Below are 55123 nucleotides of genomic sequence, written 5' to 3' on the forward strand. Positions count from 1 at the left end.
CGTCGCGGATGGTGATCCGCGGCCGCAGCATCTCCTGGATCCATTCACCCGGCACGATCCCCCGGCCGCCGTCGAGCACGAGCTGCCCGATGGCGGCCAGGTCGACAGGCCTCAACCGCACGCCGGCCGCGGCCATCGCCAGCCCGTCGTCGCCCTTCATCCACTGGAACTCGGTGACCCCGAGAGGCTCGAAGAGCGCGGTCGCGGCGTACTCCTCCAGCGGCCTGCCCGTTCCACGTGCGATGATCCCGCCGATCAGGGCGCTCGCACCGCCGGAGTACAGCCACCGCTTGCCCGCCTCCTCGACGACGGGCCGCTCCAGGACGTACCGGTAGCGGTCGGGGGCCAGCTCCATCGCGATCTCGCTGTTGGCCGGGCTCGTGTAGGGCGCGTCCTCGTTCCAGTCGAGCCCGAGGGTCATGGTGAGGGCGTGCTCGATGGTGAGATGAGCCCGCTCCGGATCTCCCACCAAATCCGGATATTGCGGGAACTGCTCCACCAATCCCGCGCCCGGCTCCGGCACCAGCCCCTCGCCGAGCGCGATGCCGTACAGCAGTCCCACGACGCTCTTGGACACGGACCGGATGTCGTGCAACGTGTCGCGGTCGAATTCGACATGCCCCAGTGACTCGCCGAGGCAGTGATCCACCCCGGCCCCGTAACGCTCGAGAACGACGTCCCCGCCCCGCATCACCACGAGCCCGTGGAAACCGGGCGCCTTGCCCGCCCGCAGCACCTCATCGACCCGCTCGGCCATTGTCGCCATCGTGCCCTCCTCAAAGTCGGCACATCCAGGCATACCGCCTCACACGATGTCAGGGTCAAGAAAGCAGCACAGCACGGCTATCAGGGCGCGGAGGCGGCGAGTGCGGCCAGCGCGAGCTTCCAGGCGTCCGGACGGTCACCTCCGGACAGGACCTGTACGCCGTCGGCCCGCAGCTCCGCCACTCTGCGCCGGAAGGGGATCCGCGCGGCGAGGGCGTCGTTGACGCAGGCCAGCACGACGACCGGGATGCCCAGCCCCGGCGCCTCGGCCAGCACTCCCAGGGCGTAGGTGTCGGAGATGCCCAGCGCGAACTTGTTGATCGTGTTGTACGTGGCGGGCGCGACGATGATCGCGTCGGCCCGGGGCGGTTTGGGCTCGGTCGGCTTGCGGTGGCGGCTGCGTACCGGGCGGCCTGTCTGCCGTTCCAGCGCGGGCACGTCGACGAAACCGAGCGCCGCAGGCGTGGCGACGACCTGCACGATCCAGCCCTCGTCCTGCGCCATGGTGACGAGCCGGCCCACCTCGGCGGCCGGCTCGGCCGCGCACACGATGACGTACAGGACCTTCCCCGTCGATTCGGTCACGGTTGTCAGAATGTCACGTCCAGGACTGAGAGTGCCCTGCGTACATCGACCATGTGACGGGGCCTCGACCGCCTGACCGCAGTGAGTCGAGATTTGTTGGAACAATTGGTAGAAATGCCCGTCCATTCCCAAAAAAATCAGCTAATACTGGAGGTACACACCTCAGGAGCACGCTCATGCGGAAGACCCCCCAACGCATGGCCGGGGAGGATGACCTAGCGCCGAGCCAGTTCCTCCAGCTCGCCGCGGTCGACTTCACCGGCGTCTACGCGGTCCACCTCGCCGCCAAAGAAGAGCGGCTGAAGATGACCAGGCTCGCGCTGAGCCTGCTGTCCGGTCCCTTCCTCGCGGCCGTCGCCCTGGCCAGCGCCAAGGTGGTCGACCCGCAGAGCCTGACGCAGTGGCAACGGGTGCCGTGGTACCTGTTCGCCATGATCACCGCGTTCGGCCTGCTCAGCGTGTTGCCGTTCCTGCGACTCATCGAAGCGGTCAACGCGCACGCCAGGACGGCGCGGGCGATCAACAACTTCCGCCTGCTGTACGCCACCAGGCTCAGGAACGCGCTCGACTGGAGCCCGAACCTGCCGATCGACCCGCGCTTCCCCGAGACGTACGCGCCGCTCGCCTGGCCGGGCATCAACGTCATGGTGCTCGCGACCGTCAACTCCACCTACTTGACCGTCGGCGTGACCGGCCTGAGCGCCCAGGAGCCGAACCTGCTCACGCTCATGACCGGCATCCTCGTCGTCGCGCTGCTCCACTACGCCGTCTATTACGTGCGCTGCAACGTGACCCGGCGCCGGCGACTGCCCCGCAACCCTTACGAGTTCCCGAATCTGGAGACCTGAATGCCCGGCCCAGCACAATGGGCGTCATGTGGGGAGGCGTGGATCTGGTTGATGCGCCACGTATGGTCGGCGGGCACCCTCGCCCTCGACGATCGTGGCCCGGTCATCGAGGGACCGCCGGTGCTGTTCGAGATCGCGCGGGTCAGCAGGAACGACCCGATCATCGAGCGGTACGGCGACCCGGACCGGCTGGCGCTCTACAGCAGGAAGTTCAGCGAGGACGCGATCGTGCCGCCGTTCAAGTACAGCTACCGGGCCAGGATCGGGAGCCAGCTGGGCTGGGCGGCCGACCTGCTGCGCGCGCGGCCGCACAGCAAGAGCGCGTGGATCTCGCTCACCATCCCGGGCGAGCCGTACGACGCGGTGCCGTGCCTGATCGGGCTGGCCTTCCGGATCAGGAACGACGCGCTGGTCATGACCGCGACGTTCCGTTCGCAGAACGCCTACACGAGCTACCTCAACTACGTGCCCCTCGCCGACCTCCAGGCCGGGATGGCCAGGAAACTGCGGCTGGAACGGGGCCCGATGCGGGTGTTCGTGGACGTGCCGCACGTCTACCTGGCCGACAGCACCCAGGTGCTCGAGGTCACGCGGCCCGCGCGGCCCCGGCGGCCGTGAGCGGCGCCGCGATGGCCTCCAGCCCCTTCCGCTCGGCCTTGACCCCGAGGAACAGCTCGACCAGCCCGCCGGCGATCATCACCAGGCCGCCGATCGAGAACGCCAGCGCCGTGTCGCCGGGAACGCCGCTCTCCACGAGCGAGGAGAAGACCAGCGGGCCCGCGATGCCGCCCGCGGCCGTGCCGATCGCGAAGAAGAACGCGATGGCCATCGCCCTGGTCTCCATCGGGAAGATCTCGCTCACGGTCAGGTACGCCGAGCTCGCCCCGGCCGAGGCCACGAACAGCACCACCGACCAGCACGCCGTCAGCGTGACGGCGGTGAGCATGCCCTCGTTGAACAGCCACGCCGTCCCGAGCAGCAGCAGCCCGGACCCGATGTACGTGGCCGAGATCATCGGGATCCTGCCGACGGTGTCGAAGAGGTGGCCGAGCAGCAGCGGCCCGAGGAAGTTCCCGATCGCGATCACCGCGAAGTAGTAGCCGGCGTGCGTGTCGATGTCGAAGAACGTGCTCAGGATCTGCGCGTATCCGAAGGTGATCGCGTTGTAGAGGAACGCCTGCCCGATGAAGAGCGACAGGCCGAGGACGGTGCGCTTGGGGTAGAGCGCGACCATCGTGTGCGCGATCCGCACGAACCCTATCGACTTGCGCTGGTGCGCGGTCATGGACTCCGCCGGCTCCGGCAGCTCCTTGCCGATCTGCCGCTCGATGTCGTCGACGAGCTCCTCGGCCTCCCGGTCCTTGCCGTGGATGAACAGCCAGCGCGGGCTCTCCGGCACGTGCCGGCGTACCAGCAGGATCGCCAGCCCCAGCACCACGCCGAGGCCGAACGCGACGCGCCAGCCGATGTTGACCGGCAGGTCGCTCAGCAGCGGCACGGTCAGCAGCGCGCCGCCGGCCGCTCCGAGCCAGTAGCTGCCGTTGATGATGATGTCGATGCGGCCCCGGTGCCGGCTCGGAATGAGCTCGTCGATGGCCGAGTTGATGGCGGCGTACTCGCCTCCGATGCCGAATCCCGTCATGAACCTGAACAGGAAGAACCACCACGCGCTGAACGAGAACGCGGTCAGCAGCGTGGCCGCCAGATAGACGACCAGGGTGATGATGAACAGCTTCTTCCTGCCGAACTTGTCGGTCAGCCATCCGAAGAACAGCGCACCTGAGCAGGCCCCCGCCACGTAAAGGGCGGCGGCCAGGCCCGCGACCTGCGCCTGGGTGATGTCCACGCCGCTGCCCGGCTTGGCGAGCTGCGCGGACAGGTTGCCCACGATGGTGACCTCGAGGCCGTCGAGTATCCAGACGGTGCCGAGACCGATGACGATCATCCAGTGCCAGCGGGACCAGGGGAGCCGGTCGAGCCGCGCGGGCACTTTCGTGCTTATCGTGCCGGTTTCCACGTCGCTCATGGAGAGATCCCGATACCCGGGACGAACGCCTTTACGCGCCCGGCTTCCTGGCCTCGACGATTCCCGTGCTGGACCATGGGCCGCCGTACCAGAACCGCCAGCCGGCGTCGCGCCGGCGCACGTCGACGACGCCGAGATCGCGTAGTGCGGCCTCGTAAGCGGGCGTGTGGCGGGAGTCCGCGATCAGCATCAGCCCGCCGGGGCGCAGCACGCGGTGCGCCTCACGAACCGCTCGTTGACGGCCCTCGGCGTCAGAGATGTCATGGATGGCCTGGCTCGACAGGACCACGTCGAACGCGCCGTCGCCGAACGGCAGGTCGCGCATGTCGCCCGTCACCAGCTCGACCCGCTCGGAGACGCCTTCCGCCTCGGCGTTCGCCCTGGTCACCGGCTCCGCGTTGCCCTGCCGAACCCGCGTGCGCCACAGGTCGACGCCGGTCGCCCTCCCCCTGTCCAGCCGCGTTGCCGCCATCAGCAGCACCGCTCCCCGCCCGCAGCCGAGGTCGAGCAGACGCTCGTCGCCGTCAAGGCGCCGCAGTTCCTCGGCCCAGACGGCGAACTTGCCGCGCCGCGTCGTGTAGAGGTAGCTGGCCGCGCTGGCCAGCGTGTAGAGCCCGCCGAACAGGAACGCGATCCCCGCCGCCAGGATGTCGAGCCGGAAGGAGACCACAGCCAGGGCCAGCAGCACGATCGCTCCTAAGAGCAAACCTGCCAGTGCCCATGGCGCGTCGAACCCATACTTGCCGTATCGCTTGCTCACGTTCACGTTGTATCTCAAGGGGGTCTTGGCCGGGACTTGACCGAACTCTTCCCTTTGCACCGTCAATCACGCACGTCCCATTACTAGGGTGACTTGGATGGGTTGGCAATTGGGGGTTTGACCAGGCATGACAGGGAAAGAGCCCAGAATCGGCCTGGGGGCGAGCATGGCACTGACTGTGGCATCAACCATGTTGTGGGGAGTCGCACATCTTGCCGTGGAGCGCCGCAAAACGGGTCTAGCGCTCATGTCGGCCTATGTCGTGATGCTGGGCTGCGTACTCACCGTGTTCACCGCTTTCAGCGTCAACCTCCTGTCGCTGGCCGTCCAGCCCTACTGGCTCACCTGGCTCACCATCGGCCTGATGATGATCGCGCTGGCCTGGACCGGCGTGATCGTCTGGTCCTTCCTCCTGGTGCGCCCACCGCGCTCGGACACCATCGGCCGCTTCCTCACCACGACGCTGACCGTCGCGCTCTGCGCGCTGATCCTGGCCCCGACGATCTACGCCGCCAGGGTCGCCCACTTGTCACGCGACGTCATGAACACCCTGTTCCCCACCATCAGCGGCTCCCCGATCCTGGCCGACGATCCGTGGAACGGCGCCGACCGGGTCAACTTCCTGCTCCTCGGTGCGGACTCGGCACCGGGCCGGCCCGGTGTGCGTACCGACAGCATGACCGTGGCCAGCGTGGACACCGACACCGGCGCGACGACCCTGTTCGGCCTGCCGCGCAACCTCCAGCGGGTCCCGCTCCCCGACGGCCCGGCCAGAGCCCGCTTTCCGTGGGGCTTCACCGGCAGCGGCCCCGACACCCCCGGTCTGCTCAATGAGGTCTTCCAGTACGCCGAGGACCACCCGGACATGGTGCCCGGCGTGGGGCGGGGCAAGCGCGGCCCGATCCTGCTCAAGCAGACCATCAGCGACATCCTCGACATCCCCGTGCCCTACTACGCCATGGTGGACATGAAGGGCTTCGCCGAGATCATCGACGCCATGGGAGGCGTGCGGGTCACCATCAGGGAGCCCATCGTGTACGGCCGCCACCGCGAGGGCCTCATCCCCGCCGGCACTCGCAAGCTCACCGGCGAGCAGGCCCTCTGGTACGGCCGCTCGCGCACCGACAGCGACGACTACGTCCGCATGGGCCGCCAGAAGTGCCTGCTCAACGCGGTCGCCAAGCAGGCCGACCCGATGACCGTGCTCAACAGCTTCGAGCGCCTGGCCGCGGCCACCAAGCGCGCCATCTCCACCGACATCCCGCAGGACCTCCTGCCGGCCATCGTGGACCTGGCGCACAAGGTGAAGGGCACCAGGATGCGCAGCCTCAACTTCGTGCCGCCGCTGATCGACACCGCCGACCCCGACTGGCACCTCATCCGGCGCGAGGTCGAGCAGGCCCTGGACGACCACCCGTCGGCCAGGTCCACCGCCGCCGCCCGGACGCCGGTGCCGAGCCAGGACGACCCCGTCCACCTGGACAGGATCTGCGGCTAGAGAGCTTCGACAGCCTCAGCTGAAGATCTCGTCGAGGTTGTCGGCGTAGTATTCGATGGCCCGCCGGTAGCCACCCGCCTTGTCCGACTCGGCGACCACCTTGAGCAACGTCGACACCGCCTCGCCGGACCGCCCGGTGTTGTGCAGCGCCATGGCCATGAACGTACGCAACGCCCCGTCCCCCGGAAACTCCTCGAGCCCTCGCCGGAACACCTCCAGCGCCTGCTCATAGCGCCCGAGGCCCCGAAGCGTGCTGCCGTACCCCGTGTACGCCCCCAGCCGGTGCGCGGCGCTGAGTCCGGCCTCCGCCAGCGCCGTCTCGTAGTAGGGCACCGCCTCGGTCTCCAGCCCGAGCAGGTCGTGCACCCAGGCCGTCTGATAAGCGACCTCGGCGTCGTCGGGATGCCGCCGCGCCAGATCGATCAGCAGCAGCCGCGCCTGCTCCGGCTCGCCCTCTTCACGCAACCGCACTGCCTGGGCCAATTCAGCATCACGCATGGATCAAGTATGGCATCATGGTGATCGATCCCAACGGAAACGATTTTCATCCTCAACAGGAGTTCCCGTGAGAGTGGCCTTCGTCGGCAAGGGCGGCAGCGGCAAGACGACGATGTCGGCGCTGTTCGCGAGACACGTGGCGAGCCAGGGCGGGCCGGTGGTCGCCATGGACGCCGACATCAACCAGCATCTGGCCCTGGTCCTGGGCCTCGACCGGCAGCCGGAGCCGCTCGGAGCCCATCTCATCGAGATCAAGGACCGCCTCCGCGGCAGCAACCCGCGCATCCCCTCCGCCGAGGTCATGGTCAAGACCACCCCGCCCGGCCGCGGGTCCACGCTGCTGAGCTTCGCCGACCTGGCCGCCGACCCGTTCGCCCTGACCACCCCCGAGGGCCTGAGCCTGCTGGCCACCGGCCCGTTCAGCGAGGACGACCTGGGCGTGGCCTGCTACCACTCGAAGGTCGGCGCGGTGGAGCTGCTGCTCAACCACCTGGTCGACGGCCCGGGCGAATACGTCGTGGTGGACATGACGGCTGGGGCCGACTCCTTCGCCTCGGGCCTGTTCACCCGCTTCGACCTGACCTTCCTCGTCGCCGAGCCGACCAGGCAGGGCGTGAGCGTCTACCGGCAATACCGCGAATACGCCGCCAAATACGACGTCGCGCTCGCTGTCGTCGGCAACAAGGTCCACAGTCCGGCCGACGTCGACTTCCTGCGCGAGCACGTGGGTGACGATCTGCTCGCCTGGATGGAGCACTCGGCCGCCGTCCGCGCCATGGAGCAGGGCCGCCACTTCACGCTCGACGATCTCGAGCCGGCCAACGCCGACGCGCTGCACCTGCTTCACAAGACCCTCGACGAGCAGGAGAAGGACTGGGAGCGCTTCGGCCGGCAGACCGTGGAGTTCCACCTGCGCAACGCCCGCGCGTGGGCCAACGAGCGGACCGGGTCCGACCTGGCCGAGCAGATAGACCCGGACTTCGTCTACGGCCCCTGACCACACGACTGTCCCCGCGAGGCATCTGGAGTGCTCACCATTTGCCACCTAGCGTCAGATTTGACCCCTTTCGAGAGGAGACAGCATGTCGCTGACCGTTCCGAACGATCTGCTCGACCAGGCCAAAGCCGGTGACGTGGACGACGCGGCGTTCATCGCGTGCGTCCGCGACTCCCTGCCCTACGCGTGGTCGCTGATCAACGAGCTGGTCAAGCAGCGTGAGCACAGCGGGGCCGAGTTCGCCGACAACCAGGTGCCGCCGCCATCCGAGGAAGCCCGCGGCCAGCTCCTGCGCTGCCTGGCGAGCGACGCCATGCGGGGCGCGCTGGAGCGCCACTTCGGCGTGCGGCTGGCCTTCCAGAACTGCCACCGGGTCGCCGTCTTCGACCCGGCGGCGACGAAGGCCCTGGCCGACTTCGTCACCCCGCGAGCCCAGATCCTCAACCAGGAACCGGAGCTGGTGGACTGCTGAAGCCCGCCCGGCGGGCCGGGCCGTCCGGCTCGCCGGGTCACCGGCGTACGAGCGGCAGCACCTCTGCCCCGAACCGCCGGATGTTCGCCACGGTCCGCCGATGGTCGCCCAGCCCCTCGACCATCAGGATGAGATGCCCGATCCCGGTGCGCTCCGCAGTACGCAGGATCGTCTCAGCGCAATGCTCAGCCGACCCGACCGGATGGATCCGCGTCAGCAGGTCCACATATTCACCGACATCGCGTGACGGCCGCGGCCGGCCGTCCACCGGCACGTATCCGGCCAATCCCGGCCCGAGCCACCGCGGCATCGACTCCTTGAGCTCACGCACCGCCTGCGCCGTGGAGTCGGCCACATAACCGACCGCCGCCGCCACATGCCCCTTCGCCGTCCCGCCGCGCGCCGCGTAGTCCGCCACCAGCGCGGCCTTCTCCTCGTCGCCGATGTGCATCCCCAGCAGCATCGGCAGCCCCCGCTCGGCCGCCAGCGCCACGGTGGGCTCCGAGGTGCACGCGACTATGGGCCGCAGCCGCGCCTCGGGCACCATCCTGACCTCCCTGAACCGGAAGAACTCCCCGTCGGCGCCGATCCGGCTCCCGGACAGGGCGCCGAGCAGGACGTCGAGCGACTCCCCGAACCCCCTCTCGAACCGCTCCACCCCGGTCCCGAACACCTCCAGGTCCACCCACGGCCCGCCCCTGCCCACCCCGAGGGTGAACCGCCCGCCGGACAGGTGGTGCAGCATGGCCGCCTGCTCGGCCAGCGCCACCGGGTGCTGGGTGGACAGCACGCTCACGGCCGTGCCGAGCCCGATCCGGCGCGTCCTGCCCGCGGCGACCGCGGCGAGGGTGATGGGGGACGGGCAGACGCCGTAGGACATGAAGTGATGCTCGGCGATCCACGCGTCGTCGAACCCGGCCTCCTCGGCCGCCACGATCAGCTCGACGGCGTCGGCCAGCACCTGCCCGGGCGCCTGGCCCGGGAACTGCGCCGCGACGACAAAGACCCCGATCCGCATTCACCCGATGATGGCCGATCGCCGCGGCACACGCCCACTGGACGCTCCCGCGGGCCCTGACGAGAAGTCGCCGTCATCCGAAGAGGCTGGCCTGCCCTTCACACGCGAGCGGGTCCCGGTGATGTTTGAGATGCCGCCATTGAGGCAGGTCATCAAGATAAGACCACGAGAGCCGGTGGTGCGGGGTGGGCCCCAGCCGCGCGAGCGCCTCCTGATGCGCGGGTGAGGGGTAGCCGGCGTTTTCGCCGAAGCCGTACTCATCGCATCCGATCGTCGCCATGTAGACGTCGCGCCGGACCTTGGCCAGGACGGAGGCGGCGGCGACCGAGATGCTCGCCGCGTCTCCCTTGACCTCCAGGCGCACCGGCCAGGGAGCACCGATGTAGTCATGCTTGCCGTCGAGGATCACAGCGTCCGGGCGTACCGGGAGGCACGCCAGCGCTCGCCTGGCCGCCCGGCGGAGGGCTTCCGTCATGCCGAGCGTGTCGATCTCGGCGTGGGTGGCCTCGCCGTATCCGACGCCGGTCACCCAGGTCGCAAGCTCGGCGGCCAGCGGCCCGCGCTTGGCGGCGGACACCTGCTTGGAGTCCGTCAGCCCTGGCGGCGGGTCGGACAGGTCGGTGACGACGGCGCAGACCGTGACGGGTCCCGCCCACGCTCCCCGGCCCACCTCGTCCACGCCCGCGACCGTGCGCGTGCTCGGTTGCGAGAGAAGGAGTCGCTCGATGTCGTACGTCGGCGCCATGACAGCAGACGCTATCGCCTCCGCGTCATTCCCCGAGGGGATCCTCAGCGTCCCGAGCCCGGCCCGCGGGGCGTACCGGGTCGAGGTCGGCGGCGATGTAGCGGGCGGCCACGTGGATGGCGCGCAGCGTCACCGACACCGACGGCCGGTGGACGCTGGAGCCGCGGGCGACGGCGGCCACGTCGCGCCCCACCGGGTTGCCGGGGAACTGGCGTACGGCGAGCCCGCGCACCCCTGCCGCCAGCGCGAGCGCGGGCACGGCGGCGATCCCGATGCCCTTGGCGACGAGCGAGAGAATCGTCCCCAGCCCTTCGAACTCCCACGGCGTCGGCCCGGTGCCGCCCACGTCGACCAGCAGCCGGTCGACCGCCAGCCGCGACGGCTCCCCGTCTGGCGTGGCCATCCACGGTTCGTCCCGCAGCTCGCGGAGGTCCAGCGGCACGTCCGGATCGGCCAGGCGGTGCTTGCGCGGCACGACGAGCACCAAGGGGTCGCGCAGCAGCGGGAACACCCGCAGACTTTCGCTGTCGCGCACCCGCCCGTACCAGTCGTCGACGAGCGCGATGTCCACCTCTCCCGACTGCACCTCCCGCATGCCCCGCCCGGACCGGCTCTGCCCCAGCCGGAGCGTCAGCTCGGTGTGGCGGCGCAGCGAACGCGCGACCGCCGGCGCGAAGGCCACCGCGGCCGTGGGGAAAGCGGTGACCACCACCCGCCCCGCGGGCGTCCCCGCTTGCGCGGACAGGTCGGACTCGGCCTCCTCGACCATCGACAGGATGCGCTCGGCGTGCGCGACCAGCCGGCGGCCCGCGTCGGTGAGCTCGGCGCTGCGCGCGGTCCTGTCGATGAGGGCCGTGCCGGTCTCCCGTTCGAGGGCCACGAGTTGCTGCGACACGGCCGACGGACTATAGCCAAGGGATGCGGCGGTCGCGGCGATGCTGCCACGCCGAGCAAACTCGCAGATCAGCACCAAACGTCGCAAATCGAGCATCGGACTTCCTTATGCCTACCCACAAAAAGCCTCGCTTGTGCTTATGCCTTTATCCAACCACCCTGGGAACGTGACAAACATGACTGTTACCTTGTCCGCCACTCTGGCGGCGAACGAAGACATCGAACGAAGACGACGCGCCGGGGAACGCGTGCTGCACCTGGCCTTCGGTGAGGCAGGGCTGCCCGTCCACCCGGCGCTGCGCGACAAGCTGGCCGCCGCATCAGAACGCAACGGCTACGGGCCGGTCGCGGGGGCGTCCGAGCTCAGGACGGCGGCGGCGGGCTACTGGACACGACGGGGGCTCACCACCGACCCCGAGCTGGTCGTCTGCGGGCCGGGCAGCAAGTCGCTGCTGTACGGCGTGCTCCTGGCGATCGGCGGCGACATCGTCCTGCCCATGCCCAGCTGGGTCAGCTACGCCGCGCAGGCCGACCTGATCGGCGCCCGCCCCATCCTGGTGCCCGCACCACCGGGAGAGGGCGGCGTGCCGAATCCGGACCTCGTGGCCGCCGAGGTGCGCCTGGCCAGGGCTCAGGGCAGGACCGTGAGCTCGGTGCTGGTGACGCTGCCCGACAACCCGACGGGCCGGCTCGCCACGCCGCAGTCGATCGCCCGTCTGGTGGACGTCGCCCGCGAGCTCGATCTGATGATCATCTCGGACGAGATCTACCGGGATCTGATGCACGATCCGGCCCTGCCGTACACCTCCCCGGCCGACCTCGCGCCCGAGCGCACGATCATCACCACCGGGCTGAGCAAGAGCCTGGCACTGGGCGGCTGGCGGATCGGCGTGGCCAGGCTGCCCGAGGGCGGGCACGCGCTGCGCAGGCGGCTGCTCGCGGTGGCCAGCGAGATCTGGTCGGCGCCCGCCGCTCCCGTGCAGGAGGCCGCGGCCTACGCCTTCAGCGAGCCCATAGAGCTGACCGAGCGCATCGCACTCAGCCGCCGGCTGCACGGGGTGCTCGCGCGGGCCGTACACGCGAGGTTCGCCGAGATCGGGGCACACGTGCTCATGCCGCAAGGCGGGTTCTATCTCTATCCCGACCTGAGCCATCTGCGGCTCGGCGGCTCCGCCGAGATCACCAAGATCCTGCTGGAGGAGCACGGCATCGGGGTCCTGCCCGGGCACGCCTTCGGCGACGACCCGTCGGCGGCCAGGGTCCGAGTGGCGGTCAGCCTCCTCTACGGAGAGACGACCCAGGAGCGGCTGGCCGCTCTGACCAGCCCCGATCCGCTCCGGCTCCCCTGGATCGCCGACAATCTCGACTATCTGTCAATGGGGCTGAAAGAGCTCTCGCTCACACGGCACGGCGCGGTGCGTGAACACCATCCCGCGCTCGTCCCGACGGCATGTCACAGTTAGGCGAATCTTTCCCCAAGACTCGGTTTGCCCTCCCACAAAAGGGACCTCTGACCTGCGGAAACACCCTGTCCGCAGAATCGGGGAAAAGATCTTCCCAACAGCATGGTTACGTGCGCGCCGACTTCCCCTCATCATGTGCTCATGCCCGCTCTTGTCACCCTGTCCGGGCGCTCCGTGCGCCTGGAACCTCTCAGCCTCGCGGTGGTCGATGACCTCGTCGCCGCGGCGAGTGAAGACCGCTCCACTTACGCCTTCACTCGCGTCCCGGATGGCCGGGACGAGATGGTCTCCTACGTGGAGGCCGCCATGGCTGAGCAGGCGGAGGGCCGCTCATTGCCCTTCGCCATCCGGTGGCTGAACACCGACCGCGTGGTCGGTGCCACCCGTCTCATGCACCTGGAGTACTGGCAGGGCCCCATGCCCTGGCCGCCGGGTGCACGTGGTCTGGTGGGCGACATTCCGTCCGTGGCGGACATCGGTTACACCTGGCTGGGCGCCTGCGCCCAGGGCACAGGGGTCAACCGGGAGAGCAAATACCTGATGCTCTCGCTCGCTTTCGAGACGTGGAACGTCCACCGCATCACCCTCAAGGCAGACGTACGCAACACCAGGTCCCGGGCCGCCATCGAGGCCCTCGGCGCACACTTCGACGGGGTGCGGCGAGCGGATAGCCGAGGCGCCGACAACACGGTCCGAGATACCGCGTTCTACTCGATCCTGAACTCCGAATGGCCGCTCGTACGCGAGCGACTGGCCATGCGGATGGGACTGGTCGAGGCAGCCTGAGAATCCGTCCACCAGATGGCCCCGCCCAACTTTCCGGGCGGGGCCTGTATTTTTCGCTGCCTTCATCGGCTCTACATGACACGCCCCCGCGGTGCGCCATGACCAGCCACCATGAAGCATCCAGGGGCAGGCTCAACACCTGATTAAAGGCGGATCAACAGCACGGTGATCCACCAAACCCGGATCTAGGTGACGAGCAACAATAGATCTATCATTTGGTAACAAATCGTTCCATTGGCTTGGAGACAGACGGCATGGCTGGTCAGAGCGTTGAGGGCGGGCTGCGGTTCGCCGTGCTCGGTCCTGTCCGCGCGTGGCATGATGGCCGGGAACTCGACCTGGGCACCCCGTTGCAGCGCTCGATACTCGGCATGTTGCTGCTGCGCGAGGGCCACGCGGTGACGCCCAACGAGATGATCGACGCGGTGTGGGGCGAGGAGGCACCGCCGCGCGCCCTGGGCGCGCTGCGCACCTACGTGTCCAGGCTCCGTACGGTGCTCGAACCCGACCGGCCCGCCCGCTCCCGCCCCGAGCTGCTGACCTCCATCGGCAGGGGCTACGCGCTGCGGCTGCCCGACGGCGCGCTCGACCTGACCCGGTTCGAACGCGGCATCCACGATGCCGAGGCCGCCCGCAAGGCGGGCCGCCTGGCGGACGCCGCCGCGGCCCTGCGGGCGGCGCTCTCGCTGTTCGAGGGCGAGCCGCTGGCCGGCGCCGTCGGCCCTTACGCCGAGCACCAGCGCGACCGGCTCATCGAACGCCGCATCAGCGTCATCGAGACGCTCATGGATGTGGACCTGGAGCTGGGCAACCACGCGAAGATCGTCTCCGAGCTGATCGCGATGACCGCCGACCACCCGCTGCGCGAGCGGCTGCGCGCCCAGCTCATGCTGGCCCTCTACCGGTGCGGGCGGCAGGGCGACGCGCTCAACGTGTTCACCGAGACGCGCGAGGCGCTGATCGACGAGCTGGGCATCGAGCCGGGGCCCGAGCTGGCCGCGCTGCACCAGCGCATCCTGACCGCCGACCCCACGCTCGCCGCCGCCGAGGTGCCCGCGGAGGAGCCGGCACCGGAGGAGGAGCAGCAGCAGCAGCCGCAGGCGCCCGAGCTGCCCAGACCCGCGCAGCTACCCGCCGCCGTCAACGACTTCACCGGCCGCAAGGAGCTGACCGTGCGGCTCCGTACGCTGCTGTCGGCCCAGTCGTCGGCCGAGGGCGTGCCGGTCGCGGCGATCTCCGGCATCGGCGGCGTCGGCAAGACCACGCTGGCCGTGCACGTCGCGCACGCGGCGGACGACCTGTTCCCCGACGGCCAGCTCTACGCCGACCTGCGCGGCTACACCGACGAGGCGACGGCACCCGAGTCGGCGCTCGGCGCGTTCCTGCGCGCGCTCGGCATCCCGCCGGACGTCATCCCCGAGGGGCTGCCAGAACGTTCCGCGCTCTACCGGTCGATTCTCGCCGACCGCCGCATCCTCGTGCTGCTGGACAACGCCCGCGATGCCGAACAGGTCAGCCCGCTGCTGCCCGGCTCGCCCGGGTGCGCCGCCATCGTCACCAGCCGGGGCAAGCTGGCTGATCTGCCCTCCGCCAAGCTCATCGACCTGGATGTGATGGAGCCGTACGAAGCGCTGTCGCTGTTCGCGTCGGTGGCCGGTCCTGAGCGGGTGGCCGCCGAGCACGGCGCGGCCATGGACGTCGTGGCCGCGTGCGGGTTCCTGCCGCTGGCGGTGCGGATCGTGGCGGCCAGGCTGGCCGCGCGGCCCTCGTGGACGGTCGAGTCGCTGGTGCCCAGGCTCGCCGACGAGCAGCGCCGCCTCGACGAGATGCGCGTGGGCAACTTGGCCGTCGAAGCCACCTTCGCGCTCGGGTACGGGCAGCTCGAAGCCGCCCAGGCCCGCGCGTTCCGGCTGCTCTCGCTGCCCAACGGGCCCGACATCTCCTCCGGCGCGGCGGCCGCCGTGCTGTCGATGAGCGCGTTCGAGGCCGAGGAGGTGCTGGAGTCGCTTGTCGACGCGAGCCTGCTGGAGGCACCCGCGCCCGGTCGCTACCGCTTCCACGACCTGCTCAAGCTGTTCGCCAGGCGGGCGCTGGAGAAGTCCGAGCGCCCGCAGGCCAGGACGCTGGCGCTGCGCCGGCTGCTCGGCTTCTACCTGGCCTCGGCCCAGTCCGCGCATCGGCTGGCCTACGAAGGCAGCATGATCGCGGCCAACCTCGTGGTGATCGGCAGCGGGCGCGCGTTCGGCTCCGCCGACGAGGCCGTCGCCTGGCTGATCGCGGAGGGCGACTCGCTGTTCGCGGTCATCAACCAGGCCGCCGTGGCGGCGCGTACCGGTGAGCAGTTGCTGCCCGCCGGCGACCTGCTGGTGGCGATGGAGCCGCTGCTGGAGTCCGGCACGCACACGCGCGAGTTCGACCAGAGCACCCGCGCCGTGCTGGCCGCCGCGCAGGCCATCAGCGACGCCGGGAGCGAGCTGCGATCCCGCTACGTGCTGGGCCGCGTGCTGTTCGCCGGCAACCGGCTGCGGGAGGCCGAGGAGCAATTCAGGCGCGTGCACGAGCTGTCGCAGGCGCGCCAGGAAAAGGTCGTCACCGGCGAGGTGCTCAACGCCCTGGCCGTCGTCGTCGGCCGACAGCGCCGCCACACCGAGGCCCTGGCCTGGTTCGACGCGGCGATGGGCTTCTACCGCGAGAACGGCGTGCCGGCCGGCGAGGCGCTGGTCCTCAGCTACTCGGCCCGCGACCACCTCGGCCTCGGCCGTCCTGAGGACGCCATCGCGGCCGCGGAGAAGGGCCTGGCCATCTTCACCGAGATCAGCAGCGGCGCCGGCACCGCGCGCGCCCGCTACCACCTGGGCATCGTCCTGTCCCGGGTCGGCCGCCTCACCGAGGCCGTCCACCACCACGCCGAGTGCCTCGCCTATTTCCGGGCCGGCAAGCAGCGGGTCTGGGAGCAGCGGGTGTGCTCCAGGCTGGCCGAGACCTTCATCGCGGCCGAGCGCTACCCCGACGCCGTACGCCACGCCGAGCAGGCCCTGGTCGTCTCCCGCGACATCGGCCACCCTTACGGCGAGGCGCTGTCGCTCACCGTGCTCGGCAAGGCGCTGCGCGGTCTCGGCAGCGTGACGCGGAGCGTGGACTGCCTACGGCAGGCTTTCGAGATCTTCTCCAGGCTCGGCGCGCCCGAGGCCAATGACCTCAAAGTCCTGCTCGACGGCATCCCCGACACCGAGCCCGCCACCGGGACCATCGTCGAGTCCTGAGTACAACTCGTCGTCCAGACGTGTCATCCACACGTGGTTGATCAAGGTTCCTCGATTTGACTTGGGGACGGACCGGGCGTCGGCTGCCCCCACCAGCGATGGGCAGCCTTGGCCGCACAACCCATCCCGGCTCCAGATCACTTGGCTGATCAGCGGCGCTGTCCTTCGGGAGTTCACGGTTATGAGCCCGGCCGGTCATCTTCGCCACCACGCTTCGCTAGGGGGCCCGGTTGTCCGGATGCTCCGCGTGGCGGCTAGCCGCCTCACATAGACGACCGGCCGGACCTGACACGGCCCTCGAACCCCCCAGGTCCGTGTCCTGTCCTAAAGCCTCCACCCGAGGTGTCAACGTCGAATCAACAGCCAATCAAAGGAGGAAGTAACCCTCGGCGATGAGCGGCCTGACCGCGTCGGAGTCGGGGATCTCGCCGTCGCCGACCAACTCGGCGATCACGTTGAGCAGCGGGCCGAGCGCCAACTGGCCGTCGCACACCCCGGCCAGCGCGGCCTCCACGGTGCCGACCTCCCTGCTGCGGCGCAGGCCCTGCGTCTGCCGCAGGACGATGCGGATGGGATCCTCCGCACCCGGCAGGCCGATCCGCTCGTCGAGCAGTCCATCGGCGGTACGCAGCAGCGCGGCGTCGAGCCCCTGGGCGCGGTGCGCGGTGGCGATCGAGTCGAGCACGGAGTCCACGTAGTCGCCGACCGGGAGCGAGACCTGGTGCGCGAGGTGCTCGACGCGGACGACCGGGTCGAGCGTGCCGGAATTGCGCATGGTGATCCAGCCGAAGCCGATGCCCTCGACCTTGCGCTCGTCGAACCACGCCAGCCAGCGGTCATAGAGCTCGGCATAGCGCGAGGTGCCGTGCTCGGCCGCGTCCCTGAGCCAGAGCTCGACGTATTCGGCGGGGTCCTGCACGTCGCGCTGGACGACCCAGGCGTCGCAGCCGGTCTCGCGCAGCCAGCCGCCGACCCGGTCGTGCCAGTCCTCGCCCTCGACGTGCAGCCAGTTGGCCAGGAAGTGGGCCTGGCCGCCGGGGCTGAGGTAGCGGGGCGTCCGGCGTACGAGGTCGCGGCAGAAACCGTCGCCGTCGTCGCCCGATTCGCGATAGGTCAGCTGCTGCTCGCGCCTGGGGGCGATGACGAACGGCGGGTTGCTCACGATCAGGTCGAACAGCTCGTCCTCGACCGGCTCGAACATGGCGCCCGTCCGCGCGTCCACGCCGGAGACGCCCGACAGCTCCCAGCTCAGTCTGGCGAGCTCCACGGCGCGGGGGTTGAGGTCGGTGGCGACGATGTGCTCAGCCCGGCCGGACAGGTGCAGCACCTGGACCCCGCAGCCGGTGCCCAGGTCGAGCGCGCGCCGGACCGGGCGGAGGGTGGCGAGCTGGGCCAGGTTGGCCGAGGCGCCGCCGGCGCCCACCACGTGGTCGGTCCGCAGGGCCGGGTCGCCGGGCCGTACTTTGCGGTCGGAGACGAGGTAGCCGCCGGTCTCCCACGGCTGGAGGTGGACGGTCGCGCTGACCTGGTCGCCGTCGGCCGCGACCAGGCCCGAGTCGAGGATCTCCGGCGCGACGTCCTTGGCGGGGACGGGCACGCCCAGCCACCACAACCTGATCAACGTCGCCAGCGGATCGCCGTCCGCGGTCGCGCGCAGGGCCGGGACCAGCTCCTCGCGGGCCAGGGCCGACGCGGCCATGCTCCCTAGCCGATCGCGTACGCCGTCGATGGTGTAACCGGTCTCCAGGAGGTGATGGCGCAGTCGTTCCACAAAGCCCATCCTTTCACCCGGGATCGCACGCATGATCCGATACCCACAGTGCCCATACTGTTACTTGAGTACCCAAGTGTTCTGCAAGCGCCGGACAAGTGGGGCGCGGTATCTCTAGGGATGCCAGCACGTCATCCGAGGAGTGGACCCCATGCTGATCCCCTGCTTGGCCTGCGAGTCCCGCTTCGGACCCGAGGAATACTTCAGCGCCTGCACCGACTACAACCGCGGCATGGACCTGGTGTCATGGACCTGCCCGCGCTGCGGCAACCGCGACGATCTCCGCGTGCTGCCCGGCGAGCTGGGGTTCGGCTACCCGCATCGGGGCAGATTCGACGTGCACGACCGGGTCCGCGTGCCCGGACTACGCAGGCACCGCGGCGACCTGCGCCTGGACATCTCGCTCGACAGGGCGAGCTGGCGGGTGCCCACCCGGCTCCGCCAACCGGCCTGACCGCGCGCTACGCGGTTTCGGCGACCGGCGTGATCAGGTTGTGGGCGTACGCGGGATCCTCGCCGCGCAGCAGCCGCGCGATGTCCGCCACGAGCGCCTCCGCGAGCTCCTCCCTGCTCTCCCCCGTGGCCTCGCCCAGGCGCGGCGTCAGCACCACGTTCGGCAACCCGATCAGAGGATGGGACGGGTCGAGCCACTCGCCCTCGAAGTGGTCGAGCCCCGCGCCGCCCACCTGGCCCCGGCGCACCGCGTCGACCAGCGCCGTCAGGTCGTGCAGCGCGCCGCGCGAGGTGTTGAGGTAGATCGCTCCCGTGCGCATCGCGCCGAACTCGGCGTACCCGAACATGCCCCTGGTCTCCGCGGTCAGCGGCACGTGCAGCGACACGACATCCGACTCCGCCAGCAGCGCCGGCAGGGTGTGGGTGGCCTCTGGCACGTACGGGTCGCAGACGATCACCCGCATGCCGAGACCTTCACAGCGCCAGCGCATGGCCCTGCCGACGCTGCCGAGCCCGACGATGCCGAGCGTTCTGCCGGTGAGCCGGCGGCCGCGATGGCGCTGCGCCGGCGGCACCTTGTGGGCTTCTCCCTTGCGTACCTCTCTGTCGGCCGTGACCACGTGCCGGCTGACCGCGAACATCAACGCGAGCGTCAGCTCGGCGACCGCCTCGGGGTCGCGGTGGCGGGCATGCAGGACGCGTACGCCGCGCGCGGCGGCCAGAGCCAGATCCACGCACGTGGGCGGGCCCATGACGGCCACGACATCCAGCGGAAGTTCGAGGACGGACGCGCGTACCTGGTCGCCGTCGGTGACGAGCACGGTCGCGCCGGTCTCGACGACCAGGTCGGCGAGTTGCTCGTCGGTGAAGCCGAAGCTCGGGCGCTCCGGGACCGCGGCCGGCTCGGCCACCTCGCTCAACCGGGCGAGCGCGCTCTCCGGCAAGGTGGGCAGTACCAGCGCCCGGGGTCGACTCACATCCAGGACAATAACACCACAGACCGTACTCGGATCATCGCTCCCCGCACTGGCACGCCGTCACTCCGGGCGCTGGCGGAGGCTTTGCCAGGCGGCCTCGCCCAGGTCCTTGATCTCCTCCTCCGTGGGCGTGTGCGCCCCCGCGAACCACAACCGGCACATCTCCTGCGCGGGCCCCAGCCACAGCACGTAGCACATGGTGGCGTGGACCGGCCGGAGCAGGCCGTTCTTCATGTGCGGCCGCCACCAGTCGGACACCTGGCGGAAGAACGCGCGCCGCGCCTCGGCCACCTCCGCGCCCCCGGGTTCCTGCTTGCGCGGCGGCCGCTCGCTGATCAGCAGCCTGGCCCGCTCCGGGTGCTCGCCCGCCCACCGCATGTGGAAGGCCACGACGGCTTGGATGCCGTCGCGCGCCTCCTGGTGGCTGACCAGCTCGGCGAGGAAGGCGGATTGGTACGCGGTGAGGATCTCGGCGTACAGCACGCCGAAGACGTGCTCTTTGCTGGCGAAGTGGTGATAGAAGCTGCCGACGCTTACGCCGCTCTCCTCACGGAGGCTGGCCAGCGTCGTGGCCGACACTCCGTCCTGGCTGAAGCGTCGGAGGGCGCCCTCGATGATGCGGGTCCGTCCGTCGCGTCCGTTCTTGGCACTCTTCACGCTGTCAATGGTGTGGCACCAGAACGTTGTTCCGCAAATGGCAGGGCGCCGTCGATCATAGCGGTCACCTCAACAGATCCGGAAGAGACCTTCATCGATGCGTCCGGCCACTGCCGGCGGATGAGCCTCAGCGCCCGCCGGTTCTCCCCCAGGACGTCCATTCCCACGGTCCTCGCGCCCCGTACGGCGGCCCTGAGCAGCAGCGTGTCGATCAGCCTCGGCCCGAGCCCGAACCCCTGCCACCGATCCGCCACCACCACGGCGATCTCCACGTCGGTGCAGCCGCCCCTGTAGCTCATGGCGTGACCGACGATCTCACCTCCGGCGGTCGTCGCCACGAGCGCGTCGCGGTGTTCGTCCACCGTGAGCAGTGTGCGCACCAGACCGGCGGCCGGCGTGGTGATGCCGGTGAAGAAGCGCAGCGTCTGCGTGTGCAGCGACAGCCCGATCAGGAAACGCCTGATCCGTTCCTCGTCGTCTGGACGGGCCGGGCGCATCTGAGTTCGTTGCATAGACTCAGCGTGCCCGTCCAGATCTGAGTCTGTCAATTGAACTCAGGTATGATGAAGAAATGAACCTGCCTTTCCGGGTGGACAATTGCTCGATCGAGCGCACCCTGGACATCGTCGGGGAGAAGTGGACCTTCCTGGTGCTGCGTGAGGCGTTCAGCGGCGTGCGGAGATTCGCCGACATGCAGGCGATCACCGGTGCCCCCCGCCAGGTGCTCAGCGCGCGCCTGGCCCGGCTGGTCGACGAAGGACTGCTGCGGAAGGTGCCGTACCGCGAGCCCGGGCAGCGGCAGCGCGACGAATACCGGCTCACGGACAAGGGCCGCGACCTCTATCCCCTGCTGGTCGCGCTCATGCACTGGGGCGACAAATACCTGACCGGCGAGGACGGCCCGCCCGTGGCGCTCACACATCGCGACTGCGGCGCTCCCATCGAGCAGTTCTTCCGCTGCGCCGAGGGCCACGAAGTGCCGGGCCCGCGCGAGGTGACCCCGGTGCCGGGCACGGGCGGCCAGCTCAGGAGCGCCTGAGCCGCGTGCGGGGGCACTGGTGCCGGTGCCTAATCTGGAGAGCGTGTACCGGTTCCTTCTGACGCCTCGATGGCTCGCGCTCCACCTGGTAGTGCTGCTGGTCATCCCCGCCTTCGTGTTCCTGGGGCGGTGGCAGTTCGGGCGTTTCGAGGAACGGTCGGCCAACAGCTCCCTGGTCACCGCCAACATCGAGGCCGCGCCGGTGCCGCTGGAGCGGCTCGCCGCACCCGGACAGCAGATCCGCGAGGACGACCGGTTCAGGAGGGTGACGGTCGCCGGCACGTACGACCCGTCCCACGCCCTCCTCGTACGCCGCCGCCCCCAGGACGGCCGCCCCGGCTTCTACGTCCTGACCCCGCTCGTCACCGGCGACGGCACCGCCGTCATCGTGAACCGCGGCTGGGTCAAAGCGGGCGCCACCGCCGACACCCCGCCCGAAGTGCCTCCCCCGGCCACCGGTCAGGTAACTGTCACCGGGCGGCTACGGCCCAGCGAGACCGAGGAGTCCAGCGGGATCAAGGAGCGGCCGGGGCTGCCGCCGGGACAGGTGCTCCTGATCAACGCCGACGCGATCGGGAAGCGGCTGCCGTACCGGCTCGTGGGCGGGTACGTCGAGCTGATCGAGCAGCAGCCCGAGCCCGCCGCGGCGCCGGAGCCGGTGCCCGAGCCCGACGTGGGCGCGGGAGGCGGGCTCAACCTGGCCTACGGAGTCCAGTGGTGGCTGTTCATCGGGATCGCGATCGGCGGCTGGATCCTGCTCATCCGGCGCGAGATCGCCGAGCGAAAAGCCGGGAAACCCGCCCCCGTGGTCGAGGAGGCGGGCGCCCCGTCAAACTAGGGGGGTGATCCGCCACATTGAGTTCAGTAATCTCTGCAACTTCCGCGACGTGGGTGGATATGCCGCCGAAGACGGGCGCACCCTCCAGTGGCAGCGGCTCTACCGCGCCGACTCGCTCGGCTGGCTGGCCGGGGACGATCTCACGGCCTTCCGCGCGCTGCGCGTACGTACCGTCATCGACCTGCGGCATCCGGCCGAGGTCGAGAAGGCGGGCCGGGTCCCCGAGGCCGAGGGGCAGCGCTACCACAACCTGCCCATCGAGGGCCGCCGCTGGAACACCACCCCCTACCGCGAGGAGCTGGGCGTCGGGCGCTATCTGGCCAACCGCTACCTGGAGGTGAGCGAGGACGGCGTGGAGAACCTCAGGACGGCGCTGGAGACGATCGCGAACGCCGACAACGCCCCGGTCGTCATCCACTGCGCGGCGGGCAAGGACCGCACCGGGATCCTGACCGCGCTGGTCCTGTCGCTGGCGGGCGTGAGCGAGGACGACATCGTGGCGGACTACGCGCTCACCGGCCTGGCCACCGAGCGCTTCATCGCCGACTGGCGCAGGCGCCATCCGGACACGCCCATGTGGCCGGGATTCGGGCTGGCGCCCGCCGAGGCCATGCGACTCTTCCTCACCGACCTGTCGCACCGGCACGGCTCGATCGAGACGTACGTCACACAGGTGCTTCAGGTCTCGCCCGCCACCATCGGGGATTTACGCGACCATCTCCTGACTAAAGGGATCTCGCAGGGGTAGAGGGCTTCCGGCGTGCCCGGGGCCGCCGCCATCCCCCTCCCGGCGGTTCCGGGTTCGAAGGGTTGGAGACCCAACGGATACGTCGCAGCTTGTTCGACGTTATCCCGCCGTCGTACGGTTACGTGCGTGACTACGCCGCTTCTCCCCGACCCAGATCCCAGGCGGCGCGACTATGTGATCATTTCCGCCGACGATCACTTGATCGAGCCTCCCGACCTTTTCGAAGACCGGTTGCCGGAGAAATATGCCGAGGTCGCGCCCAAGGTCGTGGAGACGGAGGCGGGTCACCAAGTCTGGCGCTACGGCGGGGCCACCTACCCGTGTGCCGGCATCGACGTGGGCGCCGGGCTGCCCCGCGAGCAATGGACGCTGGATCCGGTCAGGTTCGAGCACATGCGCCCCGGCTGCCACGACATCGAGGCCCGCATCAGCGACATGGACGTGGCCGGCATCTGGGCCGCGCTGTGCTTCCCCGGCATGCTGGCCGGGCAGGCCGGGATGCCCTTCGCCAGGACCCGCGACCAAGAGCTCGGCCTGGCCCTCGTCAGAGCCTGGAACGACTGGCACATCGACGTCTGGGCGGGCACCTACCCTGAGCGCATCATCGGCCTGCAGCTTCCCTGGCTGCCCGATCCCGACGCGGCCGCCAAGGAGATCCGGGCCAACGCCGCCCGCGGCTTCAAGGCCGTCGTGTTCCCCGAGTTCCCGACCCGGCTGCGACTGCCGTCGATCCACACAGGACACTGGGATCCGTTCTTCGCCGCCTGCGAGGAGACCGGCACCGTCGTCGCGCTGCACGCCGGCGACTCATCCTGGTCTCCCGTGCCGTCTCCCGACACGCCCATCGAGGCGATCACCACGCTGATGCCGACCAGCGCCATGTTCGCCTGCGCCGACTGGCTCTGGTCAGGGCTGCCGCTGCGCTTCCCCGCGCTGCGCATCCTCATCGTCGAGGGCGGCGTGGGCTGGTTGCCGATGCTGGCCGAGCGCGCCGACTACGCCCTCGACCACCCGGTCGCCGGCGAGGCGGAGTGGGAAGGCGGGCTCAAGCCCAGCGAGGTGCTGCGCCGCAACTTCTTCTTCGGCACGCTCGACGACCACGCGCTGTCAGGAGTGCGGCTCGCGGTCGGGCTCGACCACGTGCTGCAGGAGAGCGGCTACCCGCACTCCGACTCGACCTGGCCGGACACGCAGAAATCGGTGGCCCGCAACCTCGGCAGCCTCCCGCCCGCCGACATCGCCAGGGTCGCGTACGGCAACGCGGCGCGCCTGTTCGGGCACCCGCTGCCGTCCCGCGCCTGGCTGCGAATGGAGGAGATCTAGCCCTCGTTCTCGAGGAGCCTGCCCTGGATGACGGTGCGCTCGTGCTCGACGTAACGCCCGCTCTCGCCGAGCAGCGTGCCGATCAGCCACAGGAACACCCCGAAGTCGTCGGCCACGCCGATCAACATCAGGAAGTCGGGCACGACGTCGATCGGCGACAGGATGTAGACCACGCCGAGGCCCAGCAGCGCGAGCCTGCCCCTGCTTCCGTACCGGCCGCTCATGATCGCGCCCAGCATGCGCGGGATCGCCCGCACCCTGGTCATCAAGCCCGGCGAGCCGGGCTTGGTCACCTCTCGGTAGGTCCGCCACGCCGCCGCTGCCCGTGCTGGCTTAGCCATCATGCACTCCCCCTTACCCTCGGCTCTCACGACATAACGCGTCACCCAGGTGAGAGGTTCCTGGCGATCAGCGCATCGCCGCGTGCTCGAACGGGGCGGCCTGCTCGAGCTGCGCCGCCACCCTGATCAGCAGGTCCTCCCGGCCGGTCGCGGCGACGAGCTGCACGCCCACCGGCAGTCCCGCCGCGTTCCGGTGCAGCGGCAGCGAGACGGCGGGCTGCCCGGTCGCGTTGACCGGCGAGGTGTACGAGACGGCGTGCGCGGTCCTGCCGAAGGCGATGCTGAGGTCCTCGGGCGGGATCCAGCCCAGCGGGAACGGCTCCACGCCCAGCGACGGCATCAGCAGCAGGTCGTGGCCCGCGCTCCACCAGGCGGCCACGCGCCGGCGGAAGCCGTCCATCCACTGGGTGGCCTGGATGTGCTCGACCGCGCTGTGCCCGCTTCCGGTCCTGACCATGGCGGCGTTGCGCGGCTCCAGCTCCTCCGGTTCGACGGGCTTGCCGCGGACCTCGCCCAAGCTCGCGACCTGCGCGGCGAGGTTGTTGGCCACGATGGCGCCGAAATGCCGGGGAAAGTCGGGGTCGCCGAGCGCTTCGGGGCCGCCGGGCACGACGTCGTGGCCGAGCGACTCCAGCAGCGCCGCGGCCCTGGTGACGGCCTCGGTCACTGCGGGCACGGCAGGCACGTCGCCTCTCGGGTGCGTGGCGAGGTACCCGATCCGCAACCGCCCAGGATCCCGGCCGACCTCGGCGGCCAGCGGCCCGGGCAGCGCGGGGGCGTCGTACGGGTCGCCGGGCTGGAAGCCGGAGACGACGTCGAGCGCCGCCGCGGTGTCGCGTACGGTCCTGGTGACGAACCCCGGGCACGAGAACCCGCTCCACCCCTCCCCCATCGTGGGCCCCAGGCTGACCCGCCCGCGCGACGGTTTGAGCCCCACAAGCCCGCACAGGGACGCGGGGATGCGGATGGAGCCGCCGCCGTCGCTGGCGGTGGCCAGCGCGACCATCCCCGCCGCCACCGCCGCGGCCGAGCCCCCGCTGGACCCGCCCGCCGAGTACGCCGTGTCGTACGGATTGCGCGTCGGCCCGAACGCCACCGGCTCCGTGGTGATCGTGCTGCCGAACTCGGGGGTGTTCGTCCGCCCGAGCACGACGAATCCGGCCTCGCGCAGTTTCGTGACGCCGTACCCGTCCTCGGTGACCTCGACGCCCTCCCGTACGTTGGAGCCCGCGCTGTACGGCTCGCCCGCCTGCCGCCAGCCGAGATCCTTGAGCAGGATCGGCACGCCCGCGAAGGGAGCCCCGGCGGGGATGGCGTCGACCTCGGCGAGCGCGCGCTCGAAGCGGCGATGGACCACCGCGTTGAGATCGACGTCATGAGCCTCGATGGCGGCGATCGCGGCCTCGGCCAGCTCGCGCGCCGTCACCTGCCCGTCCCGCACGGCCTGCGCCTGCCCGACCGCGTCCAGCCTCAGTAAATCGCGCATGTGCTACTCCCTCGGAGCCAGGTCCCGCACGGCCTGCTCGATCGGGACGTCGCCGACCGGGATGGGGGCGAGGACGGGGGTGTCGAGGCCGTTGTCCACGTACTGCTGGATCCTGGCCCGGCAGGTGGCCGCGTCGCCGTGCACGATCAGCGCGTCCACCACCTCGTCGGGGATGGCCTTGAGCGCGGCCTGCCGGTCGCCGGCCGCCCACGCCTCGTGCATGGGCCGCAGCACCTCACCCCGGCCCAGCCAGTCGTGGAACGCCGCGTACACCGGGACGGTCAGGTAGCCGGCGAGCATCCTTCTGGCCAGCTCGCGTACCTTCCCGGCGTCCTCGCTCACGCATACGAACAGGCGGGCGATCAGCTCGGTGTCCGGGCCGATCTCGGCGCGTACCCGGTGGACGTCCTCGGGCGAGAGCCAGTTCGTGATCGCGCCGTCGGCCTCCGCGGCGGCCAGGCGCAGCATCCGGGGGCGCAGCGCGGCCAGCACGATCTTCGGCGGGACCTCCGGCGCCCGCTCCAGCTTGAACCCTTTGATCTCGAACGTCTCGTACTTCTCCGAGACCTTCTCCCCGGCCAGCGCCCTCTTCAGGAAGCGCAGGGTGTCGCGGGTGCGCGCGTACGGCTTGGCGAACTCCCCCGCGTTCCACCGCTCCACGATCGCCGGCGAGGACGCGCCGATGCCCAGCACGAACCGCCCGGGCGCCACGTCGGCCAGCGTGGCCGCGGACATGGCCAGCAGCCCCGGGCCGCGCGTCGAGACCGGCACGATGGCGCTGCCCAGCCTGATCCCCGGCGCCCACTGCGCGGCCAGGGCGAGCGGCGTGAAACCGTCGTTCCCGTTGACTTCAGCCGACCACGCGTCCGTGTAACCGAGCGCGGGCAGCTCCGCGATCAGCTCCTGGGACCTCGACAGCGACCGGTCGTGGAAGGGGATCGTCATACCCCAGTTCTGACTCACGCTCCGACCCTAGGCGCAAACTCCGCTCGTACCAACCGGGCGGTATGTCGCCCTAGGCCCGCAGTTCGTGGACCGCCGCGATGAAGTCCTTCGTGATCCCCCGCAACCCGGGCAAATGGGACAGCCCGACCAGCCGGTCCACGAGCGGCACCGTGACGTCGATCAGCCGGTGCGTACGCACGCAGCCCGGCGAGGTGTCGTGCACCCAGAACAGCACCATGCCCATGGACAGCAGCCAGAGCAGCTCGGGCAGTTCCTCGCGCAGTTCGGCGTTCATGCGGTCACGCGAGCCGTCGACGACCTGGCGGTAGATGGCGATGGACGCCTCCCTGGCCGGGGACGACTGCTTGCTGAACGGGCTCAGGGGGTTCGTCGGCTCGGCCGCGTGCTTGAAGAACTTCACGGCGAACTCGTGGTACGGCTCGGAAACGCGGACCCACTCGCGCAGCACCCCGCTCAGCCTGGCCGCGAACGACGTCTCGGTGGCCAGGAACTCCCTGCAGGCCTCCTCGTGCTCGGCCTGGGCGCGGTCGTAGTACGCCTGGATCAACGCCTCCTTGCTCTCGAAGTAGTAGTAGGCGTTGCCCACGGACACCCCGGCCTCGGCGGCGATGGCGCGCATCGTGGTCGCGTCGAAGCCGCGCTCCTTGAACAGGCGCAAGGCCGTCTCGACGATGACCTCGCGGGTGCTCTCCGATCCTCGGTTTCGGGCTTCGGACACGTTCGTCACTTTACGTCGGGAAACGAGGTTAAGTCATGAAACCTAACGGTGATCACCGCCACAAGGCAAAGTTGCACCTGCGGCACGAGTTATCTCCTGTGAATGGTGGGATTGTCGTTTGTGGCGGAAGGGCTATTTCCGCGAAAAGGCATCGACATGTGGATACGTGGACCAGTGCGTCTCACTGTAGTCGCACTCCTCGGCATTGAGATCACCATAATCGCGCTGGCCTCGGCCGCCTCCGCCGCCACCCACCCCGAAGGGGCGCCGGCGCCGAGCAGCCTGTACAAGCCCCGTGGGCCGGCGCAGGCCATGATGGGGCGGCTCACGGACGCGTACGCCGTGGGCCCGCGAATCACCAGTACGTGGGCTTTCGAGCGCCTGGTCGAGGCGCAGGAGCACCTGTGGCGAATGCGCGACTGGCCGCCGTACGGTGGCGCACGGCGTTCGGATGACCTGCGGGTGCCGCAGGATGTCCGTGCACGGCCTGCGGGCTTCCAGGACACGGCTCAGCCGCGCTCTGAGGCGTCCCACGCGGCCGTGGGGCGTGCGGAGGCGCCCATGGCGGCCATGGCCCAGGCGGAGGCGCCACAGGCGGGGCCTCAGGACAGCACGTCAGCCCAGGCACAACCTCAGGCCGACGCTCCGGCCCAGGCACAGCCTCAGACCGACGTCCCGACCCAGGCGCGCTCTCAGGCCGATACGACAGCCCAAGCACAACCTCAGGCCGGCACGCTGGCGCAACCTCAGGCCGACACGCCGGCGCAGGCACAGCCTCAGACCGACGTGCCGACCCAGGTGCAGCCTCAGACCGACGTGCCGACCCAGGCGCAGCCTCGGGCCGGCACGGCGGCCCGGGTGCGGTCTCAGAGCAAGCTGGACCGCACCCGGACCCGGGCGGCGACGGCCAAGGTCATGAGGAGTCCCGCGCGTACCGGTGTGGCGAAAATGCCCCGTGCCCGGTCACACAAGACGCACCGGCGCGCACAGGTGGATCTGGAACGCGTCATGCCCCGGCAGGCCGCCGTACGCATGTCACATGCCACGGCGACCGGCTGGCTGAAGAGCGCGGGCCTGCGGACCCGGTCGACCGGCAACTGCACGAGCAAGCACATGCAGCACTGCACCTCGCTGGACTCCGTGCGGACCGGCACGATCGCCCGGGTCATCGAGCTGAAGCGCCAGAGCCACTGCCCCATCATGGTCACGGGGGGTACGGAGGAAGGCCACGCGCCTGGCGTATACAGCCACGGCAACGGCTACAAGCTGGACATCAGCCACAACGCCTGCATCGACCGCTACATCATGAAAAATCATGACAAGGCCGGGGTACGCAGCGACGGCGCCCCGCTCTACCGCTCATCCTCAGGCACGACGTTCGCCGACGAGAGCGACCACTGGGACATCCTGTTCCGGTGACAGAACCACATGAGAAGTGGACGCCGCGCGGACCGCGCGACGCCCACCCTCATGAAGCCGCTAGAACTCGGCGGCAACCAGCTCGGCGATCTCCGCCGCGTTGAGCGCGGCGCCCTTGCGCAGGTTGTCGCCGCACACGAACAGGTCGAGCGTGTTGGGGAAGTCGATCGCCTGGCGGATGCGCCCGACGTAGGTCGGGTCGGTGCCGACCACGTCGAGCGGCGTCGGGTAGAGCCCGTTGGCCGGGTCGTCCACGAGGACCACGGTCGGCGCCGCCGCCAGGACGCGATGCGCGTCGGCGACCGTGATCTCGCGCTCGAACCGCGCGTGCACGGCCAGCGAGTGCGTCGTGATCACCGGCACGCGTACGCAGGTCGCGGAGACCTTCAGGTCCGGGATGCCGAGGATCTTGCGGGACTCGTTGCGGAGCTTGAGCTCTTCGGAGGCCCAGCCGCCCTCCTTGTAGGAGCCCGCCCACGGCACCACGTTGAACGCGATCGGCGCCGGGAACGGCGACTCCTCGGGCAGCTTGTTGGCCAGCACCTTGCGTACGTCGCCGGCCGCCTGACCGATCGAACGGTCGCCCGCCAGCGCCTCGACCTCGTCGTAGAGCCGCGCGGAGCCCGCCACGCCGGCGCCCGACACCGCCTGGTAGGAGGCGACGACCAGCCCCGAGAGCGTGAACTCGGCGTGCAGCGCGCCCATGGCGGCCATCATCGACAGGGTCGTGCAGTTGGGCGTGGAGATGATGTTGCGCGGCCGGTTGCGCGCGTCGAGCGGGTTGACCTCGGGCACGACCAGCGGCACGTCGGGTTCCATGCGGAACGTGCCGGACTTGTCGATCGCGATCGCGCCGCGCTCGGCCGCGATCGGCACCCACACGGCCGACACCTCGTCGGGAACGTCGAAGATGGCGACGTCGATGCCGTCGAACACCTCCGGCGCGAGGGCCTGCACGACGACGTCCTCGCCGCGTACCTGGAGCACCTTGCCCGCCGAGCGGGGCGAGGCGACGAGACGGATCTCGCCCCAGATGTCCTCACGCGTCGAGACGATGTCCCGCATGACGGTGCCCACAGCACCGGTGGCCCCGATCAGGGCAAGATTCGGCCTGGTCATCGTCCTGTCCCTCCATACACCACGGCTTCGACCTGGTCGGCGTCGAGATCGAAGGCGCGGTGCGCGGCCGCCACGGCCGCGTCGACGCCGTCCTGCCCGACGATCACTGAGATGCGGATCTCCGAGGTGGAGATCATCTCGATGTTGACCCCCGCGTCGGCGAGGGCCGCGAAGAACGTCGCCGTGACGCCGGGGTGCGAGCGCATGCCCGCGCCGATCAGCGACACCTTCCCGATCTGGTCGTCGAAGAGCAGCGACTCGTAACCGATCTCAGCCTGGATCTTCTTCAGCGCCGTCAGCGCCGTCTGGGCGTCGGCCGTGGGCAGCGTGAAGGAGATGTCCGTGCGGCCCGTGGCCGCGGCCGAGACGTTCTGCACGATCATGTCAATGTTGATCTCGGCGTCGGCCAGCGTTTTGAAGATCGAGGCAGCCTCGCCGACCTTGTCGGGAACCCCGACAACAGTGATCTTGGCCTCGCTCCGGTCGTGCGCGACGCCGGAGATGATCGGCTGCTCCATCTCGGTTCCTTCGGTGTAAGGGTCGGAGACGACCCACGTGCCTTCCCTGGTGCTGAAAGAGCTGCGTACGTGAATCGGCAGGTTGAAGCGCCGAGCATATTCGACGCAGCGAAGGTGCAGGATCTTCGCGCCGCAGGCGGCCATCTCCATCATCTCGTCATAGGAGATCCTGGGGATCTGACGCGCCGCCGGCACGATGCGCGGGTCGGCGGTGAAGATGCCGTCGACGTCGGTGTAGATCTCGCACACGTCGGCCTCGAGAGCCGCCGCCAGTGCCACCGCCGTGGTGTCGGAGCCGCCGCGGCCCAGCGTGGTGATGTCCTTGGTGTCCTGCGAGACGCCCTGGAACCCGGCCACGATCGCGATGTGCCCCTGGTCGATCGCTTCCTTGATGCGGCCGGGCGTCACGTCGATGATGCGCGCCTTGCCGTGAGTCGAGTCGGTGATCACACCCGCCTGCGAGCCGGTGAACGAGCGGGCCTCGTGGCCGAGGTTGGCGATCGCCATCGCCAGCAGGGCCATCGAGATGCGCTCACCCGAAGTCAGCAGCATGTCGAGCTCGCGGGCCGGTGGCAGCGGCGACACCTGCTCGGCCAGATCGAGCAGCTCGTCCGTCGTGTCGCCCATCGCGGAGACGATCACGACCACGTTGTTGCCGGCTTTTTTCGTCGCGACGATCCGCTGCGCGACCCGCTTGATGCAGGACGCGTCGGCGACGGACGAACCACCGTACTTTTGCACAACGAGCGCCACGAGAGTCTCCCGGTCTGGACTGTGAGCTGCCAGTCTACTGGGGGCCTCTCGTGGGCCTGATGGTTCATACCACTATGTGGATGATCATCAGACCGTGGTGGTCTCCTCCGCCACGTCCAGGCGCGAGTGCGCGGCCAGGGCCTGCAGCGCGCGCATCGCGGCACCCGCGTGGTTGCCCCAGGTGTTGAAATATGAGTATTGCCACCACCACAGCGCCTCGTGCGGGCGGCCCGCGTGATAGTGCCGCAGCCCATGGATGAGGTCGGCGGCGACCGCGGTCAGGTCGTCGGACAGCCGGTAGGGAGTGACACCGGTGTCCTTGTACGGGTCGAACACCTCGGCGTAGTCGTCGACGGGGCCGAGCCGCTCGGCCAGCGCGGTGCGTACGCCGTCGATGTCGGGGTCCTCGCTCATGGGCGGTTCGTAGTTTCCGTCGAGGATCACGTCCCGGTTCGCGCCGAGCTTGGCGCCGGCCAGGCTCACCTGCGCGACCTCCACGAGCAGCAACGACCAGATGGCGTCGCCGCCCTCACCGCCGGCGACCCTGGTCAGGCCGTCCACATAGTTTTGCGCGTGCCCAGCGATCTCCTCCGCAAGTGCGCTCCACTGGTCAGACATCCAGCAGCCTCCGTCCTTCGAACGCGCGGCCCAAGGTCACCTCGTCGGCGTATTCGAGGTCACCGCCAACAGGCAGACCGCTGGCCAGTCGTGTCACTTTGATGCCCATCGGCTTGACCAGACGGGCAAGGTAGGTAGCAGTCGCCTCACCCTCGAGGTTGGGGTCTGTGGCGAGAATGAGCTCGGTGACCCGGCCGTCGGCCAGGCGGGTCATGAGCTCGCGAATGCGCAGGTCGTCGGGGCCGATGCCGTCGATCGGGCTGATCGCGCCGCCGAGCACGTGATAGGTGCCGCGGAACTCGCGGGTCTTCTCGATCGCCACGACGTCCTTCGACTCCTCGACCACGCAAATGGCATGCGTGTCGCGGCGCGGGTCGCGGCAGATGCGGCACTCCTCCTCGGAGGCCACGTTTCCGCACACCCGGCAGAAGCGGGCTTTCTCCTTGACCTCCAGCAACGCGTGCGCCAGCCGCTTGACGTCGGCTGGATCGGCCGCCAGCAGGTGGAACGCGATCCGCTGCGCGCTCTTGGGACCGACGCCGGGCAGCAGCCCCAGCTCGTCGATCAAATTCTGGACGACCCCTTCGTACATGCCTAGAACCCTGGCAATTGTCCGAGGCCGCCGCCACCCAAACCCTGGGCGAGCGGGCCGAGTTTTTCCTGCTGAAGATCGGCGGCCGCGCGTACTGCGTCGCGGACGGCCGCGATCACCAGGTCGGCGATCGTGTCGGCGGTGTCCTGCGCGTCGCCGGCGTCGATCACGCTCGGATCGATCTTGAGTTCGAGCAGCTCGCCCGAGCCGTTGACGACGGCCGTGACCAGGCCGCCGCCTGATGAGCCCTCGATCTGCGCGTCGTTGAGCTCCTGCTGGGCGCTCACAAGCTGCTGCTGCATGAGCTGAGCCTGCTCCAGCAGCTGCTGCAGGTTGACATCCCCTGGGTTCACCGTCGTGCGCTCCTCGTGGCTCCGCGTTCTTGACTGCCACGAGCCTACGGTGTTTGGCGGGCGACATGTACTGGGAGAGTCCCCATGTTTCACCATCAGCCGCTGTCCGACGCCGACGTTTTACGCTGATGCGCCGCATGGGGCCGGTGTTTACCGCCTCGAGCTCCATTTGATGCTGCTGTTCCCCGCCTACCTTTTTGCCGTTTTGGTCTGCCGTCGACCTGAAGTTGGAGTATTGGCCGGATCCCGGCCCCCCTCCAATGTCCGAGACCCGGCCATCACGTCGGCTGAGCGGCCGCACCAGGCCGACGCGTTGGGCCAGAACGTAGTGAGCCCAACGTTGCACACAGGTTGCGCTCATTCAAACACCCTCCGCAATCCCCCGAATCGGTTGCGCCGATCGACGGCAAGACGGATGCTCTGTATGACTACTTGGAGTGACCGATGAGTTACCCCCATCTCGACGCGTACTCCCGACTTCTACGCGAAGCGCACGAAACGGCGGCGCCCGGCCAGGATCGGCCGGCGTCGCCCCGCAGCCTTATCAAGGACTCCTGGCGCCGGTCGATGGCGGCGGGGATCGACCCGGAGGGCGACAGCGCGCCCCTGGTCTACGACACGTCGTACATCCAGGACATCCGCGGCGCCCACCCGCTGCGCCCTCTGCTCCCCCTGCTCACCGAGACGCTTTCCAGCCTGGCTGATGAGACCGAGCACGTCGTGATCGTCACGGATGAAGACGGCAGAGTGCTATGGCGCGAAGGCGGCAACGCGATCCTGCGCCGCGCCGATCGGATCGGCCTGGCCGACGGGCACCAGTGGACCGAGCGCAGCGTCGGCACCAACGGCATCGGCACCGCGCTCGCGACGGGCCGCCCGGTGCACGTCTATTCGGAGGAGCACCTGATGCGTGCGCTGCACATCTGGTCGTGCAGCGGCGCGCCGATCACCGACCCGGACTCGGGCCGGATCATCGGCTGCGTCGACGTCAGCGGCACCGCCCGCAGCCTGCATCCGGCCACCGTCTCCCTGGTCGGCGCCGCGGCCAAACTCGCCGAGAGCGAGCTCGCCCTGCGGATGCACCACCGCGACGAGCGCCTGCGCCGCCGCTACGAATCCCTGCGCGGCCGGCCTGGCATCCTGCTCTCGCCAACCGGCCGCATCATCTCAGGCGACCCGTCGGGCAGCCTCGGCCCACGCATCAACTTGTCTCCCGTCCCAGGCGAAGGCGCCCGTTCGCCGCTCCAACGCGGCCTGCGGAACGCCTCCGCCGGACGGATTCCCTTGCCGTCCGGCCACGGCGCCGATGCCGCCGACCGCCTCCGGCTGGCCGGGCAGCGCATGATCCTCAGCGACGGGACCGTCGCCATGCTGGAGCCGTTCTCCGACGGCTTTCTGCTGCGCCCCGCGCCGTCCGCGTCGCCGCCTGTCCTGACCCTGTCGTTCCTCGGCGAGCGCGTGCCCTCGGCCTCCCTCGGGGACCACGACCGGCCTCTCTCCCTCAGGCACGCGGAGATCCTCGCGCTTCTGGCCCTGCACCCGCACGGGCTGACGGCCGAGCAGCTGTCGTTCCACCTGTACGGCGACTCCGGCAACCCGGTCACGATCAGGGCCGAGATTCACCGGCTGCGCGCCCAGTTGGGCACGGTGATCGCCGCGAAGCCGTACCGGCTGGTTTGCCCGGTCGAGGCCGACTTCCTCGAGTTGCGCCGCCACCTGGCGGCCGACGACCCGGCCGCGCTCGCTCGCGCGTACGCCGGACCGCTGCTGCCGCGCTCGGAGTCCCCTGAGATCCGGCGCGAACGGGACGAACTCGAAGCCCAAGTACGCGCCTGCCTCCTGCGCCAAGGCTGCCCCGACGCCCTGTGGGCCTTCGCCCAGACCGCCAACGGCCGCGACGACTACGAGATCCTCGAACGCCTCGCCGCCCTGCCCCCCACGGACTCCCGCTCCGCCGCCGCCCGCACCCGCCTGCTTCCCTGATCTCCGCGGCTCACAGTTCTCGGGCGCGGGCCTTCGATGGGTTTTTACGGCGGTGCCAAGGAGCGCGCCTCCCGCCGACGTCACGACCGTCCCTCACTTCAACGCTCCTCGGGTGGACGGGCGCAGGACCGTGACGTCGCACCTCAACCGTCTGAGCGGTCATACCGGACCTTCCGCGCCCCGGCCTGCGGCGCAGAGGCGCGAGACCGCCACCACTGCGGCCTGTCTCGCCGACTCAGGTGTGGTCGATCTCGCCGATCACACGGGCGCCCAGCTCCCGCTCCAGGAGAGCCATGCCGGAGATCACGTCCACGTCGGCGTCCGCGTCGTTCAATGGGTCGACTTCGTCGGATTCGGGACCCTTGTTGCGGCCGGGAACCGCGTCCGGCCAGGCGGCGGCGCCACCACGAGCCGATGGGGCGCGGGGACCCGCCTGGGCGGCCGCCTTCGCCGCCGACCTCGCGGCGGCCAGGCCCGTGCCCGTCGGCGCGCCGGTCGAGCGCTGCGCCGTGGACGTGGTGCGCGTGGGGTCGGGGGTCGGCGGGGTGCCGGGGCCGGGGTCGTCAGGGGCGTCGGGCCACGACTCGTCCGTGGTCTGGCGTCCTGCGGACGCCGCCGGAGGTTGACCTGGGTCCTGCGCCTCCCGGTCGTCGTGCGAGGCGCCATGTGACGACGTACGTCCCTGGGGGCTCGACGTGCCCTGTGTGCTGGCCGCGGGCCCTGGGCCGGCCGGTCCCTGGCCTGCCGGCGAGGCGGGCGCGCTGGGCGCGGGCGGCTGAGGGCGGCCTCGGGAGGGGTTCGGGACCGGGGCGCCGCCGACGACTGCCTCCACGCGCCAGTTGCCGCCGAACACATCGCTGAGCGCGCTGGCCACCACGGCGTCCTTGCCGCCGCCCGTGAAGTTCTTCATCGCGCCGACCTGGGCGAAGCCGAGCGTGACCAGGTTGCCTTCCACGCCCACCACCTGGGCGTTGGTGCTCACGTTGGCCCAGACGACGATGCTGCGCTGCTTGAGCGCGGCCAGCACGGCGGGCCACTGCTGTATGACACCCGCACCGGCGCCCGCCGACGCTCCACCAGATTGCGTCCCGCCGCTGCCACTGCCGGGTGCGGCTTGCGAGCCGCCCGCTGCTGTGCCCCCCGCTGCTGTGCCGCCCACGCCACCCGCGGCCGACTGGGCCGCAGGAGCGCCGGGCCGCGCGGGCTCGGGCCAGTCGTCCTCCCTCGCCGAAGCACCGGCGTGCGGCTGAGCGGCCTGAGCGGGGACGTGCGACTGCGCCGCAGCAGCATGGCCGCCGTCCGCCGGCTCAGCATGCGGCTGGTTCCCTGAAACGCGAGCCGCCGGTTCGGCACCCGAGCCGTGACCGGAAACAGCGGCATGACCCGCCCCAGGACGCGGAATCGGCACCGAGCCGGGGCCAGGGCCGAGACCTGCGGGCGTAGTGGATGCTGAGGCTCGGGCGGCCATTTGGGCGACGGCGCCGCCGCGTTCCAGGCGTTCGAGGCGGGCCAGCAGCGCTTCCTCGCCCTGCGCGGCGCCGGGCAGCAGGACCCTGGCGCACATCAATTCCAGCAGCAGCCGCGGCGAGGTCGCGCCGCGCATCTCCGTGAGACCGGCGTTGAAGACCTCGGCGGCGCGGGTGAGCTCGGCGGGCCCCATCGATGACGCCTGCTGGACGAGCCGCTCCAGTTCGTCGGCCGGGCGGTCGAGCAGGCCGCTGGACGCCGCCTCGGGGACGTTGGCCAGGATCACCAGGTCGCGGAAGCGTTCGAGCAGGTCGGAGGCGAAGCGGCGGGGGTCGTGGCCACCCTCGATCACCCGATTGACCGTGTGGAACACCTGGGCGCCGTCGCGGGCCGCGAAGGCGTTGACGACCTCGTCGAGCAGGTCCCCATCGGTGTAGCCGAGCAGGGAGACGGCCTTGGCGTAGGTGATGCCGTCTTCTTCGGCCCCGGCGAGCAGCTGGTCGAGGATCGAGAGCGAGTCACGAGCGGAGCCGGCGCCGGCGCGTACGACCAGAGGAAGGGCGCTGGGCTCGAAGGGCACGTTCTCGGAGGTGAGGATCTCCTCCAGCAGCGCCTTGAGCGTCGCGGGCGGCATCAGCCGGAACGGGTAGTGGTGCGTACGCGACTTGATCGTGCCGATGACCTTTTCCGGCTCGGTCGTCGCGAAGATGAACTTCAGGTGCGGCGGGGGCTCCTCGACGAGCTTGAGCAGCGCGTTGAACCCCTCGCGGGTCACCATGTGCGCCTCGTCGATGATGTAAATCTTGTAGCGCGCGGAGACGGGCGCGAAGAAGGCCCGCTCGCGCAGGTCGCGCGCGTCGTCCACGCCACCGTGCGAGGCAGCGTCGATCTCGATGACGTCGAGGTGGCCGGGGCCGGTCGGCGCGAGCGCGACACAGGACTCGCAGACACCGCAGGGGTCGGGCGTCGGACCCTGCTCGCAGTTGAGAGAACGTGCCAGGATGCGGGCGCTGGAGGTCTTACCGCATCCACGGGGGCCGCTGAACAGGAACGCGTGGTTGATACGGCCCGTACGCAGTGCCTGCCGCAGCGGATTTGTGACGTGTTCCTGACCCTTGACCTCGGCGAAGGTCCCGGGTCGGTACTTGCGATAAAGCGCAAGGCTCATGCGACCATCCCGCCTGCGAGGGGGCTCCCAACGAAGAGACCCCCCGCACACCCGCCAGAGCCCGCTTATCCTTGCTGCCTTCCGGCCCTGGGGAGGTTCACAGGATGACGCCGCGCGAGGGGTCCTTGGACAGTCTAACCGGCTACGACAGTGCTCGCTCCATGCTTGCCTCAGCGGTGAACCCGAAAAAATCGTGGTCCGCACACACCCACAAGTCCGGTAAGCTCGACGGCGGAGGATTCGCCTAGTGGCCGAGGGCGCACGCTTGGAAAGCGTGTAAAGGGCAACCTTTCGGGGGTTCAAATCCCCCATCCTCCGCCAGCGCAGAAGGGGTGTGCCGTCACGACGGCACACCCCTTCTGGCTTTCCAGTCTCAGTTGGCGTCATCGCGGCACCTCGGACGTGTCACAAGCGGGCCAACAAGAGACGCATCACCCGGTCGTGGCCTGTACCTCTGGCTCTGAGCGTCCCAACTGCCCCAGGCATCCCCACAGGTGCCATGACCAGGCCAAACGCGCTCTCCAGGCAAGGGACAGGCCACCTGGACGGCTGTCTCTCCTGTCCCTGAATGATGAACGTCTTCGTCCCATGGGACGCGCATCAGTACTACCCTCGCGCGCTGGCCGCCGCCGAAGTGGTCGAACTGCACGGCATGAAACCCGTAGATCCTTGAACATGTCGTCAAGTTGTCTGGTAATCAACCGTCGAAGACCGTCCACTTGATCCCCCGGTTGGCCAGCGGGCGCAGCAGGCTGCGGTGCGCGGCGCCGAAAGAGATTCTGCACTCCCCTTTCTCGTCGTCGTCGTTGACGCTCACGATGAGACCGGGCGCTACGTAGAAAGACGTTCGGTACTGCAGCCACATCCAGGTCTTGAGCGGTACCCGGTGCAGCGTGCTGGTCAGCTCGCAGCCGATCGGCGTCGGCACCGGGCCGCTCCAAGCGTGATAGGGCGCGTCAACCATGGCCTCGTACAAGGAGAACTGGAGCAGGAAGCCGCTCAAGCGTTCACGTTCGGCGTAGCGGTATGCAGGATCATCAATCGTCCACACGGTCGGATCGTCCTGAGAGGGGTCGAGCGACCAGACGAAGCAGCCTTGGTTCTCATGGCCGAACTCCAGCAGGCCATCGGCGTCGGTGCGCAGTTCCGTGGCGGGACAGATGAAGTTCTGGACGCCGAGGGCGTGTGGCCGACCCTGAGCGAGCCGATACAACGCAGCCAGAGCCGCAGGGACACGAACCGATGGCGTGGTCGGCACCGCGTCGGCGTGGAACAGCGGATGCCAGCTCTCGATGAACAGCCGCAACGCGGTGGCACGGTCGCCGTTGACATAGTCGAGCCAGTCCAGTGTGGGCAGGGCGGTGGGCGTGCTCGGCGGGCGAACTCGGTCGAGCACGTCAAAGCTCAGCGGCGGGTCGATCCACAGCATGCACTCATCGAGGTCCCAGGGCTCGTACGCCGGCTGGCTTCGCCCGTGCCGAACCGTGCCGAGGTAGAGGAATCCTTCCTCCAGCCGGACGAACAGGTGGATCGGCCCAGGCTCGGGCGACTGCTCCAGAACAGACCAGTCGGGGGAACGCCCCAGGAACCGTTCAGCTACAGCTCCTGGCATCGATCCGATCAGCCTGAATTCCTTGCTGTTCCACACCCCGCTGGCCGCCGGATCGTCAACCGCATCCGTGATGATCACAGTGCCACTGAGGCCGACGGTGACATCGGCGCCACCGATCGTGAACGCCTCGACCCCCGCACCCGCCAGGCCGAGCACGTCGAGGTCAACGACCATGTCCATGCGCGAAAGCTGCATGCCGGTGACTTTAGCCAGCCGTCACATCGTCAGCTCCTGGTAGCCGACAAAAGATCGATTCTCACTGCGGATGGCCATCGTCTCGCGAGCAGTTCTATTACCGCCTGACGGCGCGTGATCCCTGCTGTCCCTGCTGTCCCTGAACCTGCCGTGGCCAGCACAAACACAGAGAACGATGAGGGACACGCCACCGGAGCCGTTGTCCCCGCTGTCCTGAACGAGCGAAGAGATGAACGGCGCTTCGCACGCCTTCCTAGCGCGCTTCGCGCGGAAGAGCGGCTGTAACACTTAGGGGGCCCACCGCCCTCAGTGTTACAGCCAAGTCCCCTCCGGCGGGGAAACGGTCGAGGGCATTACGTTGACGACACTGAGCGGGCTACAGGAGCCCCGCTCGCTCACCGGTCGAACCACATCCTCGACGAAGACCTGCACAACTGCCCGAACACCACCGCAGGCAGCAGCACGCCGAGCACATTGCCGAAACTGACGCCGTACAGCAGCTCCCAGATCCCCAGCGGGATCAGCAGGAGCTCGACGACGAGCCCGGTGGTCCGCACCCAGCCGCGGCGCGAGGAGACCTGGGTCGCAAGGAATCCAACCAGCAACATTGCGGCGAGCGGAAGGGCGACAGAGAACAGCACGACGCCTCCGCCGGCGCCCAGCGGCACACGCAGCACTATGAAGAGCAGGAACAGACCGGCCAGCCCCAGCCCTGCCTGGAGCCACATGCAGATCCGGGCAACGGACACCGACTGCGGCATCACCGCGATGCTGTAATTCTCGGACATGCGCGTCTCCATTCAGGGGCGGCGATTTGACGCGCCGAGTGTGGGACTAACCCACACTGAAGCTGGACCGCCATGACGTGCAGGAACAAGCGAAGATCTGAATGGTGCTCCGCACGTCCATCGGAGCGCGCTACGCGCGGAAGAACGGCTGCAACACTACGGGAGAGTTGTGGTCAGTGATGATCGGGCCGAGCGACTCGCCTGAGCAACACCGGTCTCGTCAGAGTTGGCGATCCTCGCGGATCAACGACGCGACGCGCGGGCGCCTGGATCTTGGGAGAGCCGTGCGACTCGCGGCTGATGAGCGCATTGGCGGCCCGCCGAGTTGGTCGGCGGGAAAATGGTTGTACGGGATCGCGTTCGGGCTGTTAGCGTACGGGAACCGTGACATGCCACGAGGAGGTGAGACCCATGAACGCTGTATCGATGTGGGTGCTCCCCTTCGTCTTCACGGTTGGGCGATTGAAGTAGGTGTCGCCGGGAGCGCCTCGACAAGGCAATCCCGAAAGGCAACAACCTATGAATTCTGTGCGTTTCGCTTCAGACATGGGCGAGCATCCCGTAGTGGTCGCGCGGGTCGCGGAGCGGCAATGGCACGCTGTGGCGGACGACCGGGTGGTCGGCCGCGCCGACACTTTCCGCAGGCCCGATGGACGGATCTTCGTCAGCATCGACGCGTGGCACGGCGCGGTCTTCGACCAACTCGCCGAAGCCATGCTGGCGGACCTGCCGAAGCCGCTGTACACGGTGGTCGACGAGGCCGACCTCGACTTGACGTCCCACTGGGAGCGAGCCGGCTTCACCATCCGACGCCGCGAGTGGGAGTACGTCGTGCCCACCGACCCGCAGGTCACGGGACTCGGCTCAGCGCCACCGCCGTCGGACGTGACGATCGTGGGCGTCGGCGAGGCGCAGGAGGGCCCTCTGCGCGAGCTGGACCGCGTGATCCGCAACGAGGTCGAAGCCACCGTCGGATGGCAGGAGATGCCGGCTGAGGTGTTGCCCCGCCCGGCCGGCGTTACTCTGGCGGACCCGTCGAAGTACGCGGTGGCAGCACAGTCCGATGGATATGTGGGACTGGTCCGGGTGGCGCCGGTGACCCAGCAGCCACGGATCGGTCTGATCGCGGTCCGGTCCGACCGGCGCCGCCGCGGCATCGCCCGGGCGCTGCTCGCCCACGTGCTGGATTCGCTGCACCGCCGCGGGATCGAAACGGCATCGGCCGAGGTGAACGAATCCAACGGGGCGGCCATGGCGCTCTTCGAGGGCGTCGGCGCCCGACGTGCGAGCGGCAACCTGGAGCTGGTGCTCCGCTGACGCCCCACCCATCACCGGGCGGGACGGTCGGGTCACGGCCACCGTCCGCGACAACCGCGCCTCCCGAGGCGCCTCGATCACGGTTGCGGCAACAGAATCCGTTTCCGCACCGACCTCACAGCCACTCCGGAGAAATCATGGCAAGAAAAGCAGGCGGCATCGAAGTGGAGGGCACCGTCGTCGAGTGCCTACGCAACGCCACCTTCAAGGTAGAGCTCGAGAACGGGCACAAGGTGCTGGCGCACATCAGCGGGAAGATACGGAAGAACTACATAAAGATCTTGCCGTATGACCGGGTGCTCGTGGAGATCAGCCCCTACGACCTCACCCGCGGCCGAATCCTCTTCCGATACAGGTAGCGGCGGGCCCCGGTGTTACAGCCAGATCTTGCGCCGGGGCAGTCTCATTTTCAGTCTCAGTTCACCCCCGTACAGGGCCGTTCACCAGGGGTGGCGGGGAGCCTGCGCCGCAGCCAACACCCCCGGTGACTGATGGTGAAAGAAGGTCTGCAGACTTGGAAAGCGTGTAAAGGGCAACCTTTCGGGGGTTCAAATCCCCCCGTCCTCCGCCAGCTCAAAGGGGTTGCGCCGTGATCATCGGCACAACCCCTTTCGCTTTGCGTCTCAGTTTTGACGGCACCGCAGTGCTGTCATGATCTCAGTGGCACCTCACCAATGGGATCCGCGATGCCTACTCGCTCACTCGTACTGCTGGCCGCCTCGCTCTTCACGGGCTGCCTCGGAGCTCTGGTGTACGTCCAAGACTCCGACCTGGTGCTCTTGAGGGAACACCTGAACCATCCGTTCGCGCTCGGTGTGCTGGCCTGCGCGCTGATGGCGTTGGCCGCCCGCGGGCTGCGGTGGAGGTGGCTACGTGCCGCGATCTTCATCCTTGCCGGGCTGGGCGGGAGTGCCGCGCTGTTCGTGGGGTTGGTCGCCACTGGGCTCACCGCTACCAAGGAGTTCGGCTTCGTCGACGGACCGGCCCCGTACAGGATCCGGCTTCAGCAGTCGACAGCGGGACTCGGACCAGACACGCTGATGTGGCTCAGCGTCCGCAGGGACGACGGGCTTCACAGCAGGGAGTGGTATCTCGGCTGCTTCAATGGCGACGACCCCGATGACGCCTTCGACTCGGTCAAGTGGACAGGGCCGAGTTCGGTTGAGATCCGGGTGGTCGACGGGCGAACGTTCCCCGTAGCCTTGGACCCCACCTCAGGCCGGCCCCAGACCACCGCCTCCCTCAACTGCTGACCTGCTCGGAGCTGCATGGCATGAAATCCGTGGGCCCCTAGAAAGCTCGCACGCGACTTCGGCAGCGATGTCCCCTCTGTCCCCTAAGCGATGACGATGATCTCAACCGGAACAGGTGCTGGCGCTGGGTCGAACCCCGGTGAACCCGTCGGGGTCGTCCAGGAGCGCCAGGGGATATTGCGGAGGCCCTACCAGGCTCGGAGGTTCGCTCAACTAACCGTCGCGCCCTTTTCGGCGAATTTTGATCTTACGCATGTCCGTCACCGCGACCTGCAAGATCTCGTGCGCATACTCGTGCGCCTCCAGCGCGGCCATCGCATGTAGGGCGGCGTCGTCCTCGTCGTCGTCTGGCCCGGCGGGCACCTGACAGCGGAAGGTGAAGGTCGATACGCTCGCGTCGTGGGTGAACGTGCCCATCTCGGTGTAGGCGGCGCTGCTCACCGCCATCACGGCGGCCCGTTCGGCGGCGTCGAGCCCCTTGAACTTGCCTCTGATCGTCACTCTGAACACGGTCGTTCCTCTCGTACGGCATAGCCCAGGACTCGCTCACCAAGCAGGCTCTCCACGATGTCCAGCAATTCGAGGACGGCCTCGGCGATCGCGTCGGGATGCTCGCCCGCAGCCGTTCGCCTGCCGATCTCGGTCATGACCAGTGCGTGCAGGCAGCCGATGTGCCAGGCGACCACGCGCGGCAGCAGATCGTACTCGGGTGCGTCAGTCTCCTCGGCGAGTACAACCGTCAGCGCGTCCGTCATCTGGCGGCCGAGGTCCTCGAGCCGGGCGGACAGCGTGGGCGCGGCTCGCATCATCTCCAGTACGCTTCCGAATCCGGCGCTCAGCCCGACGCGGCGCTCGCGGCCGCGCACCTCCTCCCGAAGGCGCGCCAGCACCGCACCTGCCGCGGACTCCCCCGGCCGACGCTGCCGCACGATGTCGGCCAGCCGCTGCGGGGAGGCCTCCTCCTGCGGCAGGACAAGATCCTCCTTGGACTCGAAATAGTTGTAGACGGTGTTGACCGACACCTCGGCGGCCGACGCGACCTCGGCGATCGTCACGTTCTCGAAGCCGCGCTCCACGAACAGGCCGATGGCCACCTCGGAGATACGCTGCCGAGTTTGCCGCTTCTTGCGCTCCCGCAGTCCTTCCTGCATGGGAGGAGTCTACTCTGAAACTTAAGTTGATTGCATTTTTGCTATGCGCTGCAGATTCTGTCATCATCAACCAATGCATGTATCCCGATGCGAGCTGCTGCGCTGGCAGTTCGACTTGACCTGGTCGCTGTTCGATTACCACCTGGAGCGGCTGGAGCCCGCGGACTTCCTGTGGGAGCCCGCTTCCCGCTGCTGGACCGTGCGTCCGGACGTCGAGGGGACCTGGGTGCCTGACTGGGCGGAGATCGAGCCTGATCCCGTCCCGATTCCCACGATCGGTTGGGTGAGCTGGCATATCGGCTGGTGGTGGAGCGTGACTATCGATCACGCTCAGGGCCGGACACCGCGGGAGAGGGCCGAGATTGCTTGGCCAGGTGATGGAAGGACCGCCATCGAGTGGTTGCGCAGCCTCCGTGAGGACTGGTTGGCGGTGCTGGATCGCCTCACCGACGCCGACTTGGACGCCACAGCCCCGCCCTTCCCATGGCCAACGGACTCCGAGCACACCGTCGCCCATATGGTCGCCTGGGTGAATTCCGAGCTGATGAAGAACGTCACTGAGATTGGTCAGCTTCGGCTGTTGCGGGCCGCCTCGGGGTGAAGTGAGGGTGGCGCGCGCGTCGGCGACTGTCGTCAGGACTGCGCAAGTGATCATTAGGTGGCCCTCCTCAGCGCAGCGGTGTGGCCGGGCGTCGTGAAGACGTCCGTCCTGTAGGCCAGCGGCCTTTAGCAGGGCCTTTCATTCGTGGGCCAAGGGCTTCGCCCTGTCGCAGGCCGAGGGCGAGCGCGATTTCCTACCGCGCGCTGTTCCTTGGCAGCGCGTCAGCGACCCTGAGCAGGAGGCGGATCTCCTCGATGTCGTACGGCTCGATCTCGGCATCTGTGAGAACCGGAGCCTTCGCCGGCGTCGCCGGGTTCTTCATGATGTGGCCACGACGTACGGCCTCGTTGAGCGCAGCGCGGATGGTCTGGTGCACGTGGTGAGCCGTGCCAGCGGATCGGCCGGAGCGCTGGATCTTGGCGTAATGCTCGCGCCCGACGTGGTGCTCCCACGGGGACGGTGGCGGCAAGGTGCAGATGTTCGGAAGCCACTGGCCGGGCGGCAGTGCGTCGCGCGGCTCTCGTCGGCGCGCTCGGCCGGGGCCGGACCTTGGGCATCTCCCTCCGGCTGGCCTGGGTCAACGGCCAGCCGGGCGCTGTGAGGTACGACGCCGAAGGTCGCGAAGTCAGGGCTCGCCGATAATCACTCGTCTCATGATGTCCGCAGAGGGCCTCGGTCAGGCGCCGACGTAGGCCGCGAGGTGCTCGCCGGTGAGGGTGGAGCGGGCGGCGACGAGGTCGGCGGGTGTGCCCTCGAAGACGATCCGGCCGCCGTCGTGGCCGGCGCCGGGGCCGAGGTCGATGATCCAGTCAGCGTGTGCCATGACCGCCTGGTGGTGCTCGATGACGATGACCGACTTGCCGGCGTCGACGAGCCGGTCGAGCAGGCCGAGCAACTGCTCGACGTCGGCGAGGTGCAGGCCGGTGGTCGGCTCGTCGAGGACGTAGACGCCGCCCTTGTCGGCCATGTGAGTGGCCAGCTTGAGCCGCTGCCGCTCGCCGCCGGACAACGTATTGAGCGGCTGGCCGAGGCTGAGGTAGCCAAGCCCGACGTCGGCGAGCCGGCCGAGGATGGCGTGCGCGGCCGGAGTACGCGCCTCCCCGGCGCCGAAGAACTCCTGGGCCTCGGTCACGGACATCGCGAGCACCTCGCTGATGTCGCGGCCGCCGAGGTGGTATTCCAGCACCGAGGCCTGGAACCGCTTGCCCTCGCACTCCTCGCAGGGGGTGTCGACGCCGGCCATCATCCCCAGGTCGACGTAGATGACACCGGCGCCGTTGCAGGCGGGGCAGGCGCCCTCGGAGTTGGCGCTGAACAGCGCCGGCTTCACGCCGTTGACCTTGGCGAACGCCTTGCGGATCGGGTCGAGCAGCCCGGTGTACGTCGCCGGATTGCTGCGCCGTGAGCCGCGGATGGGCGCCTGGTCGACCGACACGACACCCGCGGAGGCGGGGATGGAACCGTGGATCAGCGAGCTCTTGCCGGAGCCGGCGACTCCGGTGACGACGCAGAGGACGCCGAGCGGGATGTCGACGTCGACGTCCTGGAGGTTGTGACGGGTGGCGCCGCGGATCTCCAGCGTGCCCTTGGGCGTCCGCACCGTCTCCTTGAGGGCGGCCCGGTCGTCGAGGTGGCGGCCGGTGATGGTGCCGCTGGCCCGCAGCCCCTCGATGGTCCCCTCGTAGCAGATGGTGCCGCCTGCCGTACCGGCGCCGGGACCGAGGTCGACGACATGGTCGGCGATCGCGATCGCCTCCGGCTTGTGCTCGACGACGAGCACCGTGTTGCCCTTGTCCCGCAGCCGCTGCAGCAGGGCGTTCATTCGCTGGATGTCGTGGGGGTGCAGGCCGATGGTGGGCTCGTCGAAGACGTAGGTCACGTCGGTGAGCGCCGAGCCGAGGTGGCGGATCATCTTGGTGCGCTGCGCCTCGCCGCCCGACAGCGTGCCCGCAGGCCGTTCGAGCGAGAGGTAGCCCAGCCCGATCTCCACGAACGACTGGAGGGTGTGCAGCAGCTTGGCGAGCAACGGCGCCACCGACGGCTCGTCCAGTCCACGAACCCATTCGGCCAGGTCGCGGATCTCCATCGCGCAGGCGTCGGCGATGCTGATGCCCTTGATCTTCGAGGAGCGGGCCTCCGCGCTGAGCCGGGTGCCGTCGCACTCGGGGCAGGTCGTGAAGGTGACCGCCCGGTCCACGAACTCCCGGATGTGCGGCTGCATCGCCTCCCGGTCCTTCGAGAGGAACGACTTCTGGATCTTGGGGATCAGCCCCTCGTAGGTGAGGTTGACGCCCTCGATCTTGACCTTGGTCGCCTCCTTGTAGAGGAAGTCCTGGAGCTCCTTCTTGGTGTACTCGCGGATCGGCTTGTTCGGGTCGACGAAGCCCGACTCGGCGTAGACCCGTACCGTCCAAAAGCTGTCCGACTTCCAGCCGGGGATGGTGAACGCGCCCTCGGCGAGCGACTTCGAGTCGTCGTAGAGCTGGGTGAGGTCGATGTCGGAGACCGCGCCCCGGCCTTCGCAGCGCGTGCACATGCCGCCGAGTTGGGTGAAGGTCGCCCTCTCGGTCTTGCGGTTGCCGCGTTCGACCGTGATCGCGCCGCTCGCCCGGACCGTGGGGACGTTGAAGGAGAAGGCCTGGGGCGAGCCGATGTGCGGCTGTCCGAGCCGGCTGAAGAGGATGCGCAGCATCGCGTTGGCATCGGTGGCGGTGCCCACCGTGGAGCGGGGGTCCGCGCCCATCCGCTGCTGGTCGACGATGATCGCGGTGGTCAGCCCGTCGAGCACGTCGACCTCCGGCCGCGCCAACGTCGGCATGAAGCCCTGTACGAAGGCGCTGTAGGTCTCGTTGATCAGCCGCTGCGACTCGGCAGCGATCGTGCTGAACACCAGCGAGCTCTTACCCGAGCCGGAGACGCCGGTGAACACCGTCAGCCGGCGCTTCGGGATCTCGATGCTGACGTCCTTGAGGTTGTTCACGCGCGCGCCGTGTACGCGGATCAGATCGTGGCTGTCGGCGGCGTGCAGCGCAGGCGACTGCGTGTCCGTCCTCGTGGTCATGCTCATCGTGTCTCCATCTGTTAGGCGGGGCCGCGTTCGCGGTCTCCGTCGGCGTCGCCTGGCTCGGTTCGGCGCTGGCCGGGGTCGCTCTCGGCGCGAGAACCAAGGCACCAGCGGTACGGCGCACGCGGGTCGAAGCCAGTGTGCGCGGCGAACCGGTCACCCCGCTCCCCCCGGCAGTGCGTCGATCTCGAGGACCTCGACTTCGCCCTCGGCCATGGACACGTCGCGGGGATGCTCGGTGTCGCGACGACGCTGAGCGCGGGAGCGGGGTCGGCACTCATCGGTTCTGAAGCCGCCCGACGACGTTGCCATCGGGGTCGGTGACGGCAGCCACCAGGCGGCCGCCACCCACGTCGTGCGCGGGCTCCTTCACGGTGCCGTCTGTGCAGGTCATGGCTGCGATCGCCGGACGGCTCAGCGCAGCTCCTGGATGCGGATCAGGTTGCCCGCGGGATCACGGAAGGCGCAGTCGCGAATGCCGTACGGCTGGTCGGTCGGCTCCTGGACGACGTCGGCGTCGCCGGCCTGCAGCCGCTCGAAGGTGGCGTCGAGGTCCTTGGTGGCCAGGATGATGCTGGCGTAGGTGCCCTTGGCCATCATCTCGGCGATGGTGCGGCGCTCGTCGTCGGTGATGCCGGGATCGGCGGTCGGCGGGTGGAGGACGATGGACGTGCCGGACTGGCCGGCGGGGCCGACCGTGATCCAGCGCATCCCGTCGTATCCGACGTCGTTGCGGACCTCGAAGCCGAGGGTGTCGCGGTAGAAGGCCAGAGAGGCCTCCGGGTCGTCATGCGGGAGGAAGGCGTGGTGAATGGTGATGTCCATGGCGGTCAGGCTATTTGCGGCTCGGCGACCGGCGCTTCTCGATTCCTGACCGGTCTGGTCACCTGTTTCGCCACGCACGACGGCATCCCCGCCGTGGTGCGCGCCGCCTGGTGCCGGTAGGTGCTGGGCGGCACACCTACCAGCTCGGTGAAGCGAGTGCTGAAGGTGCCCAGCGACGAGCAGCCGACCGCGAAGCAGACCTCGGTGACGCTGAGGTCGCCACGACGCAGCAGCGCCATCGCGCGCTCGATGCGCCGCGTCATCAGATAGGAGTACGGCGACTCGCCATAGGCGAGCCGGAACTGGCGGCTGAGGTGCCCGGCCGACATGTTCACGCCACGGGCGAGCGCCTCGACGTCCAGCGGCTGCGCGTACTCCCGGTCGATCCGATCGCGAACGCGGCGCAGCCGCGCGAGGTCGCGCAGGTGCTGTGCCGCGGCAGGTCTGCTGGTCACATGCGAATCGTACGTCGTGCCGGAGTTGCCGGCACCGCCGGCGTCCCGCCCACTCCGCGTCCGCCCTGCCCCGGTCCGCTCCACGTTCAAGGACATCGAGTGCGTCGCGGAGGCCTACGAGCTCAAGTGTCGCGAGCAGCACGAGAGCACGGCGATGCCGCTCGGGCGGGCCGGTTACGAGGCGTTCGGCAAGGTCTGGCCGGACCTGACGGAGTTCGCCGGGTGATCGTGTGGCCGAGGTTCGGCGGCGGCCTTGCGCTTGCGGCTACCCGTCAGGATATCTTGACGATTATGACGTTGAAGATAGCCGATATCCCGGACCACGAGGGCTTCGCCGCACCGGTGCTCCCCGACGGCGAACTGGCCCCGTCCGCCAGTGCCTTCACCAAGACCTTCGTCGGCTACCAGGCGACGTGTTCCTGCGGCTGGGCCGACCGGCGTCGGTTCCCGGCCACGCCGGAGGGGGCCAAAGAGGCGGAGTACCGGTGGTGGAGCAGGCACGCCCCGCCACTCCTCGCCGCCGCACCGCCCAGCTGGCTGGTGACCAAGTCGAACCTGCTGTGCGAGCAGATCGTGAAGCTCGCGGCCGAGCGCCCTCTCGCCGCCCTCACCCTGCTGTCTCACGTGGAGAGCTGGCAGCGCACGCTGCTCGACCAGGCCGTCGCCGGGGCCCGGGAAGCCGGCGCCTCCTGGGCCGAGGTAGGGGAGGCGATGGGGATCTCCAAGCAGGCCGCCCACGAGCGGTTCAGGACTCACGTGACCCCATGAGGGCATGCCGGGAGGTCGCTCAGGCGGCCACCATGGCCTTGGAGCGATCGGTGGCCATGTGGATCGCGAAGCCGCCGAGCACCGTGCCCATGACGTAGCGCTGGACCCGCAGCCACACCGGGCGAGCGGCCAGGAAGGCCGCCAGGCTTCCCGCCGAGATCGCGATCAGGCCGTTGACCGTGGTGGCGACGACGATCTGGACGGAGCCGAGCGCCAGGCTCTGCAGCAGCACGTGGCCCATGGCCGGGTCGATGAACTGCGGGAGCAGCGACAGATACAGGATGGCGATCTTGGGGTTGAGCAGGCACGTGAGCAGGCCCATCCCGAACAGCTTGCGCGCGGGCTCGACTGCGAGCGCGCGAGGCTGGAACGCGGACATGCCGCCGGGCTTGACGGCGTTCCAGGCCATCCAGAGCAGGTACGCGGCGCCGGCCAGTTTGAGAGCCGTGTAGGCGGCGGGGACGTACGCGAAGACGGCCGTCAGCCCGAGGCAGGTCGCCGTCAGATAGACGGTGAAGCCGAGGAAGACACCGGTGAGAGAGATCAGGCCCGCCCGAGGACCTTGGGTGATCGAGCGTGAGACCAGGTAAATCATGTTCGGGCCGGGAGTGAGCACCATCCCCAGCGAAACCAGCGCAATTCCGATCAAAGCACCCGTCATATCAGCACATTATCGGATGTATCAGGAAAGATCCCGTCGCGTCGTCGTTTCAGCATGGGAACGCCCCGAGCGGTGTGACACCTTCTCCGGGGGCATCTAGGCGGCTCTTTGGGGAAGTTGTCCCTCCGGACACCCCCGGAAGGAACGTCAGCGATGGACTTCAGAGACCAGGTCGATCTCGATCCCTCGCAGGTGGAGGACGCCGGCAGAGGTGGTGGGTTCTCCGGCGGCGGCTTCCCCGGCGGGATGGTCATAGGTGGCGGCGGCATCGTCAGCTTGATCGCACTCGTGCTGGTGTTCGTGCTCAACAACGTGGGCGGCGGCACCGAGCCCGCCCAGCGGCGGCCCCCTTCGAACCTCGCCGAGCAGTGCCAGACGGGCAAGGACGCCGACCAGTCCGAACGGTGCCGCGTCGTCGGCGTGGTCAACAGCATCCAGGACTACTGGAAGCGGGAGATCTCGGAGTATCGCCCGTCCAAGACCGTGCTGTACTCGGGCAGCCTGCGTACCGGCTGCGGCGCCGCCAGCTCGGCGGTCGGCCCCTTCTACTGCCCCGGCGACCAGCGCGTCTACCTCGACCTGAGCTTCTTCGACCAGCTCCACAGCGAGTTCGGCGCCAAGGGCGGGCCGTTCGCCCAGGCGTACGTGATCGCCCATGAGTACGGCCATCACGTGCAGGACCTCCTCGGCTACCTCCAATCGGGCAGCTCGGTCCCCGTCGAGCTGCAGGCCGACTGCTACGCCGGAGTCTGGGCCCGCAACGCGGTCACCACCGGCTTCTACGAAAGGCCCTTCACAAACGAGGAAATCTCCGAGGCCCTGGACGCGGCGGCCGCGGTCGGCGACGACAGAATCCAGCAACGCACCGGGGGCAGAATCGATCCTGAATCGTTCACGCACGGCAGCTCCGAGCAACGCGTCGCCGCCTTCCAGCAGGGCTACAAAAACGGCGCGCCCGCCGACTGCGAACAAGCCGACCTGGGCTGACGAGGTCCGATAGCGCAAGGAATCGGATTCTCTCCTAAAATCAGGGGGGTGATCTTCAAGCTTGTCGGCGACGGACGCCCTTATCCCGACCACGGTCTGACGAACCGAGAGTGGGCGCAGATACCTCCACGGCAGGTCCGGCTCGACTCTTTGATCACCACGAAGGCCATGCTGGACCTGCACTCACTGCTCGCCGCCGATTCCACGTTCTACGGCGATCTCTTCCCGCACGTGGTGCAGTGGCAGGGCGAGCTCTATCTGGAGGACGGCCTGCACCGCGCGTTGCGCGCCGCCCTGCACCAACGATCGATCCTGCACGCCAGAGTCCTCGAACTGCCCAGCTGAGAAAGCGAAAAAGGGAGCCGCAATCGCGGCTCCCTTTTCTATGTCAACCCGCGCGCGGTCTCGGGCGTCACAGCAGCGTCTTTCAACATCATTTTGGAGAATGCCGTGTCGTATCCGCAGCAACCGCCAGGGCAGCAACCGCCGCACGGATACGGATACACCACGCCGGCCCCGCCCTACTACGACCACCAGCCGCCACCGCCGAAGAACGGCAACCTGGATGTGATCCTGCTGCTGGCCATCGGGATGCCGATGTTGTTGCTGGCCGCGGGTGGCGCGGTGTTCTTCGTGCTCACCGATCGCGCGACCGTGGCCGTACACGACTCGCTGGAGGAGACCACCGAGAACGGGCCGACGGTGCGACTCGAGCCCGGGACGGTGCCGCCGAGCGTCGTGCCGGAGCAGACCCCCGCCGAACAGCCCCGGTAGTGCTCACCGAGCGTCTCCGGCAGGGCGGCAGACGCGGAGAGGGCCCCCGAATTCTCGGGGACCCTCTCGCTGACGCCGGTGGTGGTGGGATTTGAACCCGTCCGCCCACCCTTTTGGGCCTGTGATGAGTCGCACACGCCGGTCGCCGACCCTCGGGACAACTACGGCCGACCCATGGTGATTCAGAGCCGCGTCGAGTGTGCGTAGCAGCCTGACGAATATGGGCCCTCGTTCTCGGCGGCGGGGTTCCTTCTCCTGTTACTACCGCACGGCGGGGCAGTGGGTGCCGCGCGGTGGGACCGTGAGGTCGGTGAGGTAACGGTCAACGGTGTTCTCCATGCAGGGCCCGCTGGTGGCGCTGCCGTGGCCCCAGCCGTCGTAGGTGAGCAGCACGCCCTTCGATCCGAACTGGCGGGTGACGGACGCGGCCCATCGGTGCGGCGTCGCCGGGTCGTGCAGCGCGTTCGACAGCAGAACCGGCGGGGCCTGCTGTGCCGCCGGATCGAGGCGGTGCTGGGGGTTGGCGGTCGGCGCGCCGAGGCAGGCGGCCACCATCCGGAGGGGCAGCAGGTACGGCATGTCGGGGGCGATGGCGTTCATCCGCCGCACCAGCGACGCGTACCCCCGATAGTCCTGTACGGGGAGACGCCAGTCCGAGCAGAAGATCGGAGTGGTGGGCGGCAAGGGGGACAACCTCGGCGCCGGGCCGTTCACCGGCGCGCTCCTGTCCATCGCATCGATCTCCTTGGCCAGGCCCGCGAAGTCACCCTGGTAGAACCGCTGGAAGGCGATCGCGTTGACCAGGTCGATCGACGACACGGTAGCGCCCAGCCTGCGCACCAGGTGCGGCGGGGTGGCCAGCCTGCCGCTCTCGGCGCGGGCCAGCAGTCCCTTCCAGACGGCTCGTACATCGCGGTCATGGAGCGCGCACTTGGCGTTGGGGCCGCACCACTTCACGAACTCGTCGAAGAGATCCTGCGCGGCCGCCGCTTCGTTCTCCAGGAAGGTCCGCGTGCGGGGGACGCTGTGGTCCATCACACTCTCAAGCACCATCGCCCGGACGTGACGAGGATAGGTCTCGGCGTACTGGGCGCCGAGCATCGTGCCGTACGAGCTGCCGTGGAAGGTGAGCTTCCCCTCCCCGAGCGCCACGCGGAGGGCTTCCAGGTCCTGGATCGCCTGGGCTGCGTCGAGGTGGTCGAAGATCCCGTTGGGGCTCTGCTGACGACACTCGTCGCGCAGCTCCCGGTTGTACCTCACGGTGGCCTCGAAGTCGGCCTGGCTGGTCAGCTCCGGCGACGGACGGGCCGCGAGCTTCTCCGGTGGGCAGGTCACGGGGCTGCTGCCGCCGACTCCGCGGGGATCGAAGCTGACGATGTCGAACCTGCGGCGGACCTCGGCGCTGAAGCGCGTGATACCGGTGCCCACACGTTCGACGCCGGAGTCGCCGGGTCCGCCCGGGCCGAAGACCAGCGTGCCCACTCGCGTTCCCGGGCCAGTAGCCGTACGGCGCGCGATCTTGAGATCGAACGTGGGCCCGTCGGGACGGGCCCAGTCGACGGGCAGCCGGAGGGTCGCACACTCCGCCCCTTTCCACACCGCCCACTCCGGAGTGTCCGGTTTGCAGGGTGTCCATTGGATGCTCGTGACCGCCGCCGTCGGCGCGGCGTTCGCGAGGGGAGCGGCACCGAGGCTCGAACCGGCCACGAGACCCGCGATGACGAACGCGGCCACGCTGTACATGAGCTTTCCTCCTGGAATGGATCTTGGGGCGTCCGTAACGTTAGGTGCGGGAAAGCCCGAGCAGAGCCGTTCTCAGGGACCGTTCAGGGTCGACTCAGGGATGGTTCCGGGATGGGCTCAGGGCGCTTCGGCGAGGTGAAGCCCGCGGCGGCCGGTGCCCTGGCCCGCCTGCGTACGGCACGGCAAGCCGTCGGCGAGGATCAGGAAGTCCTGCGCGCGCCTCGCGGGCTTTCGGATAGAACTCACTGTTCGGCGCAGCCATGGGATACCTCCCAGCGGCCCGTCGAAGCCGAAGTTTCCGGCAGGCGGCAGCAGCCCGCGCGACAACGTCCGTCCGGACGCCGAGCCGCTCGAGACGGCGAGGTCGGGATCGCAGGAGCCCTTGGCCTTGGCGGTAGCAGTGTCAGGCCGCTGAAGGCTCCCAGCCGTGGCGTGAGAAGGCAGGACCGCCGTGTCGGCTGCTTCCTCGATCCAGGCGTCGGCCGCCTCAGGAGTGAGGAGGCGTTGCGGTATCGCACCGGAGGTGCGCAGCTTGTGAAGGCGTTCGCGGCGGCTCTTGTGCTGGGCGCTGCCGGAGCGCTCATCGACACCCGCTTCCAAGCCACCACCGAGGCCCTGGTCGATCCCTCGATCACCAAGGCGATCCTCGAGGGGGAGGGCCAGGACACCGAGCGCAGCACCGTGCTGGACATCGCGCGAGGCTCCCGGTGGCCGTCGAAGTACCCCGCCCGCACCCTCGGCCACCCCTACCTCGACCGCTGGCGCGGCCGGGAGGCCGAGCTCGCCGCCGATCCCCAAGCCCTTCAGGACTACCAGGACGACGTGGCACGCGGCGCGATCCCCCGCTGCCCGTTTGGGCGGGGGAGGCCGTCGACCTCATCACCGACCTGCCCTCGGCGGAGGACCTGGTCACCGCGATGGCCACACAGGCCGAGGACACACTGACCCGAGCGGGACGCCGATGACGCACCCAACCGTCAGCGCCGTGGGCCTGGTCGCCGGAG

Annotated in this window: 57 protein-coding genes, 1 tRNA gene and 1 other RNA gene (1 of these 59 cut by a window edge); 26 read left to right on the forward strand and 33 right to left on the reverse strand. The window is 69.0% G+C overall.

The window, feature by feature from the left end; genetic code table 11:
* Positions 1–766, reverse strand: the 5' portion of a protein-coding gene (locus ACTMTI_RS04320) for a serine hydrolase domain-containing protein (protein ID WP_441118296.1). The gene continues 191 nt to the left of window position 1, outside the view; 766 of the gene's 957 nt are visible here — the first part of the coding sequence; the start codon lies at positions 764–766; the stop codon falls past the left edge of the window.
* Between the two features lie 80 nt (positions 767–846).
* Positions 847–1350, reverse strand: coding sequence for a flavoprotein (locus tag ACTMTI_RS04325; protein WP_441118297.1), 504 nt, complete (start codon positions 1348–1350; stop codon positions 847–849).
* Positions 1351–1526: 176 nt separating this feature from the next.
* Here ACTMTI_RS04325 and ACTMTI_RS04330 point away from each other — a divergent pair, with 176 nt between their 5' ends.
* Together ACTMTI_RS04330 and ACTMTI_RS04335 are read left to right on the forward strand one after the other, a co-directional pair.
* Complete coding sequence (locus tag ACTMTI_RS04330; RefSeq protein WP_441118298.1) at positions 1527–2198, forward strand: hypothetical protein; 672 nt, start codon at positions 1527–1529, stop codon at positions 2196–2198.
* A 51-nt stretch (positions 2199–2249) separates the two neighbouring features.
* Positions 2250–2816 carry a hypothetical protein gene (locus ACTMTI_RS04335; protein WP_441118299.1) on the forward strand — a complete coding sequence of 189 codons (567 nt, stop codon included), beginning with the start codon at positions 2250–2252 and terminating at the stop codon, positions 2814–2816.
* On the opposite strand, the gene ACTMTI_RS04340 is transcribed toward ACTMTI_RS04335, so the two are convergent.
* On the reverse strand, positions 2785–4224 hold the full coding sequence (locus tag ACTMTI_RS04340) for an MFS transporter (RefSeq protein ID WP_441118300.1): 1440 nt from the start codon (positions 4222–4224) through the stop codon (positions 2785–2787). The genes ACTMTI_RS04335 and ACTMTI_RS04340 overlap by 32 nt on opposite strands.
* Before the next feature lie 31 nt (positions 4225–4255).
* Complete coding sequence (locus tag ACTMTI_RS04345) at positions 4256–4984, reverse strand: class I SAM-dependent methyltransferase (RefSeq protein ID WP_441118301.1); 729 nt, start codon at positions 4982–4984, stop codon at positions 4256–4258.
* A gap of 217 nt (positions 4985–5201) precedes the next feature.
* Here ACTMTI_RS04345 and ACTMTI_RS04350 point away from each other — a divergent pair, with 217 nt between their 5' ends.
* On the forward strand, positions 5202–6482 hold the full coding sequence (locus tag ACTMTI_RS04350) for an LCP family protein (RefSeq protein ID WP_441118302.1): 1281 nt from the start codon (positions 5202–5204) through the stop codon (positions 6480–6482).
* A gap of 15 nt (positions 6483–6497) precedes the next feature.
* On the opposite strand, the gene ACTMTI_RS04355 is transcribed toward ACTMTI_RS04350, so the two are convergent.
* The gene (locus ACTMTI_RS04355; RefSeq protein WP_441118303.1) at positions 6498–6980 is read right to left on the reverse strand and encodes a tetratricopeptide repeat protein; all 483 of its coding nucleotides are present in this window, start codon (positions 6978–6980) and stop codon (positions 6498–6500) included.
* Positions 6981–7047: 67 nt separating this feature from the next.
* Between ACTMTI_RS04355 and ACTMTI_RS04360 the strand changes: the two genes are divergently transcribed.
* The gene (locus tag ACTMTI_RS04360) at positions 7048–7977 is read left to right on the forward strand and encodes a nucleotide-binding protein (RefSeq protein WP_441118304.1); all 930 of its coding nucleotides are present in this window, start codon (positions 7048–7050) and stop codon (positions 7975–7977) included.
* Between the two features lie 85 nt (positions 7978–8062).
* Positions 8063–8449, forward strand: coding sequence for an SCO5389 family protein (locus tag ACTMTI_RS04365; protein ID WP_441118305.1), 387 nt, complete (start codon positions 8063–8065; stop codon positions 8447–8449).
* 37 nt (positions 8450–8486) lie between these two features.
* Here the strand turns inward: ACTMTI_RS04365 and ACTMTI_RS04370 are convergent, their stop codons facing one another.
* From ACTMTI_RS04370 to ACTMTI_RS04380, 3 genes are all read right to left on the reverse strand, one after another.
* A complete protein-coding gene (locus tag ACTMTI_RS04370; protein ID WP_441118306.1) occupies positions 8487–9467 on the reverse strand; it encodes an LLM class flavin-dependent oxidoreductase in 981 nt (326 codons plus the stop codon).
* A gap of 73 nt (positions 9468–9540) precedes the next feature.
* Complete coding sequence (locus tag ACTMTI_RS04375) at positions 9541–10212, reverse strand: ribonuclease HII (RefSeq protein ID WP_441118307.1); 672 nt, start codon at positions 10210–10212, stop codon at positions 9541–9543.
* Positions 10213–10237: 25 nt separating this feature from the next.
* Positions 10238–11203 (reverse strand): LysR family transcriptional regulator, encoded by a 966-nt coding sequence (locus ACTMTI_RS04380; RefSeq protein ID WP_441118308.1) that lies wholly within the window; start codon positions 11201–11203, stop codon positions 10238–10240.
* 79 nt (positions 11204–11282) lie between these two features.
* Here ACTMTI_RS04380 and ACTMTI_RS04385 point away from each other — a divergent pair, with 79 nt between their 5' ends.
* The 3 genes from ACTMTI_RS04385 to ACTMTI_RS04395 all read left to right on the forward strand — a co-directional run bounded on the left by ACTMTI_RS04385 (position 11283) and on the right by ACTMTI_RS04395 (position 16618).
* Positions 11283–12569: a pyridoxal phosphate-dependent aminotransferase gene (locus ACTMTI_RS04385; protein ID WP_441118309.1), complete on the forward strand. Its 1287-nt coding sequence runs from the start codon at positions 11283–11285 to the stop codon at positions 12567–12569.
* A 141-nt stretch (positions 12570–12710) separates the two neighbouring features.
* Positions 12711–13355 (forward strand): GNAT family N-acetyltransferase, encoded by a 645-nt coding sequence (locus tag ACTMTI_RS04390; protein ID WP_441118310.1) that lies wholly within the window; start codon positions 12711–12713, stop codon positions 13353–13355.
* Between the two features lie 254 nt (positions 13356–13609).
* Positions 13610–16618: an AfsR/SARP family transcriptional regulator gene (locus tag ACTMTI_RS04395; RefSeq protein WP_441118311.1), complete on the forward strand. Its 3009-nt coding sequence runs from the start codon at positions 13610–13612 to the stop codon at positions 16616–16618.
* Between the two features lie 367 nt (positions 16619–16985).
* Here the strand turns inward: ACTMTI_RS04395 and ACTMTI_RS04400 are convergent, their stop codons facing one another.
* Complete coding sequence (locus ACTMTI_RS04400) at positions 16986–18398, reverse strand: DUF7059 domain-containing protein (RefSeq protein WP_441118312.1); 1413 nt, start codon at positions 18396–18398, stop codon at positions 16986–16988.
* A gap of 142 nt (positions 18399–18540) precedes the next feature.
* Here ACTMTI_RS04400 and ACTMTI_RS04405 point away from each other — a divergent pair, with 142 nt between their 5' ends.
* Positions 18541–18843 carry a hypothetical protein gene (locus ACTMTI_RS04405; RefSeq protein WP_441118313.1) on the forward strand — a complete coding sequence of 101 codons (303 nt, stop codon included), beginning with the start codon at positions 18541–18543 and terminating at the stop codon, positions 18841–18843.
* A gap of 7 nt (positions 18844–18850) precedes the next feature.
* Here ACTMTI_RS04405 and ACTMTI_RS04410 read toward each other — a convergent pair whose 3' ends face one another.
* Genes ACTMTI_RS04410 through ACTMTI_RS04420 form a run of 3 tightly spaced genes read right to left on the reverse strand, consistent with a single transcriptional unit; the run spans position 18851 to position 20988 of the window.
* Entirely contained in the window at positions 18851–19819 is a 969-nt protein-coding gene (locus ACTMTI_RS04410) for an NAD(P)-dependent oxidoreductase (RefSeq protein ID WP_441118314.1), read from the reverse strand.
* A 60-nt stretch (positions 19820–19879) separates the two neighbouring features.
* Entirely contained in the window at positions 19880–20476 is a 597-nt protein-coding gene (locus tag ACTMTI_RS04415) for a TetR/AcrR family transcriptional regulator (RefSeq protein ID WP_441118315.1), read from the reverse strand.
* The gene (locus tag ACTMTI_RS04420; RefSeq protein WP_441118316.1) at positions 20473–20988 is read right to left on the reverse strand and encodes an N-acetyltransferase family protein; all 516 of its coding nucleotides are present in this window, start codon (positions 20986–20988) and stop codon (positions 20473–20475) included. Before ACTMTI_RS04420 ends, ACTMTI_RS04415 begins: the two co-directional genes overlap by 4 nt.
* 59 nt (positions 20989–21047) lie before the next feature.
* Here ACTMTI_RS04420 and ACTMTI_RS04425 point away from each other — a divergent pair, with 59 nt between their 5' ends.
* From ACTMTI_RS04425 to ACTMTI_RS04440, 4 genes are all read left to right on the forward strand, one after another.
* On the forward strand, positions 21048–21515 hold the full coding sequence (locus ACTMTI_RS04425; protein ID WP_441118317.1) for a winged helix-turn-helix transcriptional regulator: 468 nt from the start codon (positions 21048–21050) through the stop codon (positions 21513–21515).
* Positions 21516–21558: 43 nt separating this feature from the next.
* Entirely contained in the window at positions 21559–22353 is a 795-nt protein-coding gene (locus ACTMTI_RS04430) for an SURF1 family cytochrome oxidase biogenesis protein (RefSeq protein WP_441118318.1), read from the forward strand.
* A 4-nt stretch (positions 22354–22357) separates the two neighbouring features.
* A complete protein-coding gene (locus ACTMTI_RS04435) occupies positions 22358–23101 on the forward strand; it encodes a tyrosine-protein phosphatase (protein WP_441118319.1) in 744 nt (247 codons plus the stop codon).
* A gap of 126 nt (positions 23102–23227) precedes the next feature.
* Positions 23228–24424 carry an amidohydrolase family protein gene (locus ACTMTI_RS04440; protein ID WP_441118320.1) on the forward strand — a complete coding sequence of 399 codons (1197 nt, stop codon included), beginning with the start codon at positions 23228–23230 and terminating at the stop codon, positions 24422–24424.
* On the opposite strand, the gene ACTMTI_RS04445 is transcribed toward ACTMTI_RS04440, so the two are convergent.
* From ACTMTI_RS04445 to ACTMTI_RS04460, 4 genes are all read right to left on the reverse strand, one after another.
* Positions 24421–24768: a YkvA family protein gene (locus ACTMTI_RS04445; protein ID WP_441118321.1), complete on the reverse strand. Its 348-nt coding sequence runs from the start codon at positions 24766–24768 to the stop codon at positions 24421–24423. The genes ACTMTI_RS04440 and ACTMTI_RS04445 overlap by 4 nt on opposite strands.
* Positions 24769–24832: 64 nt before the next feature.
* The gene (locus tag ACTMTI_RS04450; RefSeq protein WP_441118322.1) at positions 24833–26251 is read right to left on the reverse strand and encodes an amidase; all 1419 of its coding nucleotides are present in this window, start codon (positions 26249–26251) and stop codon (positions 24833–24835) included.
* 3 nt (positions 26252–26254) lie between these two features.
* A complete protein-coding gene (locus ACTMTI_RS04455; RefSeq protein WP_441118323.1) occupies positions 26255–27214 on the reverse strand; it encodes an LLM class F420-dependent oxidoreductase in 960 nt (319 codons plus the stop codon).
* A 52-nt stretch (positions 27215–27266) separates the two neighbouring features.
* The gene (locus ACTMTI_RS04460; protein WP_441118324.1) at positions 27267–27935 is read right to left on the reverse strand and encodes a TetR family transcriptional regulator; all 669 of its coding nucleotides are present in this window, start codon (positions 27933–27935) and stop codon (positions 27267–27269) included.
* Between the two features lie 174 nt (positions 27936–28109).
* Between ACTMTI_RS04460 and ACTMTI_RS04465 the strand changes: the two genes are divergently transcribed.
* The gene (locus tag ACTMTI_RS04465; protein ID WP_441118325.1) at positions 28110–29354 is read left to right on the forward strand and encodes a hypothetical protein; all 1245 of its coding nucleotides are present in this window, start codon (positions 28110–28112) and stop codon (positions 29352–29354) included.
* Between the two features lie 60 nt (positions 29355–29414).
* Here the strand turns inward: ACTMTI_RS04465 and ACTMTI_RS04470 are convergent, their stop codons facing one another.
* From ACTMTI_RS04470 to ACTMTI_RS04490, 5 genes are all read right to left on the reverse strand, one after another.
* Positions 29415–30473 (reverse strand): aspartate-semialdehyde dehydrogenase, encoded by a 1059-nt coding sequence (locus tag ACTMTI_RS04470; RefSeq protein WP_441118326.1) that lies wholly within the window; start codon positions 30471–30473, stop codon positions 29415–29417.
* Positions 30470–31744 carry an aspartate kinase gene (locus tag ACTMTI_RS04475; protein WP_441118327.1) on the reverse strand — a complete coding sequence of 425 codons (1275 nt, stop codon included), beginning with the start codon at positions 31742–31744 and terminating at the stop codon, positions 30470–30472. The genes ACTMTI_RS04470 and ACTMTI_RS04475 overlap by 4 nt, the downstream gene beginning before the upstream one ends.
* 87 nt (positions 31745–31831) lie before the next feature.
* A complete protein-coding gene (locus ACTMTI_RS04480; protein WP_441118328.1) occupies positions 31832–32362 on the reverse strand; it encodes a DUF5063 domain-containing protein in 531 nt (176 codons plus the stop codon).
* On the reverse strand, positions 32355–32954 hold the full coding sequence (gene recR / locus ACTMTI_RS04485; protein WP_441118329.1) for a recombination mediator RecR: 600 nt from the start codon (positions 32952–32954) through the stop codon (positions 32355–32357). Before recR ends, ACTMTI_RS04480 begins: the two co-directional genes overlap by 8 nt.
* Before the next feature lie 2 nt (positions 32955–32956).
* The gene (locus ACTMTI_RS04490) at positions 32957–33307 is read right to left on the reverse strand and encodes a YbaB/EbfC family nucleoid-associated protein (protein WP_139629532.1); all 351 of its coding nucleotides are present in this window, start codon (positions 33305–33307) and stop codon (positions 32957–32959) included.
* Between the two features lie 444 nt (positions 33308–33751).
* Between ACTMTI_RS04490 and ACTMTI_RS04495 the strand changes: the two genes are divergently transcribed.
* On the forward strand, positions 33752–35290 hold the full coding sequence (locus tag ACTMTI_RS04495; protein WP_441118330.1) for a GAF domain-containing protein: 1539 nt from the start codon (positions 33752–33754) through the stop codon (positions 35288–35290).
* A 235-nt stretch (positions 35291–35525) separates the two neighbouring features.
* Here ACTMTI_RS04495 and ACTMTI_RS04500 read toward each other — a convergent pair whose 3' ends face one another.
* Entirely contained in the window at positions 35526–37925 is a 2400-nt protein-coding gene (locus ACTMTI_RS04500; protein WP_441118331.1) for a DNA polymerase III subunit gamma and tau, read from the reverse strand.
* 31 nt (positions 37926–37956) lie between these two features.
* Positions 37957–38052, reverse strand: an RNA gene (ffs, locus tag ACTMTI_RS04505) — signal recognition particle sRNA small type.
* Between the two features lie 106 nt (positions 38053–38158).
* Here ffs and ACTMTI_RS04510 point away from each other — a divergent pair.
* Positions 38159–38246 (forward strand) — tRNA-Ser (locus ACTMTI_RS04510).
* 376 nt (positions 38247–38622) lie between these two features.
* Here the strand turns inward: ACTMTI_RS04510 and ACTMTI_RS04515 are convergent.
* Both ACTMTI_RS04515 and ACTMTI_RS04520 read right to left on the reverse strand, forming a co-directional pair.
* Positions 38623–39732 carry a hypothetical protein gene (locus ACTMTI_RS04515; RefSeq protein WP_441118332.1) on the reverse strand — a complete coding sequence of 370 codons (1110 nt, stop codon included), beginning with the start codon at positions 39730–39732 and terminating at the stop codon, positions 38623–38625.
* A 395-nt stretch (positions 39733–40127) separates the two neighbouring features.
* Positions 40128–40520: a hypothetical protein gene (locus tag ACTMTI_RS04520; RefSeq protein ID WP_441118333.1), complete on the reverse strand. Its 393-nt coding sequence runs from the start codon at positions 40518–40520 to the stop codon at positions 40128–40130.
* Positions 40521–41066: 546 nt separating this feature from the next.
* On the opposite strand from ACTMTI_RS04520, the gene ACTMTI_RS04525 reads away from it, so the two are divergent.
* The 3 genes from ACTMTI_RS04525 to ACTMTI_RS04535 all read left to right on the forward strand — a co-directional run bounded on the left by ACTMTI_RS04525 (position 41067) and on the right by ACTMTI_RS04535 (position 43090).
* Entirely contained in the window at positions 41067–41837 is a 771-nt protein-coding gene (locus tag ACTMTI_RS04525; RefSeq protein WP_441118334.1) for a GNAT family N-acetyltransferase, read from the forward strand.
* 137 nt (positions 41838–41974) lie between these two features.
* Entirely contained in the window at positions 41975–42196 is a 222-nt protein-coding gene (gene infA / locus ACTMTI_RS04530; RefSeq protein ID WP_441118335.1) for a translation initiation factor IF-1, read from the forward strand.
* Between the two features lie 327 nt (positions 42197–42523).
* Positions 42524–43090: a hypothetical protein gene (locus tag ACTMTI_RS04535; protein ID WP_441118336.1), complete on the forward strand. Its 567-nt coding sequence runs from the start codon at positions 42524–42526 to the stop codon at positions 43088–43090.
* Positions 43091–43303: 213 nt separating this feature from the next.
* Here the strand turns inward: ACTMTI_RS04535 and ACTMTI_RS04540 are convergent, their stop codons facing one another.
* On the reverse strand, positions 43304–43600 hold the full coding sequence (locus ACTMTI_RS04540) for a DUF6204 family protein (RefSeq protein ID WP_441118337.1): 297 nt from the start codon (positions 43598–43600) through the stop codon (positions 43304–43306).
* Positions 43588–44241, reverse strand: coding sequence for a TetR/AcrR family transcriptional regulator (locus ACTMTI_RS04545; protein ID WP_441118338.1), 654 nt, complete (start codon positions 44239–44241; stop codon positions 43588–43590). The genes ACTMTI_RS04540 and ACTMTI_RS04545 overlap by 13 nt, the downstream gene beginning before the upstream one ends.
* A 73-nt stretch (positions 44242–44314) precedes the next feature.
* Between ACTMTI_RS04545 and ACTMTI_RS04550 the strand changes: the two genes are divergently transcribed.
* Complete coding sequence (locus ACTMTI_RS04550) at positions 44315–44842, forward strand: DinB family protein (protein WP_441118339.1); 528 nt, start codon at positions 44315–44317, stop codon at positions 44840–44842.
* A gap of 193 nt (positions 44843–45035) precedes the next feature.
* Here the strand turns inward: ACTMTI_RS04550 and ACTMTI_RS04555 are convergent, their stop codons facing one another.
* The 4 genes from ACTMTI_RS04555 to ACTMTI_RS04570 form a co-directional block, all read right to left on the reverse strand.
* Positions 45036–45311: a hypothetical protein gene (locus tag ACTMTI_RS04555; protein ID WP_441118340.1), complete on the reverse strand. Its 276-nt coding sequence runs from the start codon at positions 45309–45311 to the stop codon at positions 45036–45038.
* Positions 45312–45518: 207 nt separating this feature from the next.
* Positions 45519–47909 carry an ATP-binding cassette domain-containing protein gene (locus ACTMTI_RS04560; RefSeq protein WP_441118341.1) on the reverse strand — a complete coding sequence of 797 codons (2391 nt, stop codon included), beginning with the start codon at positions 47907–47909 and terminating at the stop codon, positions 45519–45521.
* 411 nt (positions 47910–48320) lie between these two features.
* A complete protein-coding gene (locus ACTMTI_RS04565) occupies positions 48321–48731 on the reverse strand; it encodes a VOC family protein (protein WP_441118342.1) in 411 nt (136 codons plus the stop codon).
* Between the two features lie 5 nt (positions 48732–48736).
* Positions 48737–49186, reverse strand: a complete 450-nt coding sequence (locus tag ACTMTI_RS04570) for a helix-turn-helix transcriptional regulator (RefSeq protein ID WP_441118343.1) — start codon at positions 49184–49186, stop codon at positions 48737–48739.
* 16 nt (positions 49187–49202) lie between these two features.
* On the opposite strand from ACTMTI_RS04570, the gene ACTMTI_RS04575 reads away from it, so the two are divergent.
* Positions 49203–49412 (forward strand): hypothetical protein, encoded by a 210-nt coding sequence (locus ACTMTI_RS04575; RefSeq protein ID WP_441118344.1) that lies wholly within the window; start codon positions 49203–49205, stop codon positions 49410–49412.
* A 65-nt stretch (positions 49413–49477) separates the two neighbouring features.
* Entirely contained in the window at positions 49478–49954 is a 477-nt protein-coding gene (locus ACTMTI_RS04580; RefSeq protein ID WP_441118345.1) for a hypothetical protein, read from the forward strand.
* 19 nt (positions 49955–49973) lie between these two features.
* Here ACTMTI_RS04580 and ACTMTI_RS04585 read toward each other — a convergent pair whose 3' ends face one another.
* Positions 49974–50603, reverse strand: a complete 630-nt coding sequence (locus ACTMTI_RS04585; RefSeq protein ID WP_441118346.1) for a LysE family translocator — start codon at positions 50601–50603, stop codon at positions 49974–49976.
* Between the two features lie 165 nt (positions 50604–50768).
* Here ACTMTI_RS04585 and ypfJ point away from each other — a divergent pair, with 165 nt between their 5' ends.
* The 3 genes from ypfJ (at position 50769) to ACTMTI_RS04600 (ending at position 52376) form a co-directional block, all read left to right on the forward strand.
* Positions 50769–51602, forward strand: a complete 834-nt coding sequence (ypfJ, locus tag ACTMTI_RS04590; RefSeq protein WP_441118347.1) for a KPN_02809 family neutral zinc metallopeptidase — start codon at positions 50769–50771, stop codon at positions 51600–51602.
* A 48-nt stretch (positions 51603–51650) separates the two neighbouring features.
* Entirely contained in the window at positions 51651–51947 is a 297-nt protein-coding gene (locus tag ACTMTI_RS04595) for a type II toxin-antitoxin system VapB family antitoxin (protein ID WP_441118348.1), read from the forward strand.
* Positions 51948–52052: 105 nt separating this feature from the next.
* On the forward strand, positions 52053–52376 hold the full coding sequence (locus ACTMTI_RS04600; protein WP_441118349.1) for a hypothetical protein: 324 nt from the start codon (positions 52053–52055) through the stop codon (positions 52374–52376).
* 261 nt (positions 52377–52637) lie between these two features.
* Here the strand turns inward: ACTMTI_RS04600 and ACTMTI_RS04605 are convergent, their stop codons facing one another.
* Positions 52638–54119, reverse strand: coding sequence for an alpha/beta hydrolase (locus ACTMTI_RS04605; RefSeq protein ID WP_441118350.1), 1482 nt, complete (start codon positions 54117–54119; stop codon positions 52638–52640).
* Between the two features lie 534 nt (positions 54120–54653).
* On the opposite strand from ACTMTI_RS04605, the gene ACTMTI_RS04610 reads away from it, so the two are divergent.
* Positions 54654–55064 (forward strand): hypothetical protein, encoded by a 411-nt coding sequence (locus tag ACTMTI_RS04610; RefSeq protein WP_441118351.1) that lies wholly within the window; start codon positions 54654–54656, stop codon positions 55062–55064.
* Positions 55065–55123 lie beyond the last annotated feature (59 nt).

This window comes from Nonomuraea sp. H19 (assembly GCF_052068215.1).
GTDB lineage: Bacteria > Actinomycetota > Actinomycetes > Streptosporangiales > Streptosporangiaceae > Nonomuraea.

Excerpts from the sequence above, each read along its gene's own strand:
- ACTMTI_RS04330 (WP_441118298.1), top strand. The coding sequence starts at position 1,527 with ATGCGGAAGACCCCCCAACGCATGGCCGGGGAGGATGACCTAGCGCCG.
- ACTMTI_RS04335 (WP_441118299.1), top strand. The coding sequence starts at position 2,250 with ATGCGCCACGTATGGTCGGCGGGCACCCTCGCCCTCGACGATCGTGGC.
- ACTMTI_RS04340 (WP_441118300.1), bottom strand. The coding sequence starts at position 4,224 with ATGAGCGACGTGGAAACCGGCACGATAAGCACGAAAGTGCCCGCGCGG.
- ACTMTI_RS04355 (WP_441118303.1), bottom strand. The coding sequence starts at position 6,980 with ATGCGTGATGCTGAATTGGCCCAGGCAGTGCGGTTGCGTGAAGAGGGC.
- ACTMTI_RS04365 (WP_441118305.1), top strand. The coding sequence starts at position 8,063 with ATGTCGCTGACCGTTCCGAACGATCTGCTCGACCAGGCCAAAGCCGGT.
- ACTMTI_RS04370 (WP_441118306.1), bottom strand. The coding sequence starts at position 9,467 with ATGCGGATCGGGGTCTTTGTCGTCGCGGCGCAGTTCCCGGGCCAGGCG.
- ACTMTI_RS04375 (WP_441118307.1), bottom strand. The coding sequence starts at position 10,212 with ATGGCGCCGACGTACGACATCGAGCGACTCCTTCTCTCGCAACCGAGC.
- ACTMTI_RS04380 (WP_441118308.1), bottom strand. The coding sequence starts at position 11,203 with ATGCTCGATTTGCGACGTTTGGTGCTGATCTGCGAGTTTGCTCGGCGT.
- ACTMTI_RS04385 (WP_441118309.1), top strand. The coding sequence starts at position 11,283 with ATGACTGTTACCTTGTCCGCCACTCTGGCGGCGAACGAAGACATCGAA.
- ACTMTI_RS04390 (WP_441118310.1), top strand. The coding sequence starts at position 12,711 with ATGCCCGCTCTTGTCACCCTGTCCGGGCGCTCCGTGCGCCTGGAACCT.
- ACTMTI_RS04395 (WP_441118311.1), top strand. The coding sequence starts at position 13,610 with ATGGCTGGTCAGAGCGTTGAGGGCGGGCTGCGGTTCGCCGTGCTCGGT.
- ACTMTI_RS04400 (WP_441118312.1), bottom strand. The coding sequence starts at position 18,398 with ATGGGCTTTGTGGAACGACTGCGCCATCACCTCCTGGAGACCGGTTAC.
- ACTMTI_RS04405 (WP_441118313.1), top strand. The coding sequence starts at position 18,541 with ATGCTGATCCCCTGCTTGGCCTGCGAGTCCCGCTTCGGACCCGAGGAA.
- ACTMTI_RS04420 (WP_441118316.1), bottom strand. The coding sequence starts at position 20,988 with ATGCAACGAACTCAGATGCGCCCGGCCCGTCCAGACGACGAGGAACGG.
- ACTMTI_RS04425 (WP_441118317.1), top strand. The coding sequence starts at position 21,048 with ATGAACCTGCCTTTCCGGGTGGACAATTGCTCGATCGAGCGCACCCTG.
- ACTMTI_RS04445 (WP_441118321.1), bottom strand. The coding sequence starts at position 24,768 with ATGATGGCTAAGCCAGCACGGGCAGCGGCGGCGTGGCGGACCTACCGA.
- ACTMTI_RS04450 (WP_441118322.1), bottom strand. The coding sequence starts at position 26,251 with ATGCGCGATTTACTGAGGCTGGACGCGGTCGGGCAGGCGCAGGCCGTG.
- ACTMTI_RS04470 (WP_441118326.1), bottom strand. The coding sequence starts at position 30,473 with ATGACCAGGCCGAATCTTGCCCTGATCGGGGCCACCGGTGCTGTGGGC.
- ACTMTI_RS04480 (WP_441118328.1), bottom strand. The coding sequence starts at position 32,362 with ATGTCTGACCAGTGGAGCGCACTTGCGGAGGAGATCGCTGGGCACGCG.
- recR (WP_441118329.1), bottom strand. The coding sequence starts at position 32,954 with ATGTACGAAGGGGTCGTCCAGAATTTGATCGACGAGCTGGGGCTGCTG.
- ACTMTI_RS04495 (WP_441118330.1), top strand. The coding sequence starts at position 33,752 with ATGAGTTACCCCCATCTCGACGCGTACTCCCGACTTCTACGCGAAGCG.
- ACTMTI_RS04500 (WP_441118331.1), bottom strand. The coding sequence starts at position 37,925 with ATGAGCCTTGCGCTTTATCGCAAGTACCGACCCGGGACCTTCGCCGAG.
- ACTMTI_RS04515 (WP_441118332.1), bottom strand. The coding sequence starts at position 39,732 with ATGCAGCTTTCGCGCATGGACATGGTCGTTGACCTCGACGTGCTCGGC.
- ACTMTI_RS04520 (WP_441118333.1), bottom strand. The coding sequence starts at position 40,520 with ATGTCCGAGAATTACAGCATCGCGGTGATGCCGCAGTCGGTGTCCGTT.
- ACTMTI_RS04525 (WP_441118334.1), top strand. The coding sequence starts at position 41,067 with ATGGGCGAGCATCCCGTAGTGGTCGCGCGGGTCGCGGAGCGGCAATGG.
- infA (WP_441118335.1), top strand. The coding sequence starts at position 41,975 with ATGGCAAGAAAAGCAGGCGGCATCGAAGTGGAGGGCACCGTCGTCGAG.
- ACTMTI_RS04535 (WP_441118336.1), top strand. The coding sequence starts at position 42,524 with ATGCCTACTCGCTCACTCGTACTGCTGGCCGCCTCGCTCTTCACGGGC.
- ACTMTI_RS04545 (WP_441118338.1), bottom strand. The coding sequence starts at position 44,241 with ATGCAGGAAGGACTGCGGGAGCGCAAGAAGCGGCAAACTCGGCAGCGT.
- ACTMTI_RS04550 (WP_441118339.1), top strand. The coding sequence starts at position 44,315 with ATGCATGTATCCCGATGCGAGCTGCTGCGCTGGCAGTTCGACTTGACC.
- ACTMTI_RS04560 (WP_441118341.1), bottom strand. The coding sequence starts at position 47,909 with ATGAGCATGACCACGAGGACGGACACGCAGTCGCCTGCGCTGCACGCC.
- ACTMTI_RS04565 (WP_441118342.1), bottom strand. The coding sequence starts at position 48,731 with ATGGACATCACCATTCACCACGCCTTCCTCCCGCATGACGACCCGGAG.
- ACTMTI_RS04580 (WP_441118345.1), top strand. The coding sequence starts at position 49,478 with ATGACGTTGAAGATAGCCGATATCCCGGACCACGAGGGCTTCGCCGCA.
- ypfJ (WP_441118347.1), top strand. The coding sequence starts at position 50,769 with ATGGACTTCAGAGACCAGGTCGATCTCGATCCCTCGCAGGTGGAGGAC.
- ACTMTI_RS04605 (WP_441118350.1), bottom strand. The coding sequence starts at position 54,119 with ATGTACAGCGTGGCCGCGTTCGTCATCGCGGGTCTCGTGGCCGGTTCG.